The organism is Anabaena sp. FACHB-83, from assembly GCF_014697485.1.
In the GTDB taxonomy this organism is placed as follows: Bacteria; Cyanobacteriota; Cyanobacteriia; order Cyanobacteriales; family Nostocaceae; genus Nostoc_B.
The window spans coordinates 1-56,941 of sequence record NZ_JACJRY010000040.1 but is presented as its reverse complement, the minus strand read 5'-3'; the positions used below and the strand labels follow the sequence as shown (position 1 = coordinate 56,941).

General features: G+C 40.1%; 49 protein-coding genes and 1 pseudogene. 19 read left to right on the top strand and 31 right to left on the bottom strand.

The features are described from left to right. Window positions 1-32: 32 nt before the first annotated feature. On the bottom strand, window positions 33-245 hold the full coding sequence (locus H6G79_RS28870) for a hypothetical protein (RefSeq protein WP_190595100.1): 213 nt from the start codon (window positions 243-245) through the stop codon (window positions 33-35). Window positions 246-777: 532 nt separating this feature from the next. Between H6G79_RS28870 and H6G79_RS28865 the strand changes: the two genes are divergently transcribed. Together H6G79_RS28865 and H6G79_RS28860 are read left to right on the top strand one after the other, a co-directional pair. Next, window positions 778-1,680, top strand: coding sequence for a hypothetical protein (locus H6G79_RS28865; RefSeq protein WP_190595101.1), 903 nt, complete (start codon window positions 778-780; stop codon window positions 1,678-1,680). Window positions 1,681-1,685: 5 nt separating this feature from the next. After that, the gene (locus tag H6G79_RS28860) at window positions 1,686-2,435 is read left to right on the top strand and encodes a hypothetical protein (RefSeq protein WP_190595102.1); all 750 of its coding nucleotides are present in this window, start codon (window positions 1,686-1,688) and stop codon (window positions 2,433-2,435) included. Between the two features lie 221 nt (window positions 2,436-2,656). On the opposite strand, the gene H6G79_RS28855 is transcribed toward H6G79_RS28860, so the two are convergent. From H6G79_RS28855 to fraC, 4 genes are all read right to left on the bottom strand, one after another. Next, window positions 2,657-3,976 (bottom strand): 2Fe-2S iron-sulfur cluster-binding protein, encoded by a 1,320-nt coding sequence (locus tag H6G79_RS28855; protein ID WP_190595103.1) that lies wholly within the window; start codon window positions 3,974-3,976, stop codon window positions 2,657-2,659. Between the two features lie 192 nt (window positions 3,977-4,168). Further along, window positions 4,169-4,939, bottom strand: a complete 771-nt coding sequence (locus H6G79_RS28850) for an ABC transporter permease (RefSeq protein WP_190595104.1) — start codon at window positions 4,937-4,939, stop codon at window positions 4,169-4,171. Between the two features lie 211 nt (window positions 4,940-5,150). Next, complete coding sequence (gene fraD / locus H6G79_RS28845) at window positions 5,151-6,182, bottom strand: septal junction protein FraD (protein WP_190595105.1); 1,032 nt, start codon at window positions 6,180-6,182, stop codon at window positions 5,151-5,153. 46 nt (window positions 6,183-6,228) lie between these two features. Beyond that, window positions 6,229-6,783: a filament integrity protein FraC gene (fraC, locus tag H6G79_RS28840; RefSeq protein ID WP_190595106.1), complete on the bottom strand. Its 555-nt coding sequence runs from the start codon at window positions 6,781-6,783 to the stop codon at window positions 6,229-6,231. Window positions 6,784-7,158: 375 nt separating this feature from the next. On the opposite strand from fraC, the gene H6G79_RS28835 reads away from it, so the two are divergent. Then, the gene (locus H6G79_RS28835; protein WP_190595107.1) at window positions 7,159-8,295 is read left to right on the top strand and encodes a cob(I)yrinic acid a,c-diamide adenosyltransferase; all 1,137 of its coding nucleotides are present in this window, start codon (window positions 7,159-7,161) and stop codon (window positions 8,293-8,295) included. A 167-nt stretch (window positions 8,296-8,462) separates the two neighbouring features. On the opposite strand, the gene H6G79_RS28830 is transcribed toward H6G79_RS28835, so the two are convergent. Both H6G79_RS28830 and patX read right to left on the bottom strand, forming a co-directional pair. Continuing rightward, window positions 8,463-9,239 carry a Uma2 family endonuclease gene (locus H6G79_RS28830; protein ID WP_190595108.1) on the bottom strand — a complete coding sequence of 259 codons (777 nt, stop codon included), beginning with the start codon at window positions 9,237-9,239 and terminating at the stop codon, window positions 8,463-8,465. A 316-nt stretch (window positions 9,240-9,555) separates the two neighbouring features. Continuing rightward, on the bottom strand, window positions 9,556-9,795 hold the full coding sequence (gene patX, locus H6G79_RS28825; protein WP_190595109.1) for a heterocyst-inhibiting protein PatX: 240 nt from the start codon (window positions 9,793-9,795) through the stop codon (window positions 9,556-9,558). 1,007 nt (window positions 9,796-10,802) lie between these two features. Between patX and H6G79_RS28820 the strand changes: the two genes are divergently transcribed. Next, a complete protein-coding gene (locus tag H6G79_RS28820) occupies window positions 10,803-11,609 on the top strand; it encodes a choice-of-anchor W domain-containing protein (RefSeq protein ID WP_190595110.1) in 807 nt (268 codons plus the stop codon). A gap of 215 nt (window positions 11,610-11,824) precedes the next feature. Here H6G79_RS28820 and serS read toward each other — a convergent pair whose 3' ends face one another. The 9 genes from serS to H6G79_RS28775 all read right to left on the bottom strand — a co-directional run bounded on the left by serS (window position 11,825) and on the right by H6G79_RS28775 (window position 24,996). After that, on the bottom strand, window positions 11,825-13,105 hold the full coding sequence (gene serS / locus H6G79_RS28815; RefSeq protein WP_190595111.1) for a serine--tRNA ligase: 1,281 nt from the start codon (window positions 13,103-13,105) through the stop codon (window positions 11,825-11,827). A 478-nt stretch (window positions 13,106-13,583) separates the two neighbouring features. Beyond that, complete coding sequence (locus H6G79_RS28810; RefSeq protein ID WP_190595112.1) at window positions 13,584-14,411, bottom strand: FecR domain-containing protein; 828 nt, start codon at window positions 14,409-14,411, stop codon at window positions 13,584-13,586. Between the two features lie 18 nt (window positions 14,412-14,429). Further along, the gene (locus H6G79_RS28805) at window positions 14,430-14,804 is read right to left on the bottom strand and encodes a hypothetical protein (protein ID WP_190595113.1); all 375 of its coding nucleotides are present in this window, start codon (window positions 14,802-14,804) and stop codon (window positions 14,430-14,432) included. Window positions 14,805-15,055: 251 nt separating this feature from the next. Next, complete coding sequence (locus tag H6G79_RS28800) at window positions 15,056-16,939, bottom strand: CHASE2 domain-containing protein (RefSeq protein ID WP_190594145.1); 1,884 nt, start codon at window positions 16,937-16,939, stop codon at window positions 15,056-15,058. A gap of 239 nt (window positions 16,940-17,178) precedes the next feature. Continuing rightward, complete coding sequence (locus H6G79_RS28795; RefSeq protein WP_190594144.1) at window positions 17,179-18,468, bottom strand: Glu/Leu/Phe/Val dehydrogenase; 1,290 nt, start codon at window positions 18,466-18,468, stop codon at window positions 17,179-17,181. 178 nt (window positions 18,469-18,646) lie between these two features. Further along, on the bottom strand, window positions 18,647-20,143 hold the full coding sequence (locus H6G79_RS28790) for a carotenoid oxygenase family protein (RefSeq protein WP_190594143.1): 1,497 nt from the start codon (window positions 20,141-20,143) through the stop codon (window positions 18,647-18,649). A gap of 293 nt (window positions 20,144-20,436) precedes the next feature. After that, the gene (locus tag H6G79_RS28785) at window positions 20,437-21,840 is read right to left on the bottom strand and encodes a folate/biopterin family MFS transporter (protein WP_190594142.1); all 1,404 of its coding nucleotides are present in this window, start codon (window positions 21,838-21,840) and stop codon (window positions 20,437-20,439) included. A 91-nt stretch (window positions 21,841-21,931) separates the two neighbouring features. After that, entirely contained in the window at window positions 21,932-24,154 is a 2,223-nt protein-coding gene (locus H6G79_RS28780; RefSeq protein ID WP_190594141.1) for a CHASE2 domain-containing protein, read from the bottom strand. A gap of 83 nt (window positions 24,155-24,237) precedes the next feature. Then, window positions 24,238-24,996, bottom strand: a complete 759-nt coding sequence (locus H6G79_RS28775) for a DUF928 domain-containing protein (RefSeq protein ID WP_190594140.1) — start codon at window positions 24,994-24,996, stop codon at window positions 24,238-24,240. A gap of 78 nt (window positions 24,997-25,074) precedes the next feature. Here H6G79_RS28775 and H6G79_RS28770 point away from each other — a divergent pair, with 78 nt between their 5' ends. From H6G79_RS28770 to H6G79_RS28750, 5 genes are all read left to right on the top strand, one after another. Continuing rightward, window positions 25,075-25,389, top strand: coding sequence for a hypothetical protein (locus H6G79_RS28770; protein WP_190594138.1), 315 nt, complete (start codon window positions 25,075-25,077; stop codon window positions 25,387-25,389). Then, window positions 25,386-26,411 (top strand): Gfo/Idh/MocA family protein, encoded by a 1,026-nt coding sequence (locus H6G79_RS28765; RefSeq protein WP_190594136.1) that lies wholly within the window; start codon window positions 25,386-25,388, stop codon window positions 26,409-26,411. Before H6G79_RS28770 ends, H6G79_RS28765 begins: the two co-directional genes overlap by 4 nt. A gap of 119 nt (window positions 26,412-26,530) precedes the next feature. Further along, complete coding sequence (locus tag H6G79_RS28760; protein ID WP_190594134.1) at window positions 26,531-27,016, top strand: NADAR family protein; 486 nt, start codon at window positions 26,531-26,533, stop codon at window positions 27,014-27,016. Between the two features lie 324 nt (window positions 27,017-27,340). Beyond that, complete coding sequence (locus H6G79_RS28755) at window positions 27,341-30,088, top strand: GAF domain-containing protein (protein ID WP_190594132.1); 2,748 nt, start codon at window positions 27,341-27,343, stop codon at window positions 30,086-30,088. 718 nt (window positions 30,089-30,806) lie between these two features. Continuing rightward, the gene (locus tag H6G79_RS28750) at window positions 30,807-31,577 is read left to right on the top strand and encodes a hypothetical protein (RefSeq protein WP_190594124.1); all 771 of its coding nucleotides are present in this window, start codon (window positions 30,807-30,809) and stop codon (window positions 31,575-31,577) included. Here H6G79_RS28750 and H6G79_RS28745 read toward each other — a convergent pair. The 4 genes from H6G79_RS28745 to H6G79_RS28730 all read right to left on the bottom strand — a co-directional run bounded on the left by H6G79_RS28745 (window position 31,561) and on the right by H6G79_RS28730 (window position 35,136). Beyond that, window positions 31,561-32,580 carry a glutathione S-transferase family protein gene (locus H6G79_RS28745; RefSeq protein ID WP_190594123.1) on the bottom strand — a complete coding sequence of 340 codons (1,020 nt, stop codon included), beginning with the start codon at window positions 32,578-32,580 and terminating at the stop codon, window positions 31,561-31,563. The genes H6G79_RS28750 and H6G79_RS28745 overlap by 17 nt on opposite strands. 109 nt (window positions 32,581-32,689) lie before the next feature. Beyond that, the gene (locus tag H6G79_RS28740) at window positions 32,690-33,271 is read right to left on the bottom strand and encodes a Uma2 family endonuclease (protein ID WP_190594121.1); all 582 of its coding nucleotides are present in this window, start codon (window positions 33,269-33,271) and stop codon (window positions 32,690-32,692) included. Window positions 33,272-33,354: 83 nt separating this feature from the next. Beyond that, complete coding sequence (obgE, locus tag H6G79_RS28735; protein ID WP_190594119.1) at window positions 33,355-34,383, bottom strand: GTPase ObgE; 1,029 nt, start codon at window positions 34,381-34,383, stop codon at window positions 33,355-33,357. A 93-nt stretch (window positions 34,384-34,476) separates the two neighbouring features. Beyond that, a complete protein-coding gene (locus H6G79_RS28730) occupies window positions 34,477-35,136 on the bottom strand; it encodes a Mo-dependent nitrogenase C-terminal domain-containing protein (RefSeq protein ID WP_190594117.1) in 660 nt (219 codons plus the stop codon). A gap of 545 nt (window positions 35,137-35,681) precedes the next feature. Here H6G79_RS28730 and H6G79_RS28725 point away from each other — a divergent pair. Then, window positions 35,682-36,776, top strand: a complete 1,095-nt coding sequence (locus H6G79_RS28725) for a glutamate--cysteine ligase (protein WP_190594115.1) — start codon at window positions 35,682-35,684, stop codon at window positions 36,774-36,776. A 217-nt stretch (window positions 36,777-36,993) separates the two neighbouring features. Here the strand turns inward: H6G79_RS28725 and H6G79_RS28720 are convergent, their stop codons facing one another. Both H6G79_RS28720 and H6G79_RS28715 read right to left on the bottom strand, forming a co-directional pair. Then, on the bottom strand, window positions 36,994-38,439 hold the full coding sequence (locus H6G79_RS28720; RefSeq protein ID WP_190594113.1) for an NYN domain-containing protein: 1,446 nt from the start codon (window positions 38,437-38,439) through the stop codon (window positions 36,994-36,996). Between the two features lie 63 nt (window positions 38,440-38,502). After that, window positions 38,503-39,345 carry a D-alanyl-D-alanine carboxypeptidase family protein gene (locus tag H6G79_RS28715; protein WP_190594111.1) on the bottom strand — a complete coding sequence of 281 codons (843 nt, stop codon included), beginning with the start codon at window positions 39,343-39,345 and terminating at the stop codon, window positions 38,503-38,505. Between the two features lie 259 nt (window positions 39,346-39,604). Here H6G79_RS28715 and mnmG point away from each other — a divergent pair, with 259 nt between their 5' ends. The 3 genes from mnmG (at window position 39,605) to H6G79_RS28700 (ending at window position 45,375) form a co-directional block, all read left to right on the top strand. Then, window positions 39,605-41,527 carry a tRNA uridine-5-carboxymethylaminomethyl(34) synthesis enzyme MnmG gene (gene mnmG, locus H6G79_RS28710; RefSeq protein ID WP_190594109.1) on the top strand — a complete coding sequence of 641 codons (1,923 nt, stop codon included), beginning with the start codon at window positions 39,605-39,607 and terminating at the stop codon, window positions 41,525-41,527. Window positions 41,528-41,751: 224 nt separating this feature from the next. Continuing rightward, the gene (locus H6G79_RS28705) at window positions 41,752-43,113 is read left to right on the top strand and encodes a hypothetical protein (protein WP_313934624.1); all 1,362 of its coding nucleotides are present in this window, start codon (window positions 41,752-41,754) and stop codon (window positions 43,111-43,113) included. An 819-nt stretch (window positions 43,114-43,932) separates the two neighbouring features. Then, complete coding sequence (locus H6G79_RS28700) at window positions 43,933-45,375, top strand: ATP-dependent DNA helicase RecQ (protein WP_190594107.1); 1,443 nt, start codon at window positions 43,933-43,935, stop codon at window positions 45,373-45,375. A gap of 11 nt (window positions 45,376-45,386) precedes the next feature. On the opposite strand, the gene H6G79_RS28695 is transcribed toward H6G79_RS28700, so the two are convergent. From H6G79_RS28695 to pheS, 6 genes are all read right to left on the bottom strand, one after another. After that, entirely contained in the window at window positions 45,387-45,713 is a 327-nt protein-coding gene (locus tag H6G79_RS28695) for a DUF4926 domain-containing protein (RefSeq protein WP_190594105.1), read from the bottom strand. Beyond that, on the bottom strand, window positions 45,710-46,042 hold the full coding sequence (locus H6G79_RS28690; RefSeq protein WP_190594103.1) for a DUF6883 domain-containing protein: 333 nt from the start codon (window positions 46,040-46,042) through the stop codon (window positions 45,710-45,712). The genes H6G79_RS28695 and H6G79_RS28690 overlap by 4 nt, the downstream gene beginning before the upstream one ends. Before the next feature lie 85 nt (window positions 46,043-46,127). Next, on the bottom strand, window positions 46,128-46,706 hold the full coding sequence (locus tag H6G79_RS28685) for a Uma2 family endonuclease (RefSeq protein WP_190594101.1): 579 nt from the start codon (window positions 46,704-46,706) through the stop codon (window positions 46,128-46,130). Window positions 46,707-46,760: 54 nt separating this feature from the next. Further along, window positions 46,761-47,045 (bottom strand): type II toxin-antitoxin system mRNA interferase toxin, RelE/StbE family, encoded by a 285-nt coding sequence (locus H6G79_RS28680; protein WP_190594099.1) that lies wholly within the window; start codon window positions 47,043-47,045, stop codon window positions 46,761-46,763. Continuing rightward, complete coding sequence (locus tag H6G79_RS28675; RefSeq protein WP_190594097.1) at window positions 47,042-47,257, bottom strand: hypothetical protein; 216 nt, start codon at window positions 47,255-47,257, stop codon at window positions 47,042-47,044. The genes H6G79_RS28680 and H6G79_RS28675 overlap by 4 nt, the downstream gene beginning before the upstream one ends. A gap of 30 nt (window positions 47,258-47,287) precedes the next feature. Continuing rightward, on the bottom strand, window positions 47,288-48,280 hold the full coding sequence (gene pheS / locus H6G79_RS28670) for a phenylalanine--tRNA ligase subunit alpha (protein ID WP_190594095.1): 993 nt from the start codon (window positions 48,278-48,280) through the stop codon (window positions 47,288-47,290). Between the two features lie 342 nt (window positions 48,281-48,622). On the opposite strand from pheS, the gene surE reads away from it, so the two are divergent. The 6 genes from surE (at window position 48,623) to H6G79_RS28640 (ending at window position 53,533) form a co-directional block, all read left to right on the top strand. Then, on the top strand, window positions 48,623-49,423 hold the full coding sequence (surE, locus tag H6G79_RS28665) for a 5'/3'-nucleotidase SurE (protein WP_190594093.1): 801 nt from the start codon (window positions 48,623-48,625) through the stop codon (window positions 49,421-49,423). A gap of 381 nt (window positions 49,424-49,804) precedes the next feature. After that, window positions 49,805-50,689, top strand: coding sequence for an MBL fold metallo-hydrolase (locus tag H6G79_RS28660; RefSeq protein WP_190594090.1), 885 nt, complete (start codon window positions 49,805-49,807; stop codon window positions 50,687-50,689). A gap of 298 nt (window positions 50,690-50,987) precedes the next feature. Next, a complete protein-coding gene (locus H6G79_RS28655) occupies window positions 50,988-52,025 on the top strand; it encodes a bifunctional riboflavin kinase/FAD synthetase (RefSeq protein ID WP_190594088.1) in 1,038 nt (345 codons plus the stop codon). Between the two features lie 108 nt (window positions 52,026-52,133). Further along, window positions 52,134-53,042, top strand: coding sequence for a MoxR family ATPase (locus H6G79_RS28650; protein WP_190594085.1), 909 nt, complete (start codon window positions 52,134-52,136; stop codon window positions 53,040-53,042). 82 nt (window positions 53,043-53,124) lie between these two features. Further along, entirely contained in the window at window positions 53,125-53,379 is a 255-nt protein-coding gene (locus tag H6G79_RS28645; RefSeq protein ID WP_190594083.1) for a hypothetical protein, read from the top strand. Continuing rightward, the gene (locus tag H6G79_RS28640) at window positions 53,369-53,533 is read left to right on the top strand and encodes a hypothetical protein (protein ID WP_242048602.1); all 165 of its coding nucleotides are present in this window, start codon (window positions 53,369-53,371) and stop codon (window positions 53,531-53,533) included. Before H6G79_RS28645 ends, H6G79_RS28640 begins: the two co-directional genes overlap by 11 nt. Before the next feature lie 65 nt (window positions 53,534-53,598). On the opposite strand, the gene H6G79_RS28635 is transcribed toward H6G79_RS28640, so the two are convergent. The 3 genes and pseudogenes from H6G79_RS28635 to H6G79_RS28625 all read right to left on the bottom strand — a co-directional run. Further along, a complete protein-coding gene (locus H6G79_RS28635) occupies window positions 53,599-55,335 on the bottom strand; it encodes an iron uptake porin (RefSeq protein ID WP_190594082.1) in 1,737 nt (578 codons plus the stop codon). A 368-nt stretch (window positions 55,336-55,703) separates the two neighbouring features. After that, on the bottom strand, window positions 55,704-55,985 hold the full coding sequence (locus tag H6G79_RS28630) for a 4a-hydroxytetrahydrobiopterin dehydratase (RefSeq protein ID WP_190594080.1): 282 nt from the start codon (window positions 55,983-55,985) through the stop codon (window positions 55,704-55,706). An 812-nt stretch (window positions 55,986-56,797) separates the two neighbouring features. Beyond that, window positions 56,798-56,941, bottom strand: a pseudogene (locus H6G79_RS28625) (photosystem II D2 protein (photosystem q(a) protein)); the annotation flags it as partial.

The window sequence follows — 56,941 nt, the reverse complement described above, 5'->3', positions numbered from 1 at the left end:
AAAGCCTATTGAGTTTTATCTGATGTGCGTTACTAAATGTTGTTTAATTGGCAAGTTTCGTGGCTTGTGGAGTTTCTGCTTGAAGACCAGTAATTTTTTCTAACTGCGATCGCTTTTTGTGCATAGGTTAGCGTCCAACCGTGATTTTTCATTAGATGGCGAGTAAACCCAAATTCATGGCTTGGATCATGTAATTTAAAATCTTGTAAACGTTGATAAAGGGCGGCTTCAAAAGCATTAAACATGAGTAGTCACCTTGATTAAAAGTATGCACATCATCGTCCATATCTAGAGATGAGTAAATATTGAGAAAGTGTAGTGAGGTGTAATGTAGCGGTAGTCAGAGATGTTAGAGCAATTTAAAAATTTGAATGCCAGGAATAGTAAGACTTTTCTTCCTGCTTATTGTCTTCTGGTACATGTCTATTGTTTTCTGGTATATGTCTAGTAAGTCTGGGCGGAGGTGAAAATCTAGTTTCAAAGCTTTATATAGCAAGGGTTATAGAATAGCCGCCATAAAGATACAACTAAATTTAGAACCAAGTTAAATGGAAAAGTAAGACTTTTGCCCTAAGCTTATTGATAATAGAATCAATCAAGCCAGAAAATGAAGTTTATCTTTTTATAGAATACTGGCTTAAAACTATTGCTGCATCTTATTTACAGAGGTTTTCGTTACCCCATCAGCTAGGAAGTAGAATGGATTAATGACATATCTCTGACTGAGTAATTGCAAATTATTTTGTTTTTCTGTGCTTTTTAATTGGCAAATATTTTATGAATTGGAATTCTTTTTTAGAAGCACTATGCAATTCTAGAGAATCTGAACTTACACCTCTGGAAATAGAAGTGTTAATGTGTTTAGGGGAAAGCCACTGTCCTACAAAAAAAGATTTATTAGACACTTACATTAAATCCTATTCGCTAATTGAAGAAGAAGCTTTTACCCAAAGGCTCAAAAATATCTATAGAAAATTTCAAATTTATGGAAAAGGATATAAGCTTCCACAACTTCATAAGTATCTGACGGAAAAATATATTCAATATCAAAACAAAGATATCTTTTTTTCTCAGATAGGTTTGAATTATATATATCCAAATTTTCCTAGGGATACCTTTGGCAAGGAACTTGAGAAATTGATTTATTCAGATAATCCAGAGCAGAAATATGTAGATATTCTTCAGACTTTTGCTCCTAATTTAAATGATTATTTTGAGCATTTAACTGAGTGCGTTAAAAATCATGTCCGAATCAGAATCTTACTTGCTTGGCCTTATTCCAATGCTGCCAAGCTGAGAGAAGATGTTCTGAGAAAATATGCTAATACTAGTATTAATGATGAACTCAATATTTGTGATTATGTAATTGCTAATTTGGAGATGCTAGAAAAAATCATCAGAATTTCCGATAATTCTCAACTGCTCAACATTAAGCTTTATGATACACTTCCTTCTCTGGCAATTTATCGGGCTGGTGATTATATGTTAGCTGCACCTTTCCTACATGGTTCCCTTGCTGTTAATACATTTCAGTTAGAAATGAAACTGAATACTTCTAATCAATTTATAACGCATACTTTACAAAACGATTTTGAATTGATGTGGCAAGTTGCTCGCCGATTTTATCCAGATCCCAATATAAATTGGAGAAATGACCTCAAAATTCTATTTACAACCTAGAAATTATGATGGAAAAAATCAATAGTTTTGAGATTTCATTGATTGAGGAATTTAAATCACATCCACTATTTATTCAAATTGATACAATCTCTTGGCAGAATTTCCTAGAAATCCTCATCCAGCGCCGCTTTTTATCACTTTCTATTGTCAATATCTACGAATTTGTGATTGATGCTCTTACCGATGAGCAGATTAAAAAAATTGTTAGAGGCATTCTAAATGAAGAATTTCCTCGTAATACAAAAGGCATTCCACTTCCTTCCCATCGAGAGTTACTTTTCCAAGATTTGCTGAATCTAGGCGCTACCTCTGAAATGATTTTAACCATGCCTGAAACGCCTCATACTAAAATGGTCAGAGATGAAAGCTATAAACTAATGGTTGGTTGTCTAGAGAAAAAGCATTTTCAACTGGGGCTTGTAGCGTTTCTGCGTTTTTGGGCAGAGGTACTGGTTTCAGTTGAGTATTCCTGTTTGTGGGAAAGAATTTCTGAACGTTTATCAAATGGACAATCAAACCACAAAATTAGATCAGAATTTTATTATTTCCACATGATCCATGACAGCAGAAACTCTGATATTGGTAAAGAAAGCTTTCTAGGTGGACTCACTCACTCTCAAGAGTTGGCAATTCACTTACAAAAACTAATTACCTCTGAAGATGCCTTACTTTACTGCATCAATATTGAAAATAACGCATACCAACTAAAATATCAGTTTTACGATCAATTCGTTGGCGATCGCCCTAATTTGTGAACATAAAAAGGAGTCAAAAGACAGAATGCAGAATTGGTGAATACTCCACCCATATAGGACTTACGCATAAAAACAAAAAATTAAGGGTTTTGGTGAGGGTGTAGGGGTACAGGGGTATAGGGTGTACTTATTCAAAATCCTTACACCCAATCTCCACAGATAATCTTTGTGCGTAAGTCCTGCTATAAAGAGATGGAGTTTAAATCTGGTATCAACCTTAATTAAATATCCAACACCAATTTAGAACTACCGGGTTGAGAAATACAAATCAACACCGAACCTTCATCAATGGTTGCGCCTGGTTCTTCTTGATAACTCACTTCCCCTTCGCGGAGTTTACACATACAAGTACCACAAACTCCTATCCGACAACTAAAAGGCGCATCAATATCATTAGCTTCGGCAAATTCTAAAATAGTGCCATCGCTCGGTTGCCATGTTAAAGTTTTACCAGATTTAGCAAAGACAATTTCTGCAAATTCTTCACCTGGAGTTGCAGCCTGAGTTGATTTTGGCGACTCAGTTTTTATCGGGTTCCCAAAGGATTCAAAAGAAACTTTATTATTAGGTACTCCAGCAGCTTTGAGTCCTTCAGTAACAGACTGAATAAATGGAGTTGAACCACATAAAAAATATTCCGCTTCTTGTTGACATAATTCCTGCACTAAAGCTGCATCAACATATCCTACACTTTGATATTTACCTGCATCTTCTGTTCTAGGACGACTGTAGCGAATATGTATATTTAAATTAGAATTTTGTTGGGCAATTTCCATAATTTCATCATGAAAAGCATGGAATTGTCCGTCTCTTGCACCATGTATAAACCAAACCTGACGCTGAGGATTCAGTCGAGTACAAGCTTTCGCCATACTGATCATCGGTGTAATTCCAACACCATTACTAATCAAGACTGCGGGGGTAGATTTATGCACATCCAGCACAAATTTACCGTTTGGTGGTTTGGCGGGAATAACTGCACCTTCTTGAATGCGATCGTGCATAAAATTAGATGCTACACCAGGCATGACATCTAATCCATTGGGTGCAAGTTCGCGTTTAATAGAAAGACGATAATATTCACTCGTTTCAGAATAATCTGACAGTGAATAAGTCCGAATTACAGGCTTATTATGTCCAGGAATATCAAGTTTAATCGTCAGAAATTGCCCTGGTTGAAAGTTGGGAATTTCACCTTTATCCTCTGGTTGTAAATAAAAAGATGTGATTTCTTCGCTTTCTTTTACCTTGCGAACCACAACAAAATTTCGCCAGTCTTGCCAAACATTGCTGTCTGCTGTGGAAATGTCGGGAGTGGATTTATCTTCACTATCTTTACCTGTGTAAACCAAGCCAAATACAGCCCCAGCCGCCGCGCCAAATAGTGAAGAATACACACCAAATTGATGGGCAGATTTATCTTTAGGGTTGGCAAACCCAATAATAATAGCAGTAGACAAAGTAACTACTGAACCAACGGTAGCTGCTGCGGCAACGCTTCTGACTAATGGATGGTTAATTCTTCCCAGACTTTCCAGCATTGTTATTTCCTACCTCAGACTTTTAGTTATGTTGGTATGTACTTGCAAAGATTCTGGTTTCAGTCATTTTTAAAAAAGATTATCAGCATCCTAGCGTTCGTTTTTATGACCTTTGGTTCTCTTTAGATTTACTTTAGAAATACCGCGTGAATTAATTAAGAATTACAAACAATTTCTGATGGTGACTAACATTTAAAACTCCCGCTTAGAGAAGACGAAACTAGCGATCGCCAGCAGCATAATACAATAAAGTACGCCATAAGCAGCATTGGTAATTAATATAGTTGCATTCGGTAAAGCCTGCATTCCATACACCGCATCGTTTTTTAAATCTAAGCGCGATAAATCTGGCAAAATCAGATACAACCCTTGGGTGATGCGTTCCATTGTGGGGTTTTGACTCAAACGCCCGAATTTAACTACATCTTGGCTAATATTCCCCATTAAATACACAGCAAAGGTTAACGTTATCGCCAGTAAAGCATTAGTGAAAACACCCAGTGTAATCGCCACAGCGTTGATTAAAGATATCTGTAAAAACAGAAAAACTGCGGCAATCACAATACTAAGTGTAGGATGAGGGATATTCTCTATTTGCAAAAATCCCAGATAAATGGCCGTCATCGTGCTGATTAACACAGCCAAAACTGCTGACAAACCCAAAAATTTGCCAGCAATAATTTCACTGCGGCTGACTGGTTTTGCAATTAACACTAAAATAGTGCGTTTATCAATTTCCTTTTTCACCAGTCCTGTACCGATAAAAACGGCGACAATTAAGCTAATGACATTAATCGCCACTATCCCAAAGTCTAAGATCATCTTGTTTTCAGTAGTCGCCGCAAATTCCGGTAGTACTCGCCACGCGATCGCCAGCACTAACGTATAAAATCCAATCACATATAAAATGCGATCGCGTACTACTTCCTGAAATACATTTTTCGCAATTACAAAAGTTCTCATCTGTTCTTAAAAGTGCTGAGTGCTGAGTGCTGAGTGCTGAGTGCTGAGTGCTGAGTGTTGAGTGTTGAGTGCTGAGTGTTGAGTGCTGAGTGTTGAGTGCTGAGTGCTGAGTGCTGAGTTAAAGATTCTAATTTTCCCCCTTTTCCTCCTTGTCCCCCTTGTCCCCCTTACCTCTCCTACTCCCTACTCCCCATTCCCCACTCCCACAAAACTACTGTTGTGGTGGTGGTGAACCAGCAACAAACTTACTGACGCGATCGCATTCTATTTCCCCGACTGCAATTTTGTCTTCTGGGTTTGTGCTTGTAATAGCTTTTTTACCTGAAGTTGCTACCGGATCAATCCGACAAGATTTTTTCAGATAATATCCTTTTTGACTAGAACTGGGGCCACGCCAAATACTCAGCAAATCTAAAACATATCCCCCTGATTTTGTATTTGCCACACGCGGTTCAACTCGCCACAAAGCTTTTTCTTCATACTTTCCTAGCTGTTTATCAATAACTCGATTACCTAAATTGCCTACTTGTAATTTGGCATCTAGTAGCCATTTTTCTACCTGTGACCAAGGTCTTTCATCAATTTGCTGTTCTACTAGTGGTTGTAGTTTATCTAAAATAATCACGCCATTTTTTGGCACTTTTTCGCTAATGTCTGTTCTTCTGACAAAGGTACTGCGCTGAAAATTATCGGCCAGCAAACTAGGATATTCTTGTAACCATTTATCCATGACAAAGTAAAATTGTATCCAGCAACTTAAAATCATACAACTGGCTACTAAAATCAGAATTTTCTGCCTGACTTCTGGCTTAGGAATTTGCGCTTTAGAATCTGTATCTGTGCCTTCAAAAAATTCGGGAATTGCTGTAATTAAAGAAGATATTGTCGGCCAAAGCACAATGGTTCTAGGCGTAATTACATCCTGCTGATTACCAAACGCAAAAACACTGACTAAAAATCCTGTAATCAATGCACCCACAGGCATAAAAGTGCCAGGAACTCTGATGGGATCATCAGTGGTATACCAAGCTGTGCCAGCAATTAAAAATAACCAGCCACAAAATGCAATGATATCTCTGATATAACCATTGGCAAAATAAGATAAAAATCCTGAAAATACACTCAAATAAATAAATGTCTGCCAAGCATAGGCTTGAGTAGGAACTAAGATTTTTTTGACCCTGGCATAGACATCTTCAAAAATTTTAAATATGCCAAACAAATCTTTAAACAAAACATTCATTTTTTCACCTCTAACGTTATAGATATGTCCAAATAACTAACAGTATTTAGCGATTGCGAATCAATAAAATGATCGTAATCACTGTATAACTAAGAGAATTGGCGATTAATGTAGCAGTCACCAAATTAGTAGTTTGCAATTTGATTCCCGGAATCTCACGGCGTAACTGTCGGCGCTGGGATGTTTCGGCAATTTCTGGTTTTTTCCAACCATCGTCTCTTAAGGTAAATACCAAAAGCTGTAACAGGACAAATTTCATTAAAAAAGTAGCAAAGAAAATAATCGAAGTCGTAAAAATTAACGTGGCTTGGGTAGTGGGAGAGCGAAAATTATTAAAAAATACATAGTTAATTAATTCCGATTTAAAGTCTGGGGGCAGCATCGGTTCTAAGATAAAAAATATTACCCAACCAATAGTTCCCGAAAAAAGATTAGTGGCGATCGCATAAAAAATACTCGTTTTTTTGTCAAACTTTAACCGCCAATGGAAAATATAAGCTTCAATCGGAATCGCCACCAGGAAAAATAATAAATTAAACAACATCACGCCAATCGGCAACAGTCGCGGCGGGTTAGGTAGGGTAAAAATGTCGTTGAGCATAGTCAGGTAGGTTTGCAGTGAAAGGGTAAGGACAAAATAGGGATAATCAGGCTGATATAGTCAATCACCAAGTCCCGTTGGAGCGGGAGTAGAGAGTGATAGAGGAATCAACAACCCGTTGGTGGGAAGCACCACCTTTGAGGGTGATAGCATGAGTTGGGTTTTCAAGCCTTCATCAATGCTGTATCCCAACTCCCGACTCCCGATTCCCTACTCCCCTGGATGTACCATCTTGGTGTGCCAGTATACCCCTATTTACCCTGTTAATATATCCTGCTAACTCTTGTATGGAAGTACCCAACCAAGATTTTTTATATCTGGAAGTGCAAGAGGTTAGGTAAGATTAGAGACTGCCACGTTACAGGTTTTTGAGAGATGACAAGGAACGGCATTGGAATTCGCACAGCACAAGCACGTTCTGAGCGACTCACAGGTCAAATTCACGTTTATGATGGTTTGGGTAAAGGCAAATCCCAAGCGGCTTTAGGGGTCGTACTGCGCTCAATTGGTTTAGGGATAAATACTCAAAATAATTACAATCGCGTTTTACTGCTGCGCTTTTTAAAAGGGCCAGAACGTGATTATGATGAGGATGGAGCGATCGCAGCCCTACAGCGTGGATTTCCTCATTTAATTGATCAGGTACGGACGGGAAGAGCCGAATTTTTTAGTGCTGAAGAAATTATCCCCTACGACCGACAAGAAGCAGCGCGGGGTTGGGATGTCGCCAAAGGTGCGATCGCCTCTGGGTTATATTCAGTAGTAGTATTAGATGAACTTAACCCCGTCCTCGATTTAGGTTTGCTACCAGTAGATGAAGTGGTACGCACGTTAAAATCCAAACCCCAAGAATTAGAAATCATTGCTACCGGACGCGGCGCACCGGAAAAATTGCTAGAAATTGCCGATTTACACTCGGAAATGAAGCCGCAACATCACCCCATCGCCCAACAGCTATTAATTGAAGGGATTGAAATTTATACTGGTGCAGGGAAAGGTAAATCAACCAGCGCCTTGGGGAAAGCTTTACAAGCCATTGGTAGGGGAATTAACCATCCCGGTTCTACTCGCGTGTTAATTATGCAATGGCTCAAAGGTGGTAGCGGTTATACCGAAGATGCAGCGATCGCTGCCTTGCAACAATCATACCCAGAAGTGGTAGATCATCAACGTTGTGGCAGAGATGCGATCGTGTGGCGCAATTCCCGGCAAGAATTAGATTATGTCGAAGCTGAACGCGGTTGGGAAATTGCCAAAACTGCGATCGCATCTGGGTTGTATAAAACGATCATCTTAGATGAACTCAACCCCACAGTCGATTTAGAACTCCTCCCAGTTGAACCAATTGTCCAAGCCTTACTCCGCAAACCCCGTGACACAGAAGTTATTATTACTGGCCGTTGCCAACAACAACCCGCTTATTTTGATTTAGCCAGTATCCACTCTGAGGTATATTGTCACAAGCACTATGCTAATCACGGCGTAGAACTCAAGCGGGGAGTTGATTTTTAAATGGATAATACTAACGTGCTGGACTTAGCAACTGGCGGATTGGCGATCGCTATTTTGCTTGGTGGTATGTTAATGATGTTCTCAACTATCTTGACCACCAAGAAATGATTACCTTACACCAATACCGCCGCTCTAGGGTCTACCCAGCTTATATGATGTTAGTACAGCTACTCCAAAGCAGGTAAATTATTCGGGTCAATGCCTTGAGATGCCAGATAAGCCATTAATCTTTCTTTTTGCTGACGTTCTTGTTCAGCGCGTTGGCGTTCTTGTTCAGCACGTTGGCGTTCTTGTTCAATTTGTTCCACAGCCCAAGGTAACAAATTACCATTGGCATCCCACCAGCGCAACCAATAACCAGTCCGGGCTTCTTTAGTACCTTGCCAAGTTCCTAAGAATAAATTCATCGACTCTACCCAATGACGACCATTTTCATCGGGTAGCTGCAACTCATAGCGTTGATTTTTCAGTTGGTAAAATTCTAATAAACCCCCATCTGGTTCAAAAATCACATAGATGGGAACTTGTAAAATCTGTTCATAGAAAAACCATCTTCCTGGCGGATAGGTGCGTTTAACAGAATATTCCCCGCCTTCGGTGTCAGAGAGAATTTCCATCACGATCGCAGGTACTTCACCTTCTAAATTAGGAGTATAACTTTTGCGATCGCTGAAAATTTGATTTACTGCTGGAACATAAACCCAATCAGGTGCTTTTAAAATCAATTGTCCATTGACAGTTGCACAAAGACCAAAATTCGAGGCTATCAACATCTGTGGTTGAATAAAACCGCTAATTTCTAGGCTTTCACGCAACGCACCAGCCAAAATTGGCTGATTGGTATTCTCCACAGGTTCATCCTCTAATTGATAATCATTGGGCAATGCTTCCCAAGAGATTACCATGTCAGTAGGCGATTTAGCTGCACTGAGTTGGGTTGCCATAACACAGCATCAATATTAGTTTCTTCTTATGTTACCCCTCCCAGCACGAAGATGATGCGATCGTACTTAGAAACGGGTAGATGCCAAGTTCAAAATATCTCAATGAGACTTCTTGGATTTTAAAATCTAAAATCTCAAAAAATTTTCAAAAAACAAGAAATTATCTGATTGAAGGAATAGGTGCTTTTAAGAAACGAGCAGCAGAAATACTACGAAAATGTTAAATTTCTTTGAGGATAAAATGTGATCTGAACGCCAGAAATTCTGGAAAATGCTTTTATTTCTATTAGATTCTTTTTTTTAGCCTAAAAGAACTCTAACCAACGGGAAAAGCATTATTTAGAGACTCAATTAAATCTCTGCGTCCACTACCACGATGAGGTGCCGGATTTTCTGGCTCATTTGATTTGGGCTTAGGTTTTGGTTTTGCTGATAACAACATTTTGCCTCCTGTATCACCAATTAGCATATATGAGCGATTTAAACTGTCTGAACCGTTAAATACCAAAGAACCGAGAACCACACTAGAAACTAAAAGCGAAAATGTAACACGCATGGCAGATATTTCTTGTGAACTCTTATATTCACTGCTACTGAGTTTCTGAATGTGTATCCGGAAAGTTTATAAAATAGTATTCTGTTTGACAGAAAGAAATTGAGTTTGACGTTAGGTAACTACTCCTGAGTCCAAGAGATACCAGCATAACCAATCATGTTCATCGCCAAGAGTGGGTATTAGGACTTACGCAGTAAGACGAAATATCAAGGGTTTAAGGGTGTATATATCTAAAACTCTTACACCCCATACCCTTTCACTCACAAGTGTAGGTTTTTAACAGAGTGATGAGTAGCGACACTAAAAATCACGATTTAATCAGAGTTCCACCCCTTCACACCCTTACACCCCTACACCCTAAATCAAGGTTTTTGGGGCATAACGTAAAAAACCTACACCAGTCAGATACCCTTTCACCCCTATAACCAAACTCCACAGACAATCTTGGTGCGTAAGTCCTAACTTTAATTGTTAGCTACAAGCTGTCAGTTGGGTAATTCCAGAAATTGAATGATTCAATTTACAAAGTGCAAGCAGGCTCTTTCTCCCCTAGCTTACTCATAGTTATGGAATATTGATTGGCTTTGGAAGTTCCTGGATGAACGCGGATGGCATATATAGCGGTTCTCGTTCCAGTGAGGTACATTTCTCTAGCCTCTTTTCTCCATCTACTTGTACTGCACTCAACCGAGAAACGCTATATCAAGCTGTAAATTGTATACGTACGTATATTTAACTAAAAAGTTAAAATTTTATCTTATATAAAGTTTCAATCAAAATCAGCCAATAGTTATCGACAGTATAGGTGACTTTGTTTTACTCTAAAAACACAAAACATCACCTAGCTCTATTACTGGTATATAAAAGATTTTGCCTATCAAAATATTCAGTAAATAGCAAAGCTAAAAATTGATGTGGACTATATTTATTTACTGAGTAAAAAATCGAACTAAATTAATCGGGTGCAGACTACTAAATTGTTAAAAATAGCTATTTGTGGAGAATTTATGTCATTTTTAACCAAATATCGAGCTAATAGTCAATTATTGTTAACTTTAGGGTTAATGATATCGGGATTATTGATATTACCCAACCCAGCAAAAGCGGTTACACTTACGCCTCTAACATCACAAGATGCTAACCCAGGCTTTGATGACACGGACTTTAATTTACTCCTAGACCAAGGAGATTTTAAGGAGTTGTTTGTTGCAGAAGCTCGAATTGGTAACAATGGATTTGGTGGCAACGGTGAGCGGGAATTAGGGATTAATCGAGATGTGAGAGCAAATGTAAATCCAGGGCAACCTGTGGCTAAAGCAGATTTAGTCTGGGGTAATGGTAAAGTTTGGGACTTTAGTTTGGAATATACAGGTAGTAAAGTAACTTACAAAGTTTTTGATACTTCCCAAACTTTCCAATTAATAACTCAAGAATTTAGCGGTGCTGTCACAGATATCTTTATCCGCACCTTTGCTAATAAAGGTAGTGGTAACAACCTTCAAAACGCTGTTTCTTTAACTAATTTAGTTCTTAATGGTACAGCGTTAGGCAGTTTAGCATCGGCAAGTACAAATACTACAAAAGACTTAGATTATCTCCATCTCACTGGTCTTGCTGCACCCTTTACACTAACTGGTAAAACAGCATTTAGCTGGGTTGGTGCAGCACCTAGTCGTTCTAACTTGGCCTTCCAAATCAAAGTCGGTACTTCTCAATCAGTTCCAGAACCTAGTACTCTTGCGGCTATCTTCTTGGCGACTATGACAGGTGCAGCAACTTTAAAAAAACAAAAGATAGCTGCTCAAAAAGCTTAAATTGATTATGTAATTTAGGCTAATCAAGATTGTCTGTAGAAATTGGGTATAAGGCAATACGGTTCAGTTAAGAGAATAGTAAGGTTGGGTGTAGCGATCGCTACACCCAACAAAGTATCTTAACTTGAGCCAAGTGGCTTGTGTATTTATCCAAAACCCTTTCACCCCTAAACCCAATCTCCACAGACAACCTTTGTGTGTAAGTCCTGGGTTGATTACAACACCTCGCGCCCCAAATAAGGTTGCAGTGCTTCCGGTATTAAAATTGTCCCGTCTGGTTGTTGGTAATTTTCCAAAACCGCAGCCATAGTACGTCCAATTGCTAAACCGGAACCGTTGAGGGTATGGACAAACTGTGTACCTTTTTTACCTGCTTCCTTAAAACGAATATCAGCTCGTCGTGCTTGAAAGTCTACAAAGTTAGAACAGCTAGAAATTTCGCGGTATTTGCCAGCCGAAGGTAGCCAAACTTCTAAATCGTAGGTTTTGGTTGAGGAAAATCCTAAATCGCCAGTACATAAATTTACTACCCGATAAGGTAGCTTTAATGCCTGTAAAATTGCTTCGGCATTACCCACCAATTTTTCTAGTTCGTCAAAGGATGTCTCAGGCTGGACAAATTTTACCAGTTCCACTTTGTTAAATTGATGCAGGCGAATTAACCCCCGCATATCGCGGCCATAACTGCCAGCTTCCCGACGAAAACAGGGAGTATAAGCACAGTGGTAAATAGGTAAGTCTTCAGCAGCGAGAATTTCCCCACGATAGAGGTTTGTCACGGGTACTTCTGCTGTGGGAATTAGCCACAAATCATCATCAGCACATTTAAAGCTTTCTTCAGCGAATTTCGGGAGTTGACCGGTTGCTGTCAGTGAGTCAGTGTTAACTAACAATGGCGGACTAACTTCTATATATCCTGCCTGAATTTGGCGATCGAGCATAAATTGAATTAATGCTCTTTCTAGTGCTGCTCCAGCCCCAATTAAGCTAGTAAAGCGACTTTGGGCAACTTTAACAGCACGCTCAAAATTGAGAATACCTAGTTTTTCGCCAATTTCCCAGTGCGGCAGAATGTTGGGGTTTTGTGGAATATACTCATCACCCCAACGGCGAACTTCAACGTTATTTTCCTCATCTTTGCCAACAGGTGTAGAGTCACTCGGTAAATTGGGTAGAGCGAGTACCAGCCTGTGAATTTCAGCTTTCAGTTCTTTTTCTTTTGGTTCCAGTTCACTCAACTGAGCTTTAATGGAGTTACCTTCATCACGCAAAGCTTGAATTTCTGGGTCTTGAGGATTAACACCAGATTTGATCTTCTGACCGACAAGTTTACCAATTTCGTTACTCCGAGCTTGGAGTTGACTGCGGCTCATCTCCAGTTCTCGTTGTTGCTTGTCTAACTCTAATATCGGTTGAATGTCATAATTACCGCTACGACCGTTCAACCGCTCTTGCACTAATTGGGGATTTTCCCGTATTTGCTTGATATCCAGCACAGATTTTTCTCAGTTTTTAGCCTAGAATCTTCTTGATCAATACAGTTAACATACAAGGATTCAGCATATATTAATTTTGGCTGACTAGAACTGAAAAATCATTGTTATTTTAAACTATTGGCGCGGCAAGGCTAAAGTAGTGCATTAGATTGGAAAAATTAACCGCAGATGGACGCGGATGAAATTGATTGTTTAATACAACATTTGAGGCTTACAGCGTTTTTCATCCCAATGGGGTACATTCATCTAGTCTTGAGCATCCTAGCCTCTAACCTCTATACCCCTCCACTACCAATACGGTTCGGTTAACAAATGTATCTGTTGAGGTGAGCAGGGGGGCGGAGGAGCTTCAGGTGCAGGGGAGAGCGTACCTTCGTTCCCCCTTTCACCCCTGCATCCCTGCACCCTTGCTTGCCTACACAAGTAAGTTTCTTATCCGAACCGTATTGCCTCCACTACATATATTTCAAAAATCAGTTTAAGGAACTACCAGTTGGTATAGTTGTTTTGTCCCTAATGGTGTTAACACTGAAGCTTCTACTTTGCGGTTAGAAGGTAAAGGCAAAGTAATATCAAATCTGCCATTTGAATCAACATTTTGAGGCTGTTGATTAATTGACAGTATATTTACCGGATCAATAGTACCAATAATCTGGACTTGTCTATCTCTAGCTCGAAGTTGACTCACATTCAAACGAGTATCTTCTCGCAACGGGACTGCTGGTGAGGGTGGTTGTCCAGGGATAGTCAGATTTTGAAATCCAGCTTTTACCAGTACTGCTTGTCCTTGAGCAGAGGTGGCTACTGCTCCTTTTTTAGTTCCAACACCCATTTTACCGTCATTTTGAACACTCACACCAAACTCTGTGCCTCGGACTCCAGCAATTCCCGCCGGGGTTTTAATTTCCACACGAGATGTATTATGAGTTAGGGGGCGAACTTGTAGGTTTACTTGGCCAGACAAGACTTGTAATTGTGTAATGCGTTGGCCTTTACTACCTGTTTCCAGCTTTTGTACAGTTACAGTTGTGTTTTCCGCAACTTTAACGAAACCCGCACCTGTGTCAATTCCCAGCACTACACTAGAACTTTGTTTAGTGGTGATGGTATCACCGACTGATTTTAATCGCATTCCATTGCGGACTGCTTGAGATGTTTGTCCACGGGAATAAATAACTTGTCCAATGGGGCGGCGTACTTCTAGCCATTGATTGCTCTTGACTTTTAGTGGTTCAGATGCTAGGGCATGAAAAGCAATAACTAACCCAACTATAACCACCATCAAACCTGCCCACCAAGCTTTCATAAAACTTTCTACCTTTACTCAATGGAAATAGACGACTCTGGCATCTAAACCGTGGGATCTTAGTACAGAAGATAAGCATTCCGCTTCATACCTCTTTGCAAAGCCGCCGGCATAGACATAAGCACCAAGCCTATGCTGTGCTAAAAATGCGTCGGTAACATAGCGTCTGACAATGTTTAATAACCGCTCTGATTCACCGGGAACTACTACTACGTAAGGATGATTTGGTACTTGTCCAATGACGATAACATCACTCTGTCGGAAACTGTCAACAGAATTTCTAACTTCTGACAAGCTTTGAGAAATACATGGGGATGGTTGTGTCCAACCCTTACATAACAGTGTGTTTGCTAATACAGTTATGACTATTCCTACATTTAAATATCTATTCACGTACTTTTAGATAGCTAAGGTATCCTCATCTCCTGATTTTCCTAATTTTTCACCAATTAAAAACTGGTGGTCGAAGACTATATATGACTAATGTAAAGTTTCAAGTTTATATAGGAATACGGTTTGATTCCTGAATCTAGTTATGTAGGTAGGGAGTAGGGAATGGGGAGTAGGGAGTAGGAAAGACGGCTGATCTGGGTGTACTGATTTTTTTCATAAATCAAATATGAGTCCTATAGTATTGCTTTTTACTATTTATCTGTATGATTAACAGGGCTTTGCATCTTAGTCACAGAATAAATCATAGTCAGTGTTTGCCTTCCGCGCAGTGTTAATTCTTTTAATTTTTGTGTATAAAAATTATCTTTGACTAGATGGTGTGTTGTCTCACTAATTAAGATGCTATGAGGATTGCCTTCTTGCGTATTTTTATTGAGTTGTTCCAAACGAGCCGCAATATTTACAGCATCTCCTAGTACAGAATAGTCTAACCGTTGAGATCCGCCAATACTACCAGCAACTACTAAGCCTGTATGAATACCGATGCCAATTTGAATAGCAGGCAGGCCAAGCTGTTGGAGTTCTTGATTTAATAGTATTAATCTTTCTTGCATGGCTATAGCCGCAGAGACGGCATTAATGGCATCTTGCTGAATTTCTTCGGTTTGAGTGTGAGGAAAGGGAATGCCAAAAACAGCCATAACGGCATCACCAATGTATTTATCAATTACTCCATGATGCTTGTGAACACATTCAGCCATTGCTCCCAGATAAGTATTTAACCAGTTGAGTAACTCTCGTGGTTTCATATCTTCCGAAATTGTGGTAAAGCTGCGGATATCGCTAAATAACACCGTTACTACCATTTCTTTGGCATCTAGTTGTCCTTTTTGGAAAATTTCGTCACGATTTTGCCAGATTAATCTAGCGGTATCTTGAGAAACGTGACTAGCAAATAAACTCATTAATTGTTGTTTTTCTTTTTGTTCTTGCCACTGCACACTTAAGCCTGCCAAGAGAATAGTACCAATGGGTGCAGCAGTGGGTATCCAAAGATTAGCGATTGTCAGGACTAATACTGATAAACCAAACCAAATTAGGGGTAGTAGTCCTAGTAGCAAAATTCGTTGGTAAAATTTTTGGGAAGTTAGTAAGATGCTTACGGCAATACTGATAAAAAGTAGTAGCAACAGTTCAAATTGCCAGGGGACTCTTCGCAGAAACCGTTGGTTGAGTAGGTTATCTAGGACTGCGGCGTGTAGATAAATACCAGAAGTAGGTGCTGTTTGTAGGAAGGGAGTTTTGAGAAAATCGTTTGTACCAGTAGCAGTTAACCCAACTAAGACAATTTTGTTTTGCAGTTTGGCTATATCTATTTTTTTCTGTAAAACATCGGCAAAGGAATAGGTGAGGATTTTTTCTGTTGGTTCTACCCAGTTAAGCCAGACGGATTTTTTGCTCATTCCTGATTGCAGAGATGGAATGGTAATTAAGGATTGTTGGCTTTTATTTGTGTTTGCGGTGAAGGTGTGCTGTAGAGTATTGTTGTAGGTTTCTAGTAGCTTGATGCTTAAAGAAGGAACGTGATCGATGTAGAGAAAAAAATGCCGAGTGATGCCGTCAAAATCAGCATGATTGACTATGTGTCCTATGCTCGTGACACGCTCGAAAATTTCCACAGGATGCAGGGTTTGTTGCTGTAAACTAGGGGCGACTGCTAAGACAACTGTACCGTTAATTGCCATTGCCTCTGCTAGTTTAGCATCATGATTTGTGGGTTCGGTAAACAGAATATCAAAGCCGATCGCGGCGGGAGGGGTAGCCTCTAGAGTTTCTAATAATTGAGTATAGCGATCGCGCGATAAGGGAAACTGCCCATATTGTTGTAAAGTCCGATCATCAATACCAATTACGGCTATACGTTGATCCCAACTAGAATGCGGTAGATAGTTACGGGTGCGAAATATTAAGTTAAATCCTAATAATTCCAAGCTATTCCAAGCACTGACTTGCCATAATCCCACTGATAAGAATGCAGTCAGCATCCCCGGAAAAAGTGGATATTTTTCTAAGATAGAATTTTTGAGGGATTTGTAAGCATTTCGGAGAAATTGTACTTGGAAGTTTAAAGCCATTTTATGAGAGTCTTGTCAGAGATGTTTTGATCATATTGGTATTTATAGGACTCATATTTGATTTGGGAAAAAAATCAGTACACTCAGATCAGGCTTCTTTCCTACTCCCGACTCCCCATTCCCTACCTACACAAATAAATTCAGAAATCAAACCGGATTCCTATATCTGAGTTGAGAGCTTGAGAAACAGAAAAGAAAGTAGAGACGTTGTATTGCAACATCTCTACTTTGTTAAATGATTAAGGATAAAGACCGCGATCACTCAATGCCTGTGCTACTCTTCCTACACCCAAAGTATACGCGGCTAACCGCAGAGGAACTTGGCGCACTTTGGACTGTTGCATCACTTGACGGTAAGCTTGCACCATCAAATGTTCCATTTCGCGGTTGACTCTTTCTTCATCCCAAAATAGGTAAGACAAACCTTGCACCCATTCCAGATAACTCACCACCACACCCCCAGCATTAGCCAAAATATCTGGTAGCACAGTTACACCCCGTGCTTCTAGAACACGGTTGGCTTCTAGAGTTACAGGGCCGTTAGCGGCTTCGGCGATAATTTGCGCCTGTATTTGATGGACATTCTCTGCTGTAATTTGGTTTTCTAAAGCAGCCGGAATCAAGACATCGCAAGGTAAAGTCAGTAATTCGGCGTTGGTGATAACTGTAGCGTTGGGGAAACCAGCCAAATGGTGACGATTTTCGGCGGCGTAAGCTTTTAAAGCGGGAATATCCAACCCATCAGCCGCATATACCCCGCCTGTCCCGGTGGAAACTGCTATAACTTTCGCGCCTGCTTGGTGAAGTAGTTCAGCTGCTGCACCACCAACATTACCAAAACCTTGAATAACAACTCGCACTCCTTCTAAGGTTCTACCTTGGTCTGCTAAAGCTTCCCGCACAATAATCATTGTGCCGCGTCCGGTGGCCTTTTCTCTACCAAGGGAACCACCCACGGATAGCGGTTTACCAGTCACAACCCCTGGGACAGCATGACCAACATTCACAGAATAAGTATCCATCATCCAAGCCATTTCACGGGCAGAAGTACCCATATCTGGCGCAGGGATATCTACGGAAGGGCCGATATCTTTAATTAATTCGCTGGTGTAACGCCGGGTAATGCGTTCTAGTTCTCCCACACTATATTGTTGTGGATCAATGGCAATACCTCCTTTCGCACCACCATAAGGAATACCCAACAACGCACATTTCCAAGTCATCAACATAGCGAGTGCGGAAACTTCCCGCAATGTGACCGCCGGATGATAACGAATCCCGCCTTTGTAGGGGCCTAAAATATCAGAGTGTTGTACCCGATGTCCTGCTAATACCCGTATTTCGCCATTATCTAGTTTCACGGGAATGGAAACTGTGACAACCTTGCGCGGGTGGCTGAGAATTTCCAGTACACCTTGGTCTAACCTTAATTCTTTGCCGGCGGCTTCTAAGTAGCTACAAGCTTGATCGAATGGGCATATATGGGCTGGTGTAGCAGCTTCCAGAGGCATTGTCGGTGTTGCAATCATAAAAGTTTCTCCTCATCGCGGTATCTTTGCGAACTGGATACATATATGCCTAGCTTATCCTCTATATTCAAAAATGAATTATTTTCTGTAGTTTTTGTTACAATTTTATTTTTTGTTAAAAAAAGCACAGTTCTGGTGAAATGTGCTTGATCAACAGTGAAGAATCAATATTTAAACATCAGGGATCAATTGGGCAGAATACTTCAGAAGTGAAGTGACCATGAAAACCATAGGGGATGTGATGTTTGAGGTGTAGACGAGCGATCGCACCTTTGGTTAAATCACTAGCATCTAAAATTACCACATCTGAACGGTGATGAGCCGCATCATAAACTAAAGTGAGTATCCAACCATCATCTTCTTGTTCAGCACCAGGACGGGGTACAAAAATTGGTTCGCCCACAAAACCACGGGGTGCATCACTCCACAGTTGTTTTGCTCCTGTTTCTAAATCGAGTTTGAGAATTGCTTGTCCAGGAGCATGTCCCGTCTCTGCATGAGCCGCAGCTACATACACATAGCGATAATAACGCCCAACTTTACCGGGATTTACACTCGGAAATTCACAACTATGATTTGTGATTAATTTCTTTTGTACCGTTTGACTATCAAGATTCAGGTGGAACCGCCAAATATTACCGGGGGGAAACTGCTCAAAATCAACTTGGCGAAAATCACTGGCTGGTTCTAGTTCGGGAAAATTTTCATAGCAAATAGTATCAATAAATATTTCATTTCCCACCTCAAAAGCATTAGCATGATGGAAAATAAAGCCTGCTTGAGTTTCTAAAACTTGGATGTTTTGTTGTCCCTCTTGGGGAGTTCGGGGAATTACTAAAATCCGCGTCGGCTTGTTGGGTTGAAACTTGATACTTTCTGCGGCACTACTAATACCCAAGGTAAATAATAGGGGATTAAAGGTGACAGGATTTTGAAAGAATATATAGTAATTGGGTGTAATGACAAAATCGTGAATAAAGCAGAAGCCAGGAATAGTGTAATCATACTTTTTCAGAACTTTACCAACTTGATTAAGTTCAAAAACACTCAGTTTAGTTGATAGTCCTGGGTTGCTGGAAAAATTCACCAGACAAGGTACGCCACCATCTTGATAACTACTAGGGTCAATGCGGGGATGGGCGCTAAAGGGTTGACGCTCTGATAATAAATCGTGAAAATTTTCTCTTCCCAAGGTTTCTAGTGTGTAGGGGTCGAGGCGATAAGGGTCTTCACCTTCCCACAATGCTAAAAGTTTTTCTGCCCAATAAATAACGCTGGTGTTGGCAGTATTCTTAATTTTGAAATCGAAAAGATTCGCTAACCAACCACCGGGTTTTTGAGTGCCAAATGCACCGCGATATAAAATTTTTCCGGCTTTTTGTTCTGCTAAATAATCATCAGTCTGCACAAAGAGATTACGAAAATGAGCGCGACCTTGATTGAATGTAATGCGGCTAATCATCCCATCGCCATCAATGGGGTGATGAATACGTTGTCCATTGATCTCCAACAATCCAGGGCCATTTCTAAAAAGTGTACCTTGGAGTTCTAGAGGGATTTGTCCTTCTATCTCATCAATCCAATAGTCATATTCTTGGGGTAGGGATTCATATCCTTTCTGCCAATCTTCAAGTGTGTAGGATTTTTGTAATTCTTGATTTTTTAAATTTTGCATAGTTTTGATTTTTTTCACGCAAAGGCGCAAAGGCGCAAAGAGATTTTTATTTGTAAGAATTCAGGAGTCAGAAGACAGAATTATAAATTCATTATGATTCTGCTATGGCAATCCTATCTGAGTTGTGAAAAAGTATTTTTTTTAACGAACCGCAAAGGGCGCAAAGGACACAAAGAAAGAGATTTCACAAATTATTTAGGATTGCTATAGATAGAAATGCTAATCATGGATATTATTAATTAACAAACTCCGATCAATTCTGACTTCTGGATTCTGAATTCCGAATTCTGATTTTATTCAATCACTTGTGATTCTTGTTCTGGGAGTATTAAATTTTGAATGAATGGTTCGCTGTTAGTTGGTAAGTTTTCAGTTTGGGTGTTGTCTTTTGGTAGCCAATTAAGAAATACTAGTGGTAACAAGGTGCTGAGATTGGTGATAGTTACCAAAATCCACAGTGAGTCAAAGTTACTCTCGGTAATACCCAGCCAGTGCATGATGATGGCTCCAAATTCATAAGAGACCATCCCGGCTAAGTTAAAGACGGACATTAATAAGGCAAATAAGGTTGCTTCGACTCCAGGGGGGCAAAGTCTAGCGGCTAATACCAATACTGGCATATAGGCGATTTGTCCCATTACGGTGAGGATGAGGCTATCTCCCAAACTGAACCAGTGGTCATCTATACCTAAAGCTCGGTTAGTGTGAGTTACCAAAAGCAGCATTGTCATGCCTAAAACTGCTGAAATTACGGTACTCCAACCAAATATGAGCCGGAATGAAACGCTTTTGAGAAAACGTTGAAAAATCCAAATACCTAATAAGGAGGCGAGACTTGTAACTAGGCGGACTCTGCCTAAAAATTCTGGTTCAAAGTGGAGTTCGTTGGTACTGAAGTAGAAAAAGGCTGATTCGGCGGTTGGGGTAGCTTGTAAAATAAAGACAAAAGCTGCTGGTAGCCAAATTGTTTTTTGGCTGACTGCTTGGCGTAGTTGTTTAAGTTGATGTTTGATACTTAGGTCTTGAGTGTTATTAGTATCGTTAGTTTCTTGATTAACGGGAGATTCAGCAATAAACCAAGCCGCCACAGAGACAATTAATGGAAAAGAAGCTGTAATAAAAAATACTGTGCGGGTGGTGAAATGTTCGAGCAAGATACCACTAAAGTATGCTGTTACTAAACCCCCAACAGCCGATGCGCCCCAACATAAAGATTGTAGTGAGCCTGCATCTGCTTGGGATTCGACTCTGGCTCGTTCGACAACCAGGGAATCGACTATGACATCACTGACAGCTATGGCTAGGGAACTGAGGGCGATCGCGGCGGTTGCTGCCCAGCTACTATGAACTACTGTGGCCATACTCAACCAGGCAATAGCACCTAATATCCCAGACAATACTAAATATGGGCGGCGACGATAACCAAAAATCGGCAAGCCATCAGACATAAAGCCAAATAGCGGTTTAATCATCCAAGGTAAGGCGACAACGCCAAATAATGCTGATACCTGCGCCGGACTCAGCATTAGTTCATCCTTGAGGAAAAAGCTAACAGCTAAACGCGCCAGTCCTAAAATCCCTTGGACAAAGTAAACGCTAAGAATAGCAATTAACTCGGCACTGGGTTCATGGCCGAAGAAGATTTTTTCGGTTATCGAGTCTTTGACCTTGGACAAGCCAGACGAGTCAATGAGCATTTGATAAATATTTTTTAAGTTTTGTCTACTTTTCTATAATATCGATTTCTTATGAATTGGGGAGTAGGGAGTAGGGAATAGGGAGTAGGAATCAATGATTAGCATTAATGCTGGATTCCAAAACTGCGATCGCTTTTGGTGGTACAGATGTAAAACGAATTGTCACCAGATGTTCGTCAAGGTCAGATTTTTTCATGACTTTGGCGTAGATAAATTCTTCTGTGGTGAGTTCGGTATTGAGTAATTTCAGTTTCAGGTTATTTAAGACTTCTAAGGAATTGAGCGATCGCATCTGTGCAACCTTGGGGGAAAGGCTAATCAATTCCCCTGGAAATGCTGCGCCAACGGCTTGTTTACCTTGTAAAATTGTATACTCGACTAAAACTGGCTGAGTTAAAGTCACCATTTCCCCATCTTCGTTGGGCAGAAACAAATTATATTGCCCACCAACACCGTGAACTTCATAAATAGTGACTGATTCTCTGATGCCTTTAGGCTGGATTTGCATTTGGTTGCCGATGTGTAATTCAATGTTGGCATCTTTGAGGGTATTTTCGGAAATTAAAACTTGTCCCCCAACTGTATAAGTTTCGACACGAGAAGCCAAGTTGACATGGCTACCAACAACTGTATATTTAGCGCGTTTTTGGGAACCGATATTACCAGCAACAACCTCACCTGTATTAATTCCAATACCCATTTCTAGAATTGGGAGATTCATTTTTTTATTATGTTCATTGACTTGCTGCATTACTAATTGCATGGCAATTGCACAAGCGATCGCTCTTTGAGAATCATCAGGACGATTCACAGGCGCACCGAACATCACAAAGATCCCGTCACCCATAAACTCATTAATCGTACCTTTGTACTGATTAATCACATCAGTCATTGCCTCTAGGTAATAATTGAGAACTGACACCACTTGTTCAGGTGGTAACTGTTCCGACATCGCAGAAAAGCCACGTAAGTCAGAAAAGAGCAGTGTGACTTTGCGGCGATCGCCACCGATGTTTAAGCCGGTGGGATTTTCCAGTAAATTAGCCACTACCTCATCAGTCAGGTAGCGCCCAAAGGTTTTCCGCATTCCATTGGCGGTTTCTGCAATGTAGTAAGTAACTGCGATCGCTGAGGTAGCTAATGCTAAAAATGATGGTACTATCGGAATCCACCAACCAGCTAAAAAAGCTGCAAAACCTGTCCCGACTAAAGTCCCAGTCGTTAACACCACATTAATAGGTAAGCGGATTTTTTGATGACTATTGTGGCGTTGTACCCAACATAAAGTTGCACCTGCGATCGACCAACTCAAAATCCACAAATATTCTAAAGGCTCAGGTAAACTCTGAATTTGTGGACGACCATCAAGAGCAGCACTCAAAATTTGACTGATCAAATTTGCATGAATCGTCACACCAGCCATTCGCTCTGGGATGGCAAACACAGTACTACTATATGGTGTATAAAATAAATCTTTTAAACTTTCAGATGTTGCACCAATCAATACCACCTTATCCCGCAGCAAATCTGGTGGAATTTGATTGGTTTGGACTTGGGTTAAAGAGACTCTCTGAAACTTTTGGATTCGTCCTCGATAGTTGAGCAGCACTTGATAACTACCAGCATTCGCCCGAATATAACTGCCATCATTAGCTTCAAAAATGGGAAAAATCCCTTTACCCAACTGTAAATAGTTGGGGTTATTTGCTGATGGTTTCTCGGTAATTCCTTCAGGCTTTAAATATAACAAAGCCAGCTTTAGGGCAAAACTTTCTAAAACTTCGTCATTTTTTAAATTAACGTAGAGCAATCCACGTCTAATTCTGCCATCAATATCTATCGGTAAATCATTAGAACCAACTTGATTGCGTTGCTTTAATACAGGCGACGCATTCACAGCCGAACTATCAACAGTATCAGAAACTTTTTGGACTCCAATAATATTAGGTGTCGATTTAAATACCTTAACTAAAGCTTGATGACCAGGATTAACAGGTAAATCACGATAAATATCTAAACCAATCGCCCTGGGTTTTTGTTGCTTGATTTTCTCTAATACACTAGCCAAAGCAGTATCAGTCATAGGCCATTGTGTTTGCCGACGGATATCTGCTTCATTAATTTCTACAATCACAATGCGGCTATCAACTGCTTCTGAAGGACGCATTTGGAAAAAATTATCCAACGTCACTAACTCTAATAGTTGCAACCAGCCCATCAACCTTAAGCCAATCACTAAGGCTGTCATACTAGGAACAGCAAATAAAACACCCCGCCATTGCCAAATTTGCGGCTTAAGTTTTGACCACATCATAATTTTAGGTACTGGGTAGAGCAAGTTAGTATTTCATTCAATTCGCACTCTCCAGTTACCTATCCGTATTCTTTGCTACCTATTTAGTCGCTCTTACAGCAATCAACAAATGGCTCAGAAGCCAGTGCATTTAAATTGACTGATTTCAATAATGTCCACCAATCAACTCTGGCTCGCACATTTTTCGGCTCACTGCGGCGTAATTGTGCTGAAGTCGCTAGTGCTTCATACCAAATCCCAGCTTCAGCATAAATGCTTGGTAATTTGCGAGGTTGGGCTTTGGCTAATGCTGCTGATAATGAGGCTTCTGCTTCAGTGCGTTCTACCCAACCATCTACCCAAGGATTTGTGCTGGCATCTTGAGAGTTGCACATAACAGTCAAATACCAATGGTAAGTTTTGCCCACTGCTAATTCTGGGGCAGTCTTAGGTAAGGTAAAACTGATAATTCCAGATTTATTCGGCAGCGTCAAAGTTGTTTCATAAACAGAATTCTCATCTTTATCAGTTAACAGCACAAACTTGGCTGTTTTGACTGAAGATTCCGGTACAAACCAGAACAATGTAGGACGTTCAGCTAATGTCAAACCTAGTTTGTTTGCAGGTAAGAGAGGGACTATTTGTTTCTTATTTTTCAAACAACTAGAACCGCGAGTTGAACCACCAGCACTGGCGGGTGGATCTCCGCGTTTTGGTGGCTTAAATGCTTGGCTAATTTGCCATCCTTGTGTTTTCGAGATAGATTCAGCTTTTACCTGTGCGTTGAGACTAGAAATTGGCAGAACATCTAAGCACAGTATGGACAAGACGGCAAAATATACAGATGACTTAATCCATTTCATATTGATGATGTTGCTTTGGTTTGAGATTGACCAAAACTGATAAATTTTTACTTACTGGCTTGTTCCAGGAATTTAGTTATGGCGGTTCTCGGTTGGATGAGGTACATTTCAACCCCACCCCCAACCCCTCCCCGCTTGCGTCAGCAAATGCGGGGTGGGGTTCCAACTGTATTACAAGCAAGTAAGAACTGCTATATGCCTGGTAGTCAGCTAAATTTAAGTGTTCCCAAAAATCACCTTGAAGTTTGCACTGTCCAAAAATTACTAGTATTTTTTTGTATAAACCAATACTTAAGATATTTAGTAGAAATCAGAAATTTGGCATCTTTACTGTTGACGATCGCACTTTTAACGCTGACTATTGACTATTCACTTTTGACGGTTCACCAATGATTAAAATCGCAGTTATTGGGGTTGGGCGTTGGGGAGTACATTTACTGCGGAATTTTTTAGCACATCCCCAAGTCAGTGTGGTAGCAGTATTAGATCCCCACGCAGAAAGATTAACAGCAGTCAAACAGCAATTTAATTTAGATGAAAATGTATTATTAACAACACAGTGGACGGATTTACAGAAAATAGCAGATTTAGCCGCAGTTGCGATCGCCACACCAGCCACAACTCACTATCATTTAATCAAAGATGCTCTCCAGCAGGGATACCATGTTTTAGCGGAAAAGCCTTTAACTTTAGACCCCAAGGAATGTGAGGAACTTTGCTATTTAGCAGAGTTACAAAAGTTAATTTTGATGGTTGACCATACTTATTTATTTCACCCAGCTGTTACAGCCGGAAAAGCGGTAGTTGAGGCGAATCAATTAGGTGAATTACGTTATGGTTATGCTTCTCGTACCCACTTGGGGCCAGTCCGCCAAGATGTTGATGCACTCTGGGACTTAGCGATTCATGATATTGCGATTTTTAACAACTGGCTGGGACAAGTACCTGTAAAAGTGCAAGCAACGGGGACAGTGTGGTTGCAAACAGCAGAAAACTCACCATCTGATTTAGCAGATTTAGTTTGGGTAACGCTGACCTACCCGAATAACTTTCAAGCATACATTCATTTGTGTTGGCTAAACCCTGATAAACAAAGGCGTTTGGCTGTGGTGGGTAGTCTGGGGAGTTTAATTTTTGATGAAATGTCACCGAATGCACCATTGACTTTATTACATGGTGAATTTGAACGCCAGGGAAATCTTTTTATTCCGGTAAATCAAAGCCGAGAAGTGATTGACTTAAACCCTGGTGAACCTTTACAACAAGTGTGCGATCGCTTTATTCAATCCATACTCCAAAATCAACCGCCGCTTGTGTCATCAGGTTGGGTAGGTACAGAGTTAGTCAAAATTTTGGCAGCTTTAACCGCATCTCTCAATCAAGGTGGAAAACCTATTTTTATAAGCAATATTTAAAATTTCCTGAAAATCGCTCTACTCAGATCCTCGACTTTTTGAAGTGGTTGGGGATCTTGATTTTTCAAGAAAGTTTGAGGACTGCTATAGATTTAATATATATGAACATAAATTTTCAAATGACTATTTACTTTTACAAAGTGTGGCAGCCTTACGGTTGTTTTTCTAACTTTTCTTGCCATCCCATCCAAATCCAAGGTACTTATTGGTCAACAGTTGAGCATTATTATCAAGCCCAAAAGTTTGTGGGTAGCAAAGATGCAGCAATTATACCTGTGATTCATGCTGCTGCCACACCAGAAGAAGCCGCCGCCCTAGGACGCTGTAGTTCAAGGACATTACGTTTAGATTGGGATTTGGTGAAAACTCAAGTGATGCGTGAAGCAGTACTCAAAAAATTTCTCACTCATACTGATATTCGAGAAGTTTTACTAGCGACAGGAGATGAGACGCTTGTGGAAAATTCTCCGACTGACTATTTTTGGGGTTGTGGTCAAGATAAAACTGGTCATAACCATCTAGGTAAAATTCTGATGAACGTGCGCGAAGAAATTCGTCACTTACGCCTTTACTCCGTAATTACCAGGAATTATCGCCAAGAGTAGATACATATAAAAGTAACTTGGTACTGGCACAGGGAATGCTGACATTCCCTAAATAAACAAAATTGAGAGGCTATCTCACTAGATTTACTGAATTAATGTGGTTAAAAATTAAAAAATCATAAAAAAAACTAGATTCATAGAGACAATTTAGGAATTGGTGGATTTACATAATCCTACCGAATACATCATTTTGTAGTAGGTATAAAATTAGTTGACAAATAATATTTCCTCGTTGTTATTAAAAGTCAAAGATAAAAACGGCGGCTCTGGGTATAGCAGCATTTTTCTAACATAGTTTAATTATTTTTATAGGTTTAGTAGGCAATGGAATATACTGATAACCCAAGCGGTTCGCAGCCTCCCTTTAGTCAAGAGGGTCTATTACACCGGATCATCAACCGGATTAGGCGATCGCTGGAACTGACAGATATTTTAACAGCTACCGTTGCCGAAGTCCGTGAGTTTTTGGCTACAGACCGAGTGATGGTATATCGGTTTGATGCTGATGGTAGTGGAGAAGTGATTGCTGAATCTCTCAATGATCAAGTACTACCATCCTTAATTGGGTTGCACTTTCCATCTGCTGATATTCCTCTGGAAAGCAGAAAAATGCTGTTATTAGGACAGCCACGGATCATTGTGGATGTATCTCAGGGTAAATTAGGGTTATCTTTGCCAGCGCCCAACACTACAGCAGAACTTCTAGAAAGCGAAAGCGAAAATACCTACTATCAACAAGTAGATCCCTGCCATATTCAATATTTAACAGCAATGGGGGTACAGTCTTCGCTAGTGGTGCCGATTGTACATAGCGAAGTCCAAGGTGATTCTTTCAAACCGATACTTTGGGGACTATTGGTATCACATCACAGTCAACCACGAGAGATGTCCCCAGCAGAACTGACCCTAGTCCAGCAAGTTGTTGATCAAGTAGCGATCGCGATCGCTCAAAGTACTCTTTATGCCCAAACTTTAGCAAGACAAAAGCGGGAAGAGACGATTAATCGTGTTACGACTCTACTGCATCAATTACCAAAACTGGAATTACAGGCCGCTTTAGAAGAAACTGTCATCGCCTTAAATGGTATGAGTGGCCGCCTTTACATTGAATCTGCAACAGAAGTTTACACCTTTGGCGAACAACCAACCATCCCATTCGAGCCAGAAACTAGCATCATCGAACAACATCCTGTTTGGCAAAAATGGATGGATGAATGTAAACAAGGTCAAATTTGGATGACCACCAACCTTTACCATGAAGCACATTTGCGTGTTTTAGCATTTGCGTTTCAGTTAACCCAAATTCGAGGTATGTTAGTCATTCCTCTGCATTACCGACAAAAATTAATCGGTGTATTGAGTGTGTTTCGCCCAGAATTTAACACCGAAATTTTGTGGGCTGGACGACGTGAACACAATCCCCAACAACAATTACCGCAAATTTCTTTTGATGTGTGGCGAGAAGAAAAAAAGGGGCAAGCGATTGCTTGGACAGATGAAGACATTTCCCTCGCCCAGGCTTTGTCTCATAGCTTTTCGATTGCTGTTCAGCAACAACAAATGTACCAAGAAGTACAGGCAATCAATAGCAATTTAGAACTGTGGGTAAAAGAGAAAACGGCGGAACTAGAAAAATCCTTATTGTTTACTAAGGTAATTAAGCAAGTTTCCGAACAAATTCGCCGTTCATTAGATTTGAAAACTACCTTACAAACTATAGTCTATGAAGTTCGTTCACTGCTAAATTCTGACAGGGTGATCATTTATCAAAGAACTGGTGAATCTGAGGGTCAGGTAATTGTTGAAGAAATCAACGGTTCTTGGTTATCAACTCTGGGAATTCCCACACCAGCAGGCTGTATACCCGATGAATCAACATTTGTATTCTTACAGGGTAAAGTTAGAACTATTAATAATGTCAATACAGATTCTATTAATGCTTGTCACCGAGAATTTTTGCAGAATATACAAGTACAAGCTAACTTAACTGTTCCCATCAATATCGGTTTGCAATTTTGGGGTTTACTGATTGTGCATCAGTGTGCCAAGCCCAGAGATTGGCAAGATACAGAAATAAATTTACTTCAACAGTTGGCTGATCAAGCTGCGATCGCTATTCAGCAAGCTCAACTTTATGAACAAAGTTGTTTATCTGAAGCCGAAGCCAGAGCAAAAGCTACACAATTAGAACAAACTTTAATAGAACTGCAAGCAGCACAAACGCAATTAATTCAAACCGAAAAAATGTCCAGTTTGGGTCAGCTAGTAGCAGGCGTAGCCCACGAAATTAACAACCCAGTTAACTTTATCTACGGTAACTTACACTATGCGAATCGGTATACTCAAGACTTGTTAAAAATGATCGAGCTTTATCAGCTGCACTATCCTCAACCTCATGCTGAGATTATTTCTACTGCGAGGAGTGTTGATTTAGAATTTTTGGCAGATGATTTACCAAAAATGATTTCTTCCATGCAAGTTGGAGCCGATCGCATTCGTTCGATTGTTTTATCTTTACGCAATTTTTCCCGCTTAGATGAAGCCGAAAATAAACCAGTTGATTTACATGAAGGTATAGATAATACCTTATTAATTTTGCAACATCGCCTGAAATCTACAGCTAATTTCACAGGTATTGACATCATCAAAGACTATGGTGATTTACCCTTAATAGAATGTTATGCAGGACAAATCAATCAAGTCTTTATGAACATTATCACAAATGCTATTGATGTCTTGGAAAATCAAGGAGATTTAGGGCAAGATAAATTTCAGCTTCCTAAGCCGAAAATCTCAATTTCTACGAGACTAGCTACAGATACATCACGCATATTGATTCGCATTGCTGATAATGGGCCAGGAATGACGGAAGATGTCAGGAAGCGAATTTTTGATCCATTTTTCACCACCAAAGCTGTAGGGAAGGGTACAGGGTTAGGATTAGCTATTAGTTACCAAATTATTGTCGAAAAACATGGTGGAATGATGGACTGTATTTCTGAAATCGGTAAAGGAACAGAGTTTTGGATTGAAGTTCCCATTAGGTTGTTACGTCATCTAAATAATAAATAAAAGTAGGCAGTAAAATCGATATAGAGATAGATTTACAATGGCTGAAGAAGTTTTATTTTCCTCAACAAAGTGTAATAATTCTCAAAACAATTTCACTATTTGTGTCATTTTGAAAACAAAAATTCAAAAGTCATTTCATTCATGTCAACCTAATATTTATCATGAATGACTTCCGACTGTTCAGCTATATATTCTCCTCTTCAAAGTAAAGTTTAATTGCAGAAATATTCATACTAATCTACTGATGTTAATCTAATAAATGAAGTTACTTAGCTTCCCTGGCAGATAAAACAGCTAGAGTGTAATAAAAGAAGAGGTAAAACGCTGTTGAATTTATGTCTGTCTCGTACAAACCCAACAACACCCAACGCGAACGCTGATATTTCCTCAAATATTGAAAATCAGGGGGCGCTGTAAACTGGTTTTCATTGCTTGTTTTGAGTAGTGAAAGAGATTACATCCCTGCCTAGAAGAAACAAGAGGAGGAAATAATTTTAGCTAGTAGATGCTTGGGTGTTGTTGTATTTAGGTAAATCGGTGTAAGCTAGTAGCCAGCTAATTGCAGTAGAATGTAGAATCCAGAATTCAGCAGTAAGTTATTGAGTGTGGGTAATTCAACTTCTTCAAACTCATAACTTCTGTAAGCTCAAATGGCAATTTGCCTAGCAAATTCTGAATTCTATGGAAATAAACAGTTAAATAATTCAAATAGCGCCTTATGTCAATTATTGCGCTCAGAGCATGGTACCTTCAAGATTATGAACCAATTTCACAATTGGAAAAACGCCCAGCAGATATTCGTCTCAGTAAAAAAAGTCTACTGCGTTCGGCTTTGCGAGCAGACTTTTTAGAAGATAGTGATGACGTGAAAAAATCTGTGTGGTTTGAGCGTTATTTGGAAGGGGAAAATATTGAATTTTATATTGAAGGTAGTGGTGGTTATTGTGTAGCTAATATTGACTTGATTAGTCATGAAATTTATTTCACCAAACAAGCATTGTTAGCGCAGTTAGATCCAACCATTTTTTTCTGCTATCAAACTGAGTATAGTGCAGCCAGTGAAGCCTTGCGCGAGGGGTTGCAAAAAAGCTTGGAAATTTTGAATCTGCGATCGCGTCTGCCTTTAACATTAGTAGAATCTTATAGACCGAGTGATGGCATTCTGCGCTTAAATAAAGCCATGATGCGAAAAATCCGCAAGAGTTTATTGTTTATAGCCGACACTACAGCCATCGCCAGCATTGACAGCCAAGAAAATCAGCAATTAATTCCTAGTCCTAATGTTTGCGTAGAAATTGGCTATGCAATTCAAAGTAAACGCTCTGAACAAATTTTATTAGCACACATGCAGCGCCCAGATTTAGAAGGTAAAATTCCTTTTGATTTACCAACACAACAAATTCTGCAATTCAAAAATAGTACCGAACTCAATAAAACCCTGATTAAAACCTTAGAAGTTCAGTTAGCAAGGTTTAAGTTATTTTACTAAAACGCCCATGTGGTTTTAACATAAATGCCATATCAGGGCCAGTCGGCACAATTCCACCAGGGTTAAGCGGGAAAAGATTGCCATAATAGTCTTGCTTGACACTTTCTAAATCACAAGTTCCAGCCACACCTGGTAACTGATATAAGTCGCGTAAGTAGCCTCCTAAATTGGGATAATCTTGAATGCGGTGGCGGTTACACTTAAACAACCCATAGTACACAATGTCAAAGCGAAATAGCGTTGTAAACAAACGTACATCCGCTAAAGTGAGATTGTTACCACAAAGATATCGGCTATTATTCAACGCTGCATCAATTTCATCCAGAGTATCGAATAATTGATCACAAGCTTGGTTGTATGCAGCTTGAGTTTGGGCAAAGCCACAGCGATAAACACCATTATTAACATTTGTGTAAATCTTTTGATTCCACCAGTCAATTTTTTCTTGCAGTTCGGCTGGGTAGAGATTGAGTGTGGGATTTGTCGCTAACTCTTTAAATTCTGAGTTCAAGATGACAATAATTTCCGCACTTTCGTTATTGACAATGGTTTTGGTTTGTTTATCCCATAAAACTGGAACTGTACAGCGCCCAGTGTAACCAGGTTGGGCAAGCTGATACAATTGGGCGAGAGTTTGACAACCTTCATCTTCACTGGTAAATACCCAACCCCCAGACTCCGCCGAAGGTTCAACAGTAGTAACTGAGATCACATCTTCCAATCCTTTGAGCGCCCTGACAACTAGTGTGCGATGCGCCCAAGGACAACCCAAGCCAACGTAAAGTTTATAACGTCCTGCTGCTGGTTGGTAAATGTTACCCTCAGCTTGACTCACAACACTTCTAAACTGACTGTCGGGACGAATATATTCCCCTGATTGACTGCGGGGGGCGAGTCGAGACATCATAATCTGCCAAAGAGTCGTCCAGACAAACTTACCTAAACCGATAATGAGCTTTGGCGGTAGAGATTTGCCTTTTTTCTTAATTTTGGTATCAGTCATAGTTGAGTAGAAACCGATGTCTAGGACAAGCTACTAATTGCGTCTACGCATTTATGCTCAATTACAACTCTAACGCTCTTTCTCTTCTCTGAGCCTTGGCGTGAGGTTTTTACGCCTCTACACTAAAATCAACCTGATCGTAAATATCCCCCAGCAAAACCTGACAAGGAATAGAAGATAAATTCAACAACAGATTTGCATCTTCATATTCAGAAAATATCCACTTATTATTATCTGTTTTGTAATACTGCTCAACGTGGATTTTATATTGGTCAATCAGAATATATTCTTGAAAATTAGGAATTGTCCGATAAGCAGCAAACTTTTCATCGCGGTCATAACTTTTAGTAGATTTTGATAACACCTCAGCAATCAACACTGGGTTAATTAAAGTATCCCGTCTTCCTTCTGCATACTCTAGTTGATCTGCGATCGCCATTACATCAGGATACACATACATTCTTTTTTGAGGAATCCAAAGACGTTGCCTGAGAATAAAGACTTGATAAGGCTGGCGTTTCAAAGCCATTAGTAAATTAGCACCAAAGTTACCAACAACTGTATTATGGTTTGTTATTTCACTTACCTGAAGAATAACTTGCCCGTCAATATATTCGTGCTTTTCCTCTGAATTAACCTCAAATTCTAAATATTCTTCCGGCGAATAGTAGCGTTGTTCTGGTAACTGCATAACTACCAAAATAATCAGTAATTAACCGCAGATAAACACAAATAATTTATCTGGGTATATCTGTTGTTTTATTTTAAGTTAACTCAACTCAATACTTGCTCTGCTTCAATGGTATTAATTTGGTCAATAACATTCCAAACTTCTTGTAACATTGGTTCTAACCCAGTACGAGTGACCGCAGAAATCAAGAAAACTGGAGCATAAGCAAGGTGATTTAATTGAGTAGCCAACGCATCTAAATCAACTTCTTCTCTATCAACTACCTCAATTTTATTCAGTGCTAAAATTTGCGGACGCTCTGTTAAACCGCGTCCATAAGCTTGCAATTCTTGTTGAATAGTATTGTAGTCTCTGATGACATCATCGCTGGTTGCGTCAATTAAATGTAATAGTACTCGTGTGCGTTCAATGTGACGTAAAAAATCATGTCCCAAACCGGCACCTTGGGCTGCACCTTCAATGAGTCCGGGAATGTCGGCAAAAACTGTACCATCACCCGTGGGTTTTCGCACGACACCCAAATTTGGTATGAGGGTGGTAAAGGGATAATCAGCAATTTTTGGTCTAGCTGCTGATAATGAGGAAATCAAAGTCGATTTACCAGCATTTGGTAAACCAATAATTCCGACTTCTGCTAATAGTTTCAACTCCAAACGGAGAGACTTTTTTTCCCCTTCTAAACCAGGGAGTGCGTATTCTGGGGCGCGGTTGCGGTTACTTAAAAAATATTGATTTCCTAGTCCACCTTTACCGCCTTCAGCAATAACTAAAGTTTGTTCTGGTGCAATTAAATCGCCGATAATTTCATCAGTCTCGGCATCATAAATCACTGTACCGCAGGGAACTTCGATGATTAAATCTTTCCCGGATGCGCCAGTACGGTTATTAGGGCCGCCTCGACCACCATTTTCCGCCTTAAATAGATGGTTGTATCTAAAGTCCAGAAGGGTTTGGAGGTTTTCTACAGCCTGGAATATCACAGAACCGCCGCGTCCGCCATTTCCGCCAGAGGGGCCGCCAGCCGGCACATATTTTTCTCTGCGGAAAGCGACAATACCATCGCCACCTTTACCAGCTTCAACTTCAATTGCTACTTGATCAATGAATTGCATATTTCTACAGTGCTGAGTTGTGAGTTTTAAATTATAAGTTTTTTAATCAATGCTTTATCTTTTATTCTCTACTTTTAACTCAGCACTCAGCACTCAAATATATGGCGTAACATCCTCACCGCAGTCATCAGCCAAATAGGAGAGGGCGCGGAAACGTAACCCAACTAATTGTTCATAAAGTGGATTAATCTTACACAAGGGCGGGATGTGGACAATTTTACGTCCAAATAAGGTGACATCTCGTTCAAACGGACATTGAGAGGGAATCATTTTACATAAAAACCGAGCAACTCTGGGGTCTTGTACATCTAGCCCATCTAACCAGTCGCGTAGTGAGTTAAGTGGTAAGTGGGGTGGCGTTTTGGATGAAACTAGTGGATCTTGAATTTCTAGGGTATGTCGTAGGGCTTGGATAATATCTTCTGGGAGTTCTAAAACTTGGCAAAATTGATGTAGTACTTGATCTTCGCTGGGAGAATATGTACCATCAGCGATCGCTACCATCACAGCTGTACGTAAAAAATTTTCAGCTGCTGGCGTACCTTTACCCAAGGCTGTGGCTAAGTCTTCTGGTGTAATTACCTCTAAAGACTCCCATTTTAGGCTCGGTGCTAATTCTTCTTTGGTCAGACTAGCAATAAATTGCTGTTCATGGTCATCAAAGTTGCCATCTGCCCAAGCAATGGTTAGCAGTCCACGCAACCAAGCGGCTATTTGTTCGCTACTGTATGGGGATTGTACAACACTAGTCATACATTTACTCCTCAAGCTTCTCTCGATGATTACTAGGCTAACTTGAAGGCAACTGATTGCACAGTTAACTCCCAGGCTTTTTAAGATTTGCTGTTTTGTTAACTACAAGTAAGGTGCGATCGCTTCCTGATCACATTGCAAGTTAAACTACTCTTAAAATAATCTTGAGAATTTTTATATTTAAACTTGTACTAAGATAATGAATTTAGATAGCGGAGGTACTCAGCAATTGTGAACTTATGACCTTTAAATGCTGCTCACAGCACACTCAAATAGTCAAGTATTAAACATCTATTATTGATAATAAATATCAAATATGTAGAAATTCATCAAGAATCATCATCAATAGGTCAACAGACATCCACCTTCTACACCATCAGTAAGGGTTGTTCAACAATATTCCCAGAACAATCCTAAATGATTTATCAACATCTCTCTACCTTGTTTACCCTCTCCTCCTTGTCTCCCTTATCTCTGTTGTTGACATATCAAACATGACTGCTATATATAGCCCAACACATAATTAGCAATTTCAGGTATCAGCTATGTTTTATTTTGGGATTGAGCATGAAGTCGCGTTCTTAAACCAAGAAGGTAAATTTGCCGATTTTAACCACACCAAATTTGCTGATTTTGCTCAAATTGTCGAAAGATTACCCACCTATCCCAATGATTATCCTCAACTACGTGTAGGTGATGCTGGAATTAAAAAGAAAAGATGGTATATTGAAGGGTTTGAAAGATTTGCTGATTCTGATCAACCAATAGATTGTTTAGCCAAAGGTATTGAAATCAGAACCACCATACATACTGATATTCAAGGTGCGGTGAATGAACTATCAGAAAGTTTTCGTTTACTGCGAGAATTAGCCGGTAGTTTTGGTTACACACCAGTTTTAGCGAGTTTTAACCCTTACAAAACAGTTTTTGAACCCCAACCACCATTAAACGATTTTGAAATCAAACAACTACAAGCTTATCCTGACGAGCAAACTGCTAATATTTACATGGTCAGTTACGGGCCAGATTTAAATATTTCTGTAGCAGATATGTCTACAGAAAAGTTAATTGATATTGGTCGCAAGCTAACTTATTACAGTCCTTATATCGTCCCTTTTACTTATAGTTCACCATTTTACAATGGTAGTTTGTGGGAAGGGTTATCAGTTAGAACTTTTATTAGAACAGGTAAACGTTCAGCAACATTAGTTTTTGTCGAAAAACAAGAACAATTAATTCCTAGTGTTCCATCATTAACCAAAGTTGCTCGCATTCCCGCAGAAATCGGACGTATAGAATTTAAAGCTTTTGATAGTTGTGATGATTTTAATATTTATGCAGCTTTATTGGCATTATTAAAAGGTTTGATATTAGATGAAACTTTACAGGGGAGATTAACTGTACCTGATGCAGCTTTGCACCAGATTTCTGCTAAGGAAGGTTTTAATAATGAAGAGATTTTTGCGAATGCCATAGAAGTTTTACAAGCATCTGAGTTTGCTTTGCATGATGACCCAGATGTTAACTTGCTTACACCATTAAAAATAATGCTAGAACAGCGAAAAAGTAAATCTCATGAATTAATTGAGAAGTTTCACAAGCTAGGTTCAATAGAAGAAGTGCTACGACAAACTTATTGAGTTAAGAAATTAACCAGTAAGTAACTCGGTGGAAATAAACAAAACTATGTTACGAAACGTAAATAGGCTTGAAAGCCTTACTAATGAACAATGACAAAGGACAAATGACAGCCATCACTAGTTATGCTTAATTGCAACGACCTACTTATAAGAGCATATTTTGATACATTTACTGGCTATAAGCATCTGTAAACATAGTATGAGAGCGAGTAACGACTTACATAATAGTATTCAATGATTCACTAGAAAATAATAAACTTTCTCTCAAAATTAATTTATTATTATCGCTAGAAATGCTCAGTTCTGTGCCTTCGATGGATTTTCTTAAAAACTTTGTGAGTTGATTGCTGTTTTCTTTCAACCGTCTTTCATTAAAATTAGGTATATTATCTATCAGAAACTTATGGATTTGAGAAAGAGGAATACCAGATTGTATAAGTTTATAGTCATTCTTTAAAGTAAGTAATTTTTCTTTAGTTTCGTTATATATATCAATAAATATATAACTATTTTTATTTTCATTTGTATAATATTGTATAGGATTTTCTTCTTTATTATTGACTGTTTCAGATAAGGTTTTCTGAATAGGTATCAGAGGGATGAAATAATCACAAACAGACTTGAAAAAACGATTTGATTTTCCTTCATAGGCACAACCAATTACCATTTTTCCATATTCATGTAACTTTTTGGCAAGAGAAGCAAAAGCACCATCACCTGATACAATTACAAACACCTCTAAATTAGGGCGAAGATTTACTAATTCCATAGCATCAATTGCTAACTGAATATCTGCTGCATTTTTTCTATAACCAAAATCGAAAATTTGAATTGCTTCAATTCCCAATTCTTGAATTTCTTTTCTAAGAAATTTTAGCCTAATATCGCTCCAATCTGCATAAGCACATTGGACAGATGCCTCCTGAACTATATCTATTTTTCTTAGATTATCTTGAATTAGCCTAAAGGAAAAATTAAGATTACAATCACTTCCGCCAATTGTTAAATTTTCAATATCGTAAAAAATAGCTGTATTGAAATTTCGTTTTGTAAATAAAGCATAATCCTTATTAATCAGGAGTTGATGTACAATGCTTTGGCTCTCTTTTAACTCTTGATAATCATCTCTTAATTTTTTTATCTCTTCACTTTGAAGCAAGTTAACTGATTCTTGTTTTAATTCTGTTAATGTTGTCGTTATATCTTTTACTTGTAGCTGTGTTTGTTTTAATTCGCTCTGATGTTTATCAATCTCTTCTTGAAGATTAACAACTGTATTAGATAGAAGTTGTTGACGTTCTTGATAAGCTTCACATAATCCTTGTCGTATATTAGCCCAGTCATTTGGAAATTTATCATAGGTTAAAACCTGTAAAGATACTTCATAACCTGTGATTGCAATTTCGAGATTAATATCTCGGTTGCCCTGCTCAAATGTTTGAAGTATATTGCTAAATTGAAAAATAATTTTTGCTAATTTAATAGCTGTATCAGGTCTATCATTAAATTGTTCTATTGCCCATTTTTTTAGTAAACAAGCAAAATCATTATTTATCTTGTCTAAGTTCTGTTGTAAAATTAAATTTATTTCTTGGTTTTGGTAGAGCGTTTTTAACAAATTTCGTAGAAGAGACAAATCGGGATTACTAACTTCATTTACCATAAATCTATACTCAACAATTTAAACATACTTTTATTATTCCCTTATTTGTATATAATCTAACTGTTATAAAGGTGTTAACCAATAAGTAATTCCTTGAATAACTTGATTTTTAAAACCCAACTTAGGCAAATCTTCTGCTGATACACCAAGATAAGTCCAGTGTGGCACATCTTTAACTACAGTTTGAAACCAACCATTTTGATTTAGAATTTGTCTTTGTTTTGCATTCGATACACCTAAATCAATTGCTAACCCCCAAAGATGCTGGGATGTTCCAGGTGGTGCGACTACGCCTAGAATTGCTGTTTCTTTACCTTCTTTGACTTTTTCTAAAGTTTTATTATTAGCATATTTATGCCAAAATCTTAAATTCGTTGCATAACTACGCAGACAATCACTCGCACCATAGCCTGATTTTAGGGGAATATTAAACTGTAATCTAGCTTTATTTAAAGCATCAGAGGCTGACTTTTGTAAATAACAATCCTTGGTATTAACAACTCTTTCTAGTGTTAATTGTGACTGAAATTCTTTAGTGTCTTCTTCATTATCAAAAATTAATTTTGGCGGTAATTTTACATTACTAGTTGAATTAATAAATGCTGACCCGTAGGAACGGAGTAAAGTATATTCATAAGTTCCTGGTGCGGGCATTACCTTTAAGTTTTGCATAATTGTAGCCACAAAATTTTCTTGTGGGCTTAATGGTTCACTAGCAACAGATTGCGGTAAGTTGGGTTCTTGGGCATTAGCACTACAGCCAGATACTGCGGTAACTAAGCATTGATTTGTGGACTGTAAATTATTAACTGATTGATAGCGTTGCAAACTGTTACTAGCCACCAATGCCAAACAAATAAAAATAGCAGTCAAGATAAATTTTGCTGGTTTAATTAGACGTTTCATTAATTGCTGAAATTTGTGAATATATTCAATAGCATAATCTGTACAACTATGGTAAAAATAGTTGCATTGGTAACATATAAGCTAGATTTAACTAAATTCTTAAGCAGAACTTAGTTAATAATTATAATTTCTAAATTTGAAAATTTCTCTACTACTATATGACTAGTTCTTTTGATAGCTTTTTTATTAACAAGGCGCATCCTGGAAAGCACTGGATCAGCTAAAATATCAATGAATCTTAGCTTGCTGTTGTATAAGTATGACCATGCACAATTCTATTGAATTCCAAGACGCTTATGATGTGATTGTCGTCGGTGCAGGTCACTCCGGTTGCGAAGCCGCCTTGGCCTCTGCTCGTCTTGGTTGTCGGACTCTGCTATTAACACTGAATTTAGATAAAATTGCTTGGCAACCTTGTAACCCCGCCGTCGGTGGCCCGGCTAAATCTCAATTAACCCACGAGGTAGATGCTTTGGGTGGGGAAATTGGCAAAATGGCAGACCGGACATATTTGCAAAAGCGTGTCCTTAACTCTTCACGGGGGCCTGCGGTTTGGGCATTACGCGCCCAAACAGACAAGCGCGAATATGCGGCGGTAATGAAAGCTATTGTGGAAAATCAAGAAAATTTGACCATTCGTGAAGGGATGGCGACAGATTTAGTTTTGGGCGCTAACGATGAAGTTGTTGGTGTGGAAACTTATTTCGGTGTGGCGTTTAAATGTAAAACAGTGATTTTGACCACAGGTACTTTTTTGGGTGGCAAGATTTGGGTTGGTAACAAATCAATGGCGGCGGGACGTGCGGGAGAATTTGCGGCTGAGGGTTTGACTGCAACTTTAAATCGTTTGGGTTTTGAAACAGGAAGATTAAAAACTGGGACACCGGCACGAGTAGACAAGCGATCGGTTGACTACAGTAAGATGGAAATTCAGCCAGGAGATGGGGAAGTTCGCTGGTTTAGCTTTGACCCAGAAGTGTGGGTAGAACGGGAACAAATGCCTTGTCACATGACCCGCACTACTGCTGAAACCCACCGTTTAATTAGAGAGAATTTACACCTATCGCCCGTTTATGGTGGTTGGGTAGAGGCGAAAGGGCCGCGTTATTGTCCCAGTATTGAAGATAAGATTGTGCGCTTTGTGGATAAGGAAAGCCATCAAATCTTTATTGAACCAGAGGGGCGGGATATTCCAGAATTATATATTCAAGGTTTTTCCACGGGGTTGCCAGAAACTCTGCAATTACAAATGTTGCGGAGTCTACCAGGGTTGGAAAACTGTGTGATGCTGCGTCCAGCTTATGCAGTTGAATATGATTATTTACCTGCGACTCAGTGTTATCCCACAATGATGACGAAGAAAATTGCTGGGTTGTTTTGTGCTGGTCAAATTAATGGCACAACGGGCTATGAAGAAGCCGCAGCCCAAGGAATTGTGGCGGGAATTAACGCGGCGCGATTTGTGCGTGGTCAGGAAATGATTGTATTTCCGCGTGAGCAAAGTTACATCGGCACGTTACTAGATGATTTGTGTACAAAAGACCTACGAGAACCTTACCGGATGTTAACTAGTCGGTCTGAGTATCGCTTGCTGTTGCGTTCGGATAATGCAGACCAACGCTTAACGCCTTTGGGACGGGAAATTGGTTTAGTTGACGATCGCCGTTGGCAATTATTCACCACTAAACAAGCCCAAATTACAGCAGAGAAAGAAAGATTATACACTACCCGCATTAAAGAACATGATCAAGTCGGAAAAGCGATCGCCTCTGACACCCAACAAGCCATCAAAGGTTCTATCACCCTTGCTGACTTGCTGCGGCGACCAGGATTTCATTATGTTGACCTGCATAAATACGGCTTGGGTAATTCCAGTCTCACCCAGGCGGAGAGAGAAGGTGCAGAAATCGATATCAAATATTCTGGCTATCTCGCCAGACAACAAAACCAAATTGAACAAACCGCCCGACAAGCACACCGCCAGCTACCTGCGGATTTAGATTATGGCAAAATTGATACTCTTTCTAAAGAGGCACGGGAAAAATTAACTCAAGTAAAACCACTGACTATTGGCCAGGCTGCCCGTATCGGGGGTGTGAATCCTGCGGATATTAACGCACTGTTAATATATTTGGAATTGCGTAAAACCAAACACCAGACAGACTTTCCGGCATTAACGTAAGTTAAAGTTTTAACAAGCGTGAGTATAGTAGAAGGGAGGGGATTGGTATGATTGATGACACGAATTTTTCCCTGGCATCAACAGCAATCTTCAGACTACGTTGAATTTAATACCACATAAAAATAAACTCGTCAAGTTTAGGCTGGCAGTTTGATATTTTTGCAAAATCCTGATTTCCAGGCGTTAAGAGCATTACTTAATCCTGGCAAACAAAACCCAAAATCATGCCTATGTTACAAGAATTCAACAACCATCTCATCGTTCCGGAACCATCAGAAGAATTAATTAGCAACGAGCCTTGGTCAATCGAAATTTATGCTGATGGCTTGATGGATGATTTGTTTGCCGATATTGACGACATTTTAGATGGCAGTGGCAGTTTATCTTCCCATACTGTGAGGTATGGTGGCCGCATACCACAGCGTTCTAGAGAAGAAACATCTGTAAACGATTGGTATTACTCAGATTACGAGCCACTGCAAACGCTGAATATACCGCAGATTATCCTGCCCAATATGGTCAACACTGTACAAGGCGTTCCTCAAGTCAGAAATCAGCACGCCAGTACAGTTGTAGTGGATACTCCCGCAATGGCTTCGGGAATTAGAAGACCGAAAATCAAACGGGCTTTCAGCAAGCTGGTGATTTTAGGAACAGCCATCGGGATTGCGATCGCTGGTACGATTTATTTACTACGGGCAGAAGTTCTCTCTTTGATCACTGGCAGATGGACACAGCAAACCGCCTTCATGTCAGGAACTCAATTACCCACCAAAGCGGAAATCGAGGCAGATTTAGCCGATTACATGCTGGGTTCGTTAGCCATTATCGACCAACAAGGCGGAAAAACTAATCAAGCATCTTTTCGCACCGGCATCAGCAACCGCATAACCTCTAACCCGAATACCATTGCTTATGCTGGTAGTTCCCCCATCGGTAACTTACCATCTCCGCTCACCGCTAACAATACAGCCCCCACCGCTAACCGTTCAGCAAACAATGTTGTTGAACGCATTTATATTCCTGTTTATCAAGCGCCTTCACCCATGCGCTACGGGCTACCACGGCTTCCCGGAACTCCCTTAACTCTACCGCCCATAGCCAACGCTAGACAAACAACTCAGCCGAATGCCGTCAAAACAGCTTTAAACACTGCCAAGCAACCAGGCAAACCTGTCAGTGTAAATATGTTAGCTGCTGCTGTGCGTACCGATCTCAAACCTGTAGCTGTACGTACTGCCCCAATTACTGTCAGACAATCAGCCAGTCCCCTTCCCGCCTTACCAGTTGCACCACTGCGGGCTGCTTCAGCGCCTGTAACGAGTGTGGCTGCATCACCAAAAACCCCCCAACAAGTCTATTTAGCCTCCAACCCTCAACCTGCACCCAGTCATACCTTAGAAGGTGTACTGGAGCTAGGTAAGAAATCTGCGGCTTTATTTCAAGTTGATGGCGTAACTCGGCGCATCAATGTTGGCGAAACAATTGGTACTAGTGGCTGGACTTTAGTAGAAGTCAACAACGGCGAAGCAATTGTCCGTCGGAATGGTGAAGTTCGCTCTATTTACACAGGACAAAAGCTATAAGCTGAAAGTTAAATTTCGTTGACAGCAAATATCACAATTAAACAAATCCTAAATTTCTCAGAGTAGATTCTTTTACCCAACTACTCTAATCTCAACATGGAAAAATATCGCTATGTTTTCTTTAGCGTCAATACATTTTTTAGCCTGCTCTTGCAGGTTTTTTATTTTATGTAATCCTGCTTAGTAGTATAACATGCTTTTTTTATTTATCCAGTAAAATTACCGTAATATATTTTTATATAAAAATGAGTGTAGCCCTCATAATTACGGTAATAAGTACAGGGACATAAATAGTTGTAATTATGGCAAGGCAGGAGGCAGTGGTTCGGCTTCGCGGTAATCGAGCGAAGTCGAGATTCACCAACCAGGTAGGAGGCAGAAGGGAAGAAGTTTTTAGCTATTTTGTTCAAGAATTTTATAGTTAAGCTTATTTGTGTCTTCTTACTTACTACGAAATTTATGTACCCTTGAATAGGCTATAGAATGGGAAGTTTAAAATTAAGATGAGGTAGGAAAAAATGACTGAATATAAAACTCATCTTTGATTTATAAAACACGCACTACACCCTAGAAAATATTTTTTCTACTCTCTACTCCCTACTCCCCACTCCCTGCCTACACAGATAATTTAAAAAATCAAACCAGATAACATTTCCACAGTTATCCAACCATGTTCGGGACAACTAAAATCGACTTTAAATGCTCGCGGCATAAAATTATGAGGAAATTACTGAAGCTGGTGCTAAATAGCAGCAGTTATATTCATAGTAACCTCATATTCAATGTGGAAAACCAAGGGCGCATCTACTATTTCTCAGCATGAATCAACCCACAAAAACCACTTGGCAGGATGTTCATGCAGCGTTCCAAAAAATTTGGGGTTACGATGATTTTCGTCCACCACAGGGAGAAATAATCAGAACTTTATTAGCACAGCAAGATGCTCTGATTATTATGCCAACAGGTGGCGGTAAATCTATTTGTTTTCAATTACCAGCATTATTACAAACAGGATTAACATTAGTAATTTCTCCCTTGGTAGCGTTGATGGAAAACCAAGTAAAAGAACTACATCAACGCCATCTGAGCGCAGCACTTTTGCATAGTGAATTAGCTTCATCTCAACGCCGTGCAGCACTGCAAGCATTGGAAAAACAACAACTACGATTACTTTATTTATCGCCAGAGACGTTATTAAGTCCACCTGTTTGGGAAAGATTATCTCAGCCACATTTGCAAATCAATGGCTTGATTTTAGATGAAGCACATTGTTTGGTGCAATGGGGCGATACATTTCGACCAGCTTACCGCAGATTAGGGGCGGTACGTCCGGCATTGCTCAAATCAAAACCACCAGGAACGAAAATTAGTATTGCTGCTTTTACAGCAACAGCTGATCCATTAGTGCAAAAGATTATTCAAACAGTTTTACAATTAGAGCAACCTGAAATTTTTCGGCAGAATCCTTACCGTGCTAATTTGCATCCTAGTGTTCGCATCGCTTGGACACCACGGGGGAGAAAACAACAGTTACTCCAGTTTATTCAAAAGCGATCGCCACAAGCTGGTTTAATTTATGTTCGCACCCGCCGCGATAGCGAAGAATTAGCAGCATGGTTAGCTGAGATGGGTTATCCGACAGCCAGTTACCACGCAGGGTTAAGTGCAGCCGAACGCCGCGCCGTCGAAGCCAGTTGGTTAGGTGGTAAAATACCATTTGTGGTTTGTACCTGTGCCTTTGGAATGGGGATAAATAAGCCTGATGTCAGGTGGGTTGTCCACTATCACGCACCACATTTACTATCAGAATATGTGCAGGAAATCGGCCGTGCGGGACGAGATGGGAAACCAGCCGAAGCATTGACACTGGTGAGTGAACCTACAGGATGGTTAGATTCTGGCGATAAGCAAAGACAACAGTTTTTTGCTGATAAAATGCGATCGCAACTGCAAACAGCACAGCAATTAGTCAAAAAATTGCCCAAACAAGGCGATATTCATACAGTCACGCGACAATTTCCTGATGCTGCTGTAGCATTAGCCTTACTCCACAGTAGCGGACAATTAAAATGGCTTGATCCTTTCCATTACAAAATTGAATCAAATGTGCAGAAACAGCCAGCAACGCAACTGCAAGCTGTCAAACAAATGCAACAATATTTAACAACAAAACAATGTCGTTGGCAGTTTTTATTAAATGCCTTTGGTTTTGCTCAAGATGCCACTAATTGGCGTTGTGGACATTGTGATAATTGTCGTTAACATCAGATTTATTAAGCACTCTTATGCCCAGACTCTTCTTTTTGCAAGAGAAAATCAAGATAGTCTTGTAATTCTAACAACCTCGCTCCAGAGAGCTTGCGTAACTTAGTTAAAATTATTTCTTCTTCCTGCAATTGAGCAACAGGAATAATTTGAGATGCTGATACTTCTATAGTTATATGGGGCAGATCAAATCCTTCCAGGCTATACCCATCTTCTTCCCCTTCAGGCATAGGATAATGTTCTACAATTGTGGCAACATTACCTCGCTTCAGGTTGTATTCTGGTAAGTCCTGCACTAAGGCAACTTGGGAGAATAGAGGGTACTGTATCTTCATGAATTTGCTCCTGTATCTGGTACTAAGGTAACAAATTTGCTTGTATCTTTTGTCATCATCCAAATAGTTATTATGTTGATTTCAACCCCATTAATTCCTCGCAGACATGCACGAATTAAATACTTCTGACCATAGCGATTTGTTTCAATCTCTTCAGCAGGTTGCGTTAAAACTTGAGTGCGGATATCCCTTTCCAGTTGTTGCCAATTTTCTAATGTGTACCCAGCCTTAGCCAAAAATTTAGATTTATCGTCTTTTGGTAACGGTACAAGCAGATACTTAGTTAGCTTTTCTTCTGCAATTATTGCATCTTGTGGTAAAAAAGTCATTGGCTCATAGTATAAATTTGAAATATGGATAGTTGTCTAAATTTTACCCTGAAACTTTAACTGTCTACTTAGTTAAGCGCACCTCTCAAATCCCAGCATTAAGTACTTGCTCTGCGGTTAGCTCTAATTGTGGGAAAGTGTTAGAAACTATCACTGCATTTCCTACAAATATAGTTTCTTCATAAAGCCCATCAACTAATACAAGTATGGTAATCTTATTAGCCTGTGGGTCAACAATCCAATATTCAGCAATTCCTCTAGCCGCATACTCAGAACGTTTGTAGCGATAGTCTCGGTCTTCATTCACCTTACCAGGAGAAACAACTTCAACAACCAGTGCAGGCGGTGGCATATCTAGAGTAATTGTGGATCTGGTTTTACCTTGTAAAATTGTTGCTAGTTCTTCTGTTAGGACAATTAAATCAGGCACACGAGTAGTTGCACGAAAACCACTGATCACAATTTCAGCTTTATTACTCACGCGATTGACTGGCACAAACTTGAGGAAATTTACTAGCAAAAACAGAGCTATCTGAACATTTTTTGGGCTTTCAGGTGGCATTTTCACTAGTTTTCCAGCCACTAGTTCATATTGGTGATCAGTGCGATCTTCATATTTTAAATATTCCTCAAGCGTTAGTTTTTTGCTCGTGGTTGAGGTCATATCGCATAACAGTAATTGGTATATAGGTATTTTAACGAATGTACCTATTTTGGTTTAATAGACTTCATCATGAGAGCCAATATCGATGAGCAAAATTTCTTCTTGATCAGATTCGGGATTCTGCACAAAGTTAAAGACAATACGGCAATCGTAATCCACTGAACAAGCCCAAGCTCCTGACAATTTGCCTTTGAGCTTATGGGTTTGTAACAGTGGATCAAATGGGTCAGATGCTAGAAGCGTTAAACGCTCTTCTATTCGCTCTTGCAACTCTGGTTGTCGTCGCACCAACCGCTTAAATGCTCGTTTAAACGATGATGCTAAAACCAGAGTCATCATTTGTTTAACTCATCCATGATTTGATTAACATTGCCGCGAAACACTTTACCAGACTGGTATTCTGCTTGTGCTTGCACGATATTCGCAGCAATAGCAGAACGTCGTTGTTCTGCTAATCGATGACGGATCAGATCAATGAGTATTTCTTGTTCATCTATTGATAATTCTTCGATGCTGTCTAGAACTTGATCTAATCTAGAAGATTGAGTCATTATTCTTTCTGCCTTGATTACAGTAGATGTTTAAAACTGCCGCAAAAATCTTAAATCACTGGCATACAAACGGCGAATATCATCAATTTGATGTAACACCATTGCAAAGCGTTCTACACCAAAACCAGCAGCAAATCCAGTATAAATTTCTGGGTCATAGCCTACAGATTTCAGCACATTCGGGTCAACCATACCGCAACCCATTACTTCTAGCCAGCGACCATTCCACTGCAAATCAACTTCAGCCGAAGGTTCGGTAAAGGGGAAGTAACTGGCACGAAAGCGGATTGGCAAGTCACCAAACATCGCTTGTAAAAACATCTTGACTGTGCCTTTGAGGTCTGTAAAAGTCAGTCCCTCATCAATGGCTAACAGTTCTATCTGATGGAAAACTGCTGAGTGGGTTGCGTCTACATTATCACGCCGATAAACTCGCCCTGGTGCGACCACGCGAATTGGTGGTTCTTCTTTTTCCATATAGCGGATTTGCACTGAGGAAGTGTGAGTCCGCAGTAAATTACCATCTGGCAGGTAAAAAGTATCCTGCATATCACGGGCGGGATGGTCGGGTGGTGTATTCAGGGCTTCAAAATTGTAATAGTCGGTTTCCATTTCTGACCCTTGGGCTACGGTGTAACCCATCCCGACAAAAATATCCAATGCCCGGTCAATAATGCCGTTGAGGGGATGAATGCGACCTTGGGGGCGGAAAATTCCCGGCATGGTCACATCTAGTGTTTCTGCTTCTAGCTGCGCCTGAATTTTTGCAGTTTCTAAAGCGGCACGTTGCTTGTCTAGACTAGTTTGCAGGGACTCTTTGACTGTATTGGCGATCGCTCCAATTTTAGGACGTTCCTCTGCACTCATCTGCCCCATACTGCGTAATAATGCCCCTAATTGCCCTTTTTTCCCCAGATAATTGACTCTGAGTTCTTCCAGGCGTTCTAGGGTATCAGCAGCAGCGATCGCATTTTCTCCTTCCTGCTGTAATGCTAAAAGTTGAGTCTCTAAATTGCTAGTCATTAGTTAATAGTCATTAGTCATTGGTCGTTGGTCATTAGTCATTGGTCAATAGTAAGAACTCTTTACTCATGACTAATGACAAAAGACAAATAACCTTATTTTATAAGCGATCGCGCCAGGGAGGATTTTTTCTTTGGTATTTGTGATGTCAAGCATTGACAATTTAGCTTTAACTGTTGACTATGGTCTCTTGACCCTGCAAATTTTAGATTTTGGATGATTCTTTCCGTTCACACCCCAGACTCTTTTGGGCAGAACAAATCTAAAATCCCCGGACTGTATCCCCAAAATGGGTGCAGTCAATCTAAAATCTAAAATCCAGAATCGAAAATTAAATGACCCATGAAATTACTTATTAGTAATGATGATGGTATTTTTGCCTTGGGTGTGCGTACCCTAGCCAACTGCTTGGCAGAAGCTGGCCATGATGTAACTGTAGTTTGTCCAGATCGGGAGCGATCGGCCACCGGACATGGATTAACTCTACACCAGCCAATTCGCGCGGAAATTGTCGAATCAGTTTTTCATCCCAGTATCAAAGCTTGGGCTTGTGATGGCACGCCTTCAGATTGTGTCAAATTAGCAATATGGGCTTTATTAGATTCTCCTCCAGATTTGGTGCTGTCTGGTATTAACCAAGGTGCCAATCTCGGAACCGAAATTCTTTATTCTGGAACTGTTTCAGCCGCAATGGAAGGAGTGATCGAAGGCATTCCCAGCATTGCTTTTAGCCTGACTAGTCATCTCTACAAAGACTTTCAACCAGCCGCTAAGTTTGCCAAAACTTTAGTGGAGCAACTAGCCGCTAAACCCTTACTAGATTTAATGTTACTTAATGTTAATGTGCCTGCGGTGAAGTGGGAAGAAATTGCCGGAGTCACTTTTACCAGACAAGGAGTCAGGCGCTATGTTGATGTGTTTGACAAGCGCATTGATCCCCGTGGTAAAACCTACTACTGGTTAACTGGTGAAGTTCTCGAAGATGTCGAACCCCCAATGGGGTTAAATTTACCGCAAAATATACCTATTGACGTGCATGTGATTCGTCAAAACTATATCAGTATTACGCCGTTGCAATATAATCTCACCTATCCAACCGGACTCGATAAATTATCCCACTGGGAAATTCCTTTAGATAAGTAAAATTATATACTTTTCATCTAAAGGCAACTACATAATCAAATTCATTTACCAATTTGGCAAAGTCATGATGAGCATTTTAACCTGCTGCCCACAGCCTTCATTTTCCTACCCTTGGCCTTTTTATGATCAGTTAAAGGCATCACAGTAAAATTTAGGTTATAAAGTAGGAGCGTTTTGATATTACTGATACATATAATGTGGGAAATATTCAGGTAACTCTTTTGCAGGATTTCTTCGACGTTCACACAATCTACCCCAAACAAGGTATGCTGTTGTACCAAGAAAAACATTCTCTACCAAATGTGGTAAAACAGCATAGACTTAACCAAACAAGTAACATTTTTGTTCTTGATCGCCCGCTCAGTCCAGCAAGCAACACCCATGTCTAGGATAGAGAACCAATTTACCGTACAATTTTGGGGTGTTCGTGGCAGCATCCCCAGTCCAGGGCCACATACTGTCCGCTATGGTGGTAATACCCCCTGCATTGAGATGCAAGTGGGCGACAAACGCTTAATTTTCGATGGTGGTACAGGGCTGCATGTTTTAGGACAATCTTTACTGCGCCAAATGCCCTTAGAAGCTCATCTGTTATTTACTCATTCCCACTGGGATCACATGCAGGGGTTTCCCTTTTTTGTCCCAGGGTTTGTCAGAGGCAATAATTTTCACATTTATGGTGCGATCGCTCCTGATGGTTCGACCATTGAGCAACGCCTCAATGACCAGATGCTTCACCCAAATTTCCCAGTGCCATTACAGATTATGCAAGCCAATTTGCATTTTCACGATGTCAAACCAGGGCAACCCATTCATATTCATGACATTACCATAGAAACGGCATCATTAAATCATCCCGGTGAAGCAGTTGGCTATCGAGTTAACTGGCGCGGTGGTGCTGCTGTATATATCACCGATACCGAGCATTTTCCGGACAGATTGGATGAAAATGTGCTAAGGCTATCTCGCAATGCCGATATCCTCATCTACGATTGTACTTACACCGATGAGGAATATTATTCGCCAAAATCGCCGAAAATTGGCTGGGGACATTCCACTTGGCAAGAAGCAGTGAAAATAGCCAAAGCCGCCAACGTCAAAACCTTGGTCATCTTCCACCATGATCCAGCTCACAATGATGATTTTTTGGATGCTGTCGGGGAAGAAGCGGCTAAACAATTTCCAGGCGCAATCATGGCACGGGAAAGAATGGTGCTGCAAGTGTCTACATCTGTCCCGTTATCAGAATCTTTTCCTGTTAGATAAGTTGTCTGGGTAAAAGTTGCCTGTCAAGCGATCGTAGATTTTAGATTAGATTGGTGATCAAGAGCTATAAGCGCGAGAATCTACCTCATCAGGATACTGTGAAAACCAAAGACAAAGTTGTGTGTTTATTCAAGTTAAAACTACTCATAGTCTAAAAACGAAAAATCAACGGTTGGGATGTTAAGCGTTCATCAACCTTACACCTCTATACCCATACACAGCTTGTCTTCTACTCATTGGTGTTCCATCAGGTTGCTTGCGATTTATGGTGAAATAAACCTCAAATTCCAGAATCTACGTGCTAAATTTGTCTCAAAATGGATGTTCTGTATGGGTTGCTGCTTCAGCCACAGAGGTTCTCAGGCCAACTAATGTTGCGCTGGGCAAATTTGATGGCGTACATCTTGGCCATCAAAGGGTAATTCAGCCGATTCTACAGCCAGCAGCGAACAAAGATGGGGAAACCAACCAACCCCCAACACCAGAACTCATATACTCAACAGTTGTGACTTTTCGTCCCCATCCACAGGAATTTTTTACGGGAACACCCCGTACTTGGTTAACACCACTGGATGAAAAAGTTCAACAATTGCGATCGCTAGGAGTGGAACAACTAGTACTATTACCCTTCGACAAGGAATTATCAGCTTTGTCGCCGCAAGAGTTTGTTGATAAAATTCTCGTCCAACAATTACAGTGTCAAAGAATTAGTGTTGGGCAAGATTTTTGTTTTGGCAAACAGCGTCGAGGTACTGCTAAAGATTTGCAATTACTTGCGTCTCAACACAATATTCCTGTTACTATTGTTCCATTACAAACCCATACAGATAACTTGTCAGACAGTGGATTTGTCAGCCTACCTCCAATTAGCACTTCTCTAATTCGCCAATGTCTGGAAAGTGGCGATATCAAAAACGCTAATTTATGTCTTGGAAGACCTTACACCCTCTTCGGTACAGTGGTTCAAGGTCAACAACTCGGTAGAACCATTGGTTTTCCTACGGCTAACCTTCAAATACCCAGCGATAAATTTTTACCACGTCACGGCGTTTATGCGGTCAAGGTATATATTTTAAATGAAACCACCCCTACGACTGTTCCGCAATTGATTTTAGGAGTGATGAATATTGGTAATCGCCCCACGGTAAATGGTATAAATTCATCCGTAGAAGTACACTTATTTGATTGGTCTGGGGATTTATACGGCAAACAATTGACTGTAGAACTCATCGAATTTTTACGCCCAGAACAAAAATTTGCGTCTCTAGAAGCCTTGAAAACACAAATTCACCGAGACTGTAAAATTGCTCAAAAAATTTTGTCTGGAGAATGCTAACTTCCGATGATGAAGTGGGAATACTGAAAAACAGGGAGTGGGGAATGAGGCATAGGTTATTCTCCATTCCAGTTCCTAATCGCCAATTCCTCAATCATTCTGTGGTGCATGAGAGAACAAATTGAAGCTTTAACTCAAAATCTCGCTCTTACCATTGTCGGTAAAACCGAGGCAATTCGCTTGGTATTAGTCGCCTTATTAAGTGGTGGTCATGCACTATTAGAAGATGTTCCTGGAGTGGGTAAAACGCTGCTGGCTAAATCTTTGGCGCGTTCTTTAGATGGCAAATTTCAACGCTTACAATGCACTCCCGATTTACTTCCCACAGATATTACTGGTACGAATATTTGGAATCCCAAAACTGGTGAATTTACCTTTCTGCCTGGGCCTGTGTTTGCTAATGTACTTCTAGCTGATGAAATTAACCGCGCTACACCTCGTACTCAGTCAGCTTTATTAGAAGTAATGGAAGAAAATCAAGTCACAATTGATGGTGTTTCTCGGTCAGTTCCCCAGCCGTTTTTTGTGATTGCTACCCAAAACCCCATTGAATATCAAGGTACTTTCCCATTACCAGAAGCTCAAATGGATAGATTTATGCTGTCTTTGAGTTTGGGTTATCCTTCGGCGCAAGAAGAATTACAAATGTTGCAAAATCTCCAACAAAGGGCAAATGTGACGGAGTTACAACCTTGTATTAGCTTGGCAGAGTTACAACAATTGCGTCAAATCTGTTCTCAAGTCAAAGTAGAAGCTTCTTTACAAGAATATATTTTGGAATTGGTAAGGGCAACGCGACATGATGAAGAAATTACTTTGGGTGTGAGTCCGCGCGGAACAGTAGCTCTACAAAAAGCAACTCAAGCATTAGCATTTATTTCTGGGCGTGATTATGCCATCCCCGATGATGTAAAATTTTTAGTGCCTTACGTTCTTTGTCATCGCCTCATTCCCAGGGGAGGACGTAATGCCAAAACTATTGTAGACAGATTATTGCGATCGCTGCCTATTCCTTAGCTAAAGTTACAATATACTTCGATTTCCTTACGCTGCTTGGATTTGCCCGTGTTAGGATCACCAACAAATGAGGTGGATAGCAATGAAAGCGATCGAAGTAACTGGCAAAATTGACTCTGAAGGCAACTTAATCTTAGATCAGCCGATTCGGGAAATCAATTATCCTCATCAAGTGCGGGTGATTGTGTTAGTTCCAGAACACACAGCAGCAGAAGTTGATCCTGATGATACACCTGTTGAGGAAATTAAAGCCAGCTTAAGGAGAGCCTTACAGCAAGCTAAAACGGGTCAACGCCTACCACTATCCGAAATGTGGGAGGGAATTGATGCCGAATGAACAGCCATTAGTCTTCATTGATTTAACTCCTGAATATAAACAAAATTTGCGTGACCTCTCAAAGAGATTTCGCAATATTCGCTCTGATGTACAACCAATTATTGAGGAACTACAGCAAGGAAATATTGTCGGAGCACCTACAAGTATTTTGTAACTCACGCGCCAACAAAAAACCCCGCCTGATGGCGGGGTAAAAGCTATCTCAAGATTTTCAACTTCTTAGAATGTGAAAGTTGTTCTGAGAGTACCGATGAATGCGTCATCATTGTTGTCGTTCTGGCCAGGAGAAGACAACCAGATTACACCAGGAGTGATGGAAATGTTGTCAGAGACGCGATATTTGTAGAAGCCTTCAACTTGGAATGGCAGATCGTTGTTACCCTGTGAAACTGAGAATCGGCCAATAGAATAAGGTTGAACGCCACCGAAAATACCCAGAACGTTACCTTTCTTACCAAAATCAGGCAGTGCGATACCACCACCGTAGCTCCAAACTTCTCTATCATCACCTGCACCAAAGCCTGTGACATCACTGTAAGAAATGAAGCCACTGATAGATAATTTGTCACTAGGTCTGAATGCTGCTGACAAACCGTAGGAATTGCTTGAGGATGCGTTCGGAAGATTATTGGCGAAACTAGTACCTACTACACCTGTAGCAATGTTATTTTGCTCACCATTATCAAATAAAGAACTACCTGCACCATTGTAACTGTGGACATACGTAGCAGCGACTGCAAGGCGATCGCCAATACCAAAGTTCAATTGTCCTAAAGCTGCATAGTTACCATTGAACAAACCTTCACCAGAAGTAGGACTATCAGCTTCGGATGCTAAGTAACCTACGGTGATAGAACTTGGCTTGATAATGCTGCCACCTTGGCCAAAAGGTATGTTGAAGGCGATACCTGCGCCACCACCGATACGGTAAATTGGGTTTTCGGAGGAGAAAGTGGATAATGCGCCATTACCACCGTCGGTTTTGTCAAAGAAGTAGGGGTTGTTAACAGCAGCGTAGTGGCTGTGTTTACCACCAGCAGCAGCTAGGTAAACTTGAACTGGGCCAACAGGCGCTTCGTAAGTCAATCTATCTACTACAATGCTGTTACCACCAGTGCCACCTACGTTGTAAGTTTGCAATGGCTCTGCGCTGTTAATATCTGTACCAGCGTTGTTTTGCAGAGTAAAGGGAGTTGCGTTACTAGCTGTCAAACGAGTTGTCAATACGTCTCTACCAGTGAAACTGGTCTGTAAGCCTAGACGTACTCTGTCTTGGAAGACAGTATTATTTCTTTCACCACTGTTTCCACCAAATACATCGCTAACAGCGAAGATTGCTTCACCAACGAGTTTAGTGGTGGTAGAGAATTGATTAGCTTCTAATTCAGCAGTGCGTGCTTCTAAAGCATCTACACGACCACGTAAGGTTGCTAATTCAGCAGAAAATTCTTCTTGTAACCGTTGTAAAGTTGCTAAATCTTGCTTGGTTACTAAATCTGCTGTAGCTGTAGCGATTAATTCGTTAACGCGGTCTAAACAAGCGTTCAAACCAGCCGCAAATTCATAACGGGTAAGAGCGCGATTACCACGATAAGTACCGTTAGGATAACCAGCAATACAACCGTAACGTTCTACCAAAGACTGTAATGCTTGGAATGCCCAGTCAGTGGGTTGTACGTCAGAGAATTGAGATACTGAAGTTACTTGAGACAACGAATTGTTGGTTTTGCCTTCGTTGCTGTAACGGTTAACTTGGTCTAAAACTTTGCTGTCGTTGTTAGTAGGTGCTGCTTGAGCCAAAATTTCTGGTTGGGCAACTTCTACTGCAACTGGTTGTTCAGTTGTTGAAACTTCTGTGCTGGCATTAGGAGCTGCAATCGCTGTTGCTGAAACGAGTAGGGTTGCTCCTAAAACTGCGGGGCTAACCACGAGTGATTTCCACAAGAGATTAGACATTTTTACTTTTCTCCTCACACCTTGTATAGAGAATTGTTTCGTTGCACTCCTTCTCAAAAATACGATATTTTTGGAAATTTCGTTAATGAGGTTTGGTGCCACTATTACAATTTTAGTTTTTGAAAAGCTAACATCTGATTAACTTAGTGTTAAAAATTGATGTAATTAACTTATACAAAAACATACCTTTATAGCTTATTATTATAGAGCATTTGTCGCAGATGACAAGCTTGGTGCGATCGCCTGTTAAACTGTCACAATCCAACCTGTGTCTTTTCTAGGCAAGAGTAAGGTTTAGGGTATTTCAATTTTCCCAGCACCCCTCATTCCTCAATTTCCCTTCCCCAGATGTCGCCGGACAAAGGGTTTTAACTGATTTGAGAAATTACAGATGCTAAGTCAAAGTCCTTTTGGGTTAATCCACCTGCATCATGTGTGGTAAGCGTTACTTTGACTTTGTTATAGGAAATTTCTATATCTGGATGATGCCCAGCTAGTTCTGCTGGTTCGACTAATTTGTTCACAAACTCAATTGCTGTCACAAAATCTTTAAATATCAGTTTGATCTGCAACTGATTACCTTCAACACTCCAACCTGACAAACTGTTGGCACATTCTCGAATTTCTGCTTCAGTTAGTAGTTGTGACATACCAAAAAATCCCAGTTGATATTTTTGTCAGGACACTTTGAAATAATTGATTTGACCAGCCAGTCTGTTATGACTTACGCAGTTAGACGAAAAATACAGGGTTTTGGGAAGGGTTCGAGGGTTTAGGGGTATAGGGTTGTACTTCTTCCAAACCCTTACACCCTATACCCTGTCACCCCTGCACTCATTCTTTACAGACAATATTTATGCGTAAGTCCATTCTGTATTCCGATAAGCTGCAACAAAAAGTACCTATAAAAAACTATCCGCTCTGATTTTAGGTCTGTTGACCTAATGTCAGAGCGGTCTAGCGGGTCTTCAGGTTGCAACCAGACTGCCGGGAGGAACTCCCAGGCTTACCTAGTTAATTGAGATAACTTAGTTTCTCAATGTAACTATGGCTAACTTTAGAGAACAGCCCCGGCGCACAGCCGGCTAACTGCAACCTGATGACCCATGCGTTTACTACTTTCTATCATGGGCATCACCTCCTTATTGCCTAAGCGGACTTAGTTTCAAAAAGGCAGAGTAATTACTCTGGGCTTTTACCTTGAATCAATATAACACATTAATTTTAGAAAGATAGCGGTGTTTTGAAGAAGAAAGAATTTATGCCAGGACTAACGCAGTGAGATGAAAAATCAAGGGTGTAGGGGTATAGGGGTGTATGTATCCAAAAACCTTACACCCAATACCCTTTCACCCTTACACCCAATCTCCACAAACCACCTTCTTTGCTAAACATAAAAAAATCCCCTGCCCAAGAGCAGAGGATAAATGAAAAGTCAGATAGTGATGAATTTCTTCAAATCTTACAGAGCATTACCGCGAGGTAACACTTCTTCAGGGAATATAAATTGTTCGTGGGGCTGGTCTTGAGGAGCCATCCAAGCGCGGATACCCTCGTTCAGCAAAATGTTTTTGGTATAGAAAGTTTCAAATTCTGGGTCTTCGGC

Bases quoted from the DNA above. Each gene is read 5' to 3' on its own strand.
- H6G79_RS28870 (WP_190595100.1), bottom strand. From the start codon at position 245: ATGTTTAATGCTTTTGAAGCCGCCCTTTATCAACGTTTACAAGATTTT.
- H6G79_RS28865 (WP_190595101.1), top strand. From the start codon at position 778: ATGAATTGGAATTCTTTTTTAGAAGCACTATGCAATTCTAGAGAATCT.
- H6G79_RS28860 (WP_190595102.1), top strand. From the start codon at position 1,686: ATGATGGAAAAAATCAATAGTTTTGAGATTTCATTGATTGAGGAATTT.
- H6G79_RS28855 (WP_190595103.1), bottom strand. From the start codon at position 3,976: ATGCTGGAAAGTCTGGGAAGAATTAACCATCCATTAGTCAGAAGCGTT.
- H6G79_RS28850 (WP_190595104.1), bottom strand. From the start codon at position 4,939: ATGAGAACTTTTGTAATTGCGAAAAATGTATTTCAGGAAGTAGTACGC.
- fraD (WP_190595105.1), bottom strand. From the start codon at position 6,182: ATGAATGTTTTGTTTAAAGATTTGTTTGGCATATTTAAAATTTTTGAA.
- fraC (WP_190595106.1), bottom strand. From the start codon at position 6,783: ATGCTCAACGACATTTTTACCCTACCTAACCCGCCGCGACTGTTGCCG.
- H6G79_RS28835 (WP_190595107.1), top strand. From the start codon at position 7,159: ATGACAAGGAACGGCATTGGAATTCGCACAGCACAAGCACGTTCTGAG.
- H6G79_RS28830 (WP_190595108.1), bottom strand. From the start codon at position 9,239: ATGGCAACCCAACTCAGTGCAGCTAAATCGCCTACTGACATGGTAATC.
- patX (WP_190595109.1), bottom strand. From the start codon at position 9,795: ATGCGTGTTACATTTTCGCTTTTAGTTTCTAGTGTGGTTCTCGGTTCT.
- H6G79_RS28820 (WP_190595110.1), top strand. From the start codon at position 10,803: ATGTCATTTTTAACCAAATATCGAGCTAATAGTCAATTATTGTTAACT.
- H6G79_RS28810 (WP_190595112.1), bottom strand. From the start codon at position 14,411: ATGAAAGCTTGGTGGGCAGGTTTGATGGTGGTTATAGTTGGGTTAGTT.
- H6G79_RS28800 (WP_190594145.1), bottom strand. From the start codon at position 16,939: ATGGCTTTAAACTTCCAAGTACAATTTCTCCGAAATGCTTACAAATCC.
- H6G79_RS28795 (WP_190594144.1), bottom strand. From the start codon at position 18,468: ATGATTGCAACACCGACAATGCCTCTGGAAGCTGCTACACCAGCCCAT.
- H6G79_RS28790 (WP_190594143.1), bottom strand. From the start codon at position 20,143: ATGCAAAATTTAAAAAATCAAGAATTACAAAAATCCTACACACTTGAA.
- H6G79_RS28785 (WP_190594142.1), bottom strand. From the start codon at position 21,840: ATGCTCATTGACTCGTCTGGCTTGTCCAAGGTCAAAGACTCGATAACC.
- H6G79_RS28780 (WP_190594141.1), bottom strand. From the start codon at position 24,154: ATGATGTGGTCAAAACTTAAGCCGCAAATTTGGCAATGGCGGGGTGTT.
- H6G79_RS28775 (WP_190594140.1), bottom strand. From the start codon at position 24,996: ATGAAATGGATTAAGTCATCTGTATATTTTGCCGTCTTGTCCATACTG.
- H6G79_RS28770 (WP_190594138.1), top strand. From the start codon at position 25,075: ATGGCGGTTCTCGGTTGGATGAGGTACATTTCAACCCCACCCCCAACC.
- H6G79_RS28765 (WP_190594136.1), top strand. From the start codon at position 25,386: ATGATTAAAATCGCAGTTATTGGGGTTGGGCGTTGGGGAGTACATTTA.
- H6G79_RS28760 (WP_190594134.1), top strand. From the start codon at position 26,531: ATGACTATTTACTTTTACAAAGTGTGGCAGCCTTACGGTTGTTTTTCT.
- H6G79_RS28755 (WP_190594132.1), top strand. From the start codon at position 27,341: ATGGAATATACTGATAACCCAAGCGGTTCGCAGCCTCCCTTTAGTCAA.
- H6G79_RS28750 (WP_190594124.1), top strand. From the start codon at position 30,807: ATGTCAATTATTGCGCTCAGAGCATGGTACCTTCAAGATTATGAACCA.
- H6G79_RS28745 (WP_190594123.1), bottom strand. From the start codon at position 32,580: ATGACTGATACCAAAATTAAGAAAAAAGGCAAATCTCTACCGCCAAAG.
- H6G79_RS28740 (WP_190594121.1), bottom strand. From the start codon at position 33,271: ATGCAGTTACCAGAACAACGCTACTATTCGCCGGAAGAATATTTAGAA.
- obgE (WP_190594119.1), bottom strand. From the start codon at position 34,383: ATGCAATTCATTGATCAAGTAGCAATTGAAGTTGAAGCTGGTAAAGGT.
- H6G79_RS28730 (WP_190594117.1), bottom strand. From the start codon at position 35,136: ATGACTAGTGTTGTACAATCCCCATACAGTAGCGAACAAATAGCCGCT.
- H6G79_RS28725 (WP_190594115.1), top strand. From the start codon at position 35,682: ATGTTTTATTTTGGGATTGAGCATGAAGTCGCGTTCTTAAACCAAGAA.
- H6G79_RS28720 (WP_190594113.1), bottom strand. From the start codon at position 38,439: ATGGTAAATGAAGTTAGTAATCCCGATTTGTCTCTTCTACGAAATTTG.
- H6G79_RS28715 (WP_190594111.1), bottom strand. From the start codon at position 39,345: ATGAAACGTCTAATTAAACCAGCAAAATTTATCTTGACTGCTATTTTT.
- mnmG (WP_190594109.1), top strand. From the start codon at position 39,605: ATGACCATGCACAATTCTATTGAATTCCAAGACGCTTATGATGTGATT.
- H6G79_RS28705 (WP_313934624.1), top strand. From the start codon at position 41,752: ATGCCTATGTTACAAGAATTCAACAACCATCTCATCGTTCCGGAACCA.
- H6G79_RS28700 (WP_190594107.1), top strand. From the start codon at position 43,933: ATGAATCAACCCACAAAAACCACTTGGCAGGATGTTCATGCAGCGTTC.
- H6G79_RS28695 (WP_190594105.1), bottom strand. From the start codon at position 45,713: ATGAAGATACAGTACCCTCTATTCTCCCAAGTTGCCTTAGTGCAGGAC.
- H6G79_RS28690 (WP_190594103.1), bottom strand. From the start codon at position 46,042: ATGACTTTTTTACCACAAGATGCAATAATTGCAGAAGAAAAGCTAACT.
- H6G79_RS28685 (WP_190594101.1), bottom strand. From the start codon at position 46,706: ATGACCTCAACCACGAGCAAAAAACTAACGCTTGAGGAATATTTAAAA.
- H6G79_RS28680 (WP_190594099.1), bottom strand. From the start codon at position 47,045: ATGATGACTCTGGTTTTAGCATCATCGTTTAAACGAGCATTTAAGCGG.
- H6G79_RS28675 (WP_190594097.1), bottom strand. From the start codon at position 47,257: ATGACTCAATCTTCTAGATTAGATCAAGTTCTAGACAGCATCGAAGAA.
- pheS (WP_190594095.1), bottom strand. From the start codon at position 48,280: ATGACTAGCAATTTAGAGACTCAACTTTTAGCATTACAGCAGGAAGGA.
- surE (WP_190594093.1), top strand. From the start codon at position 48,623: ATGAAATTACTTATTAGTAATGATGATGGTATTTTTGCCTTGGGTGTG.
- H6G79_RS28660 (WP_190594090.1), top strand. From the start codon at position 49,805: ATGTCTAGGATAGAGAACCAATTTACCGTACAATTTTGGGGTGTTCGT.
- H6G79_RS28650 (WP_190594085.1), top strand. From the start codon at position 52,134: ATGAGAGAACAAATTGAAGCTTTAACTCAAAATCTCGCTCTTACCATT.
- H6G79_RS28645 (WP_190594083.1), top strand. From the start codon at position 53,125: ATGAAAGCGATCGAAGTAACTGGCAAAATTGACTCTGAAGGCAACTTA.
- H6G79_RS28640 (WP_242048602.1), top strand. From the start codon at position 53,369: ATGCCGAATGAACAGCCATTAGTCTTCATTGATTTAACTCCTGAATAT.
- H6G79_RS28635 (WP_190594082.1), bottom strand. From the start codon at position 55,335: ATGTCTAATCTCTTGTGGAAATCACTCGTGGTTAGCCCCGCAGTTTTA.
- H6G79_RS28630 (WP_190594080.1), bottom strand. From the start codon at position 55,985: ATGTCACAACTACTAACTGAAGCAGAAATTCGAGAATGTGCCAACAGT.